The sequence below is a fragment of the Halorhodospira sp. M38 genome, assembly GCF_022227985.1.
Lineage (GTDB): Bacteria > Pseudomonadota > Gammaproteobacteria > Nitrococcales > Halorhodospiraceae > Halorhodospira > Halorhodospira halophila_A.
On the sequence record NZ_JAJNQP010000005.1, the window covers coordinates 112,918 to 160,285 of the forward strand.

Consider the following 47,368-nt stretch of genomic DNA (forward strand, 5'->3'; position numbering starts at 1 on the left):
CGGTCTCCCGCGCCAGCCCCAGGGCCTTGGCCACGTCGCGCACCGCTGAGCGGGGCCGGTAGGCGATCACCGTGGCCGCCAGGGCGGCGCGGTGCCGGCCGTAGCGCTGGTAGATGTACTGGATGACCTCTTCGCGCCGGTGGTGCTCGAAGTCCACGTCGATATCCGGTGGTTCGCCGCGTTCGCGTGAGACGAAGCGCTCGAAGAGCACCGACTGGTGGGCCGGGTCCACCTCGGTGATGCCGAGGCAGAAGCAGACGACGGAGTTGGCCGCCGAGCCGCGGCCCTGGCAGAGGATGCCGCGCCCGCGGGCGAAGGCGACGAGATCGTGGACGGTCAGGAAGTAGTGCTCGTAGCCGAGTTCGGCGATGATTGCCAGCTCGCGCTCGTAGCTGGCCCGTACCCGCGGCGGCACCCCGTCGGGGTAGCGCCGGTGGGCCCCGGCCTCGACCAGGTGGTGCAGATGCGCTGCCGGGCTCGTGCCTTCGGGGACGACCTCCTCGGGGTACTCGTAGCGCAGCTCGTCCAGCGAGAAGGAGCAGCGCGCTGCCACCGCCGTGCTTTGTGCCAGCAGGTGGTGCGGGTAGCGCCGGGCCAGGGCGGCGCGCGGGCGCAGGTGGTGCTCGCCGTTGCTGGCCAGATGGGGGGTGACCTCGGCCACCGGGCGGCCGTGGCGGATGGCGGTCAGGGTGTCGTGCAGGGCGCGACGGCCCCGGGTGTGCATCTCGGCACCGGTGGCGGCCACCGCCGGCAGGCCGACGGCGGCGGCGCGGGCCTCCAGCTGCCGGCAGCGGGCGTCGTCGTCGGGGCCGCCGAGCAGCTCCACCGCCAGGTAGCCGCGTCCGGCAAAGCGTCGTGCGAACCAGTGCGCCTGGGCCTCGGCGTCGGCGGTCTCCTGCAGGGGCGGATCCGGCACGAGCAACCCGATGCACTCCGGCGCGGCGGTATCCAGATCCTCACGCGTGGCGTGGTAACGCCCTTTGGCGGCGCGGCTGCGGGCCAGGCTGATCAGGGCGCAGAGCTGTCCGTACGCCCGGCGGGTGGGGGCGAGAAGGACGACGCGCGGCCCGTCGGCCAGGTGCAGCTCGGTTCCGACGATCAGGTGCAGGCCGCGTTGCCGGGCGGCCTGCCAAGCGCGTACCGCCCCGGCCACCGAGCATTCGTCGGTGAGGGCCAGGGCGCGGTATCCCAGCTGCGCGGCCCGGGTAATGAGTTCCTCGGGTTGCGAGGCGCCGCGCCGGAAGGTGAAGGCGCTCAGGCAGTGGAGCTCCGCATACGCCGGGATGGTGTCGTTGTATACACTGTTCATGGCAACAGTAGGCTGCCTCCTTGCCCGCCGAAAGGCAAGGGGGGCAGCTCAGCGCCAGACGATGGGGAAGCGGCCGCTGGTGGCGTGGCGGAAGGCGTCGCTGCTGCGCTGGATGGCCACAACGGTGACCGCCGGGCAGAGGACGATCAGCATCAGGCCGAGCAGTCCTGCCGGCGGGTAGAGCAGGGAGATCGCCAGTACCGGGATCAGCATGATCACCAGGAACCACTCCAGGCTGGCGATGCGCTGGAGCATCCGCCGGGCGATGGGGCGGCCCTCGCGGATCCGTCCGTCGCTGCGCAGCAGGACCACCGGCGGCCACAGCCAGGTGGCCGAGATGGTGAGCATGGCCGTGTGCAGCACCAGCCCCGAGGCGATCTCCAGCGCCGGCGCCGTGGTCCACGGGGCGGCGGCGCGCAGGCCGGCGTACTCGGCCACCGGGTCGCGCACGGCGTCACCGAGTAGGGCGACGACGGCGGCGACGAGCAGCGCCCCGGGGATCAGCCACAGCGCCTGCACCGCCCACAGCCGCATCAGGCGCCACAACCCGGACAGGTAGTGGGTCCTGGGCAGACCGTTTTGGGCCGCGGCAAGCAGCGTGCCCAGGGCAATGACCCCGGCGACGGCGACCCCGGTCAGCCAGGCGGTCAGCGCCAGGCGCAGCGGGAAGTCGAGCTCGCGGAGCTCGGCGTAGGCGTAGCCCGCTCCCTGGAGGGCAAGCAGGGTCGCGGCGATCAGGGGCAGGGTGACGACGAGCAGGCCGCGCAGCAGCAGGAGGGTGGCGTCGCGCAGCGTGGCGAGGATCAGATTGATCATCGGGGTACCGACTTCCGTGGACGCTTTAGTCTAACATCCCGCTGCGGCGCCACAGTTTCGGCGACAGGAGTGCTGAATGCAGGGCATGCAGGTCTTCACGTTCCTGGGCGGCATCGGCCTGTTCCTGCTGGGCATGCGGCTGATGAGCGACGGCCTGCGCGCGGCGGCCGGCGGTGCGCTGCGCGATATCCTGGCCGCCTCCACGCGGTCGCGGCTGCGCGGGCTGCTCTCGGGGGTACTGATCACCGCCGCGGTACAGTCCTCGAGCGCAGTGATCTTCGCCACGGTGGGCTTCGTGAACGCCGGGCTGCTGACCCTGACGCAGGCCATCGGGGTGATCTATGGCGCCAGCCTTGGGACCACGCTGACCAGTTGGATCGTCGCGGTGGTCGGCTTCAACGTCGACCTCCAGGCGCTGGCGCTGCCGGCCATCGGTCTCGGCGTGGGATTGCGGGTGGTCGCCGGCTCCGGGCGCCGTCAGGCGCTCGGCGATGCCATCGCCGGGTTCGGATTGTTCTTCCTGGGGCTGGATATCCTGCGCGGGACCTTCGCGGATGTGGGCGATCCGGGCATGCTCGCCGCCCTGGCCGGCCACGGGGTGTTGAGCCTGGTGCTGTTCGTCGGGATCGGCATGGTGCTGACCACGCTCACGCAGTCGTCCTCGGCGGCGCTGGCCATCACCCTGACCGCCGCTGCCGGCGGGCTGGTGCCCGAGCAGGCTGCGGCCGCCACGGTGATCGGCGCGGCGGTGGGGACCACCTCCACGGCGGTGTTCGCCACGCTGGGCGCCACCGCCAACGCCCAGCGCACTGCCTCGGCTCAGGTGATCTTCAACGCGGTGGCCGGTCTTGCGGCGCTGGTTGCCCTGGTGCCGCTGCTTGAGCTGGCCCACCACATCGTCGCCTGGCTGGGCCTGGAAGCGCACAAGGCGGTGGTGCTGGCCGTCTTCCATACCCTGATGATGCTCCTCGGGCTGGCCCTGATGTGGCCGGCCACGCCTCGCCTGGTGGCTTGGCTGGGGCGGCGCTTCCGCCGGGACGACCACACCCGGCCGCGCTATCTGGACGACAACGTGCTGACCACCCCCGCGCTGGCCCTCGACGCCGCCCGCCTGGAGGCCGAGCGCACCGGCGCCATGGCCCGCGCCATGGTCACGGCGGCGATCAGTGGGGGCGGGGCGGGGCAGCGCAGATGGCTCGAGGCCGAGCACCAGAAGCTGCAGCAGCTGGCGCTGACCATCAACGAGTTCGCCAACCGGATCGAGCGCAGCCACGGCGATCCGGCCATCGGCTCCAGCCTGGCCCACCTGCTGCGGGTGACGCAGTACCAGCAGAACATGGCCGAGCGCGCCGTGGCCTTGGCCCGGCTCGATGCCGACGGCGAGACCCGTATCGATGACCCGGAACTGGCCACTGCGGTGGACCGGCTGCTGGCCGAGGCGGTCCGCGGCATCGAGGCCACCGGCGCGGAGATCGATGCCTGGGACCGGCAGGCGGTGAAGACGACCCTGAAGGGCTTCGATCGCGAATACCAGCCGGTCAAGGAGCGGTTGCTGCGCGCCGGCGCCGCCGGGCAGCTACCGGTGCGGCGCATGGTGGCGGTGCTCGACCGCCTCTCGGCGGTCCGCCGGGCGCTGGATCAGGCCGCCAAGTCGGCCCGCTACCTGCGCAAGTTCCAGCACGCCGAGCGGGAGCTGGCGGATCCCGGGGAGCCCGGCGAGGGGTGAATGCTACACTGCAGCATCGGCGGGTAACCGCAAGGCGGGAGGTGGTATGCGCGAGGAAGCAGAGGGCTCCGGCCAGGAGCGGGCGGACTGGCACGCACGCGAGAGCGCCGAGGTGGTCCGCCGGCTCGGGGCGCAACCGGGCAACGGACTGACCGGCGAGGAGGCCGGGCAGCGACTTGAGCAGTACGGCCCCAACCGCCTGCGCCCGCCCGAGCGCGAGGGCCCGATCAGGCGCTTTCTCAAGCAGTTCCACAATGTCCTGATCTACATCCTGATCGTTGCCGGCGTGGTCACCGCACTGCTCGGCCATTACCTGGACAGTGCGGTGATCTTCGGCGTGGTGGTGATCAACGCCGTCATCGGCCACGTGCAGGAGGGCAAGGCCGAAAAGGCCCTGGACGCCATCCGCGGCATGCTTTCGCCCCGGGCCGTGGTGCTGCGCGACGGCGAGCGCATGACCGTCGACGCCGAGGACCTGGTCCCCGGCGACATCGTCCTGCTCGAGGCCGGCGACCGCGTGCCTGCCGACGTGCGCATCCTCGAGGCACGCAACCTGCGCCTGGACGAGGCGGTGCTCACCGGCGAGTCGGTGCCGGTGGAGAAAGCGGACGAGCCGGTGGCTGCCGACGCCGAACTCGGTGATCGCAAATCGTTGGCCTTCTCCGGCACCCTGGTCGCCTACGGCCGCGGCCAGGGCGTGGTCGTGGCCACCGGCGAAGCCACCGAGATCGGCAAGGTCAGCAGCCTGATCGCCGGGGTGGAGTCGATCACCACGCCGTTGCTGCGCCAGGTTGCCGAGTTCGGACGCTGGCTGTCGGTGGCGATCGTCCTGCTCGCCGGGGCGACCTTCCTCATCGGCTACTACCTGCAGGCCTACACCGCCATCGAGACGTTCCTCGCCGCGGTGGCCCTGGCCGTCGCCGCCATCCCCGAGGGGCTGCCGGCGATCATGACCATTACGCTGGCCATCGGCGTGCAGCGCATGGCCGGGCGCAACGCCATCATTCGGCGTCTGCCGGCGGTGGAGACCCTGGGGTCGGTCACCACCATCTGCTCGGACAAGACCGGCACGCTGACCCGCAACGAGATGACCGTGCGTAGCGTGGTCACCGCCGAGCAGGCCTACGAGGTCAGCGGTGTGGGCTATGTCCCGGACGGGGCGTTCCACCGTGACGGCGGCGAGGCGGTGAGCGCCGGCGACGAGCCGGTGCTCGCGCAGATCCTGCGCGGCGTGGCGCTGTGCAACGAGTCGGCCCTCTACCACCGGGACGGCGACTGGCGCCTGGAGGGCGATCCCACCGAGGGGGCGCTGATGGTGGCGGCGGTCAAGGGCGGCTTCGAACGCCGCGAACTCGATCGCACCTTCCCGCGGGTGGACGTGATCCCCTTCGAGTCGTCCTACAAGTTCATGGTGACCCTCCACCGCGAGCGTGAGGACGGCGGGCTGCTGATCATGAAGGGTGCCCCGGAGCGGGTGCTGGCCGCCTGCACCCAAGAGCGGACCGCCGACGGCGATCGCCCGCTGGACCGCGATCGCTGGCAGGAGGTGCTCGACGGGATCGCCTCGCGGGGTCAGCGGCTGCTGGCGGTGGCGGTCAAGGAGACCAACCCCGATCACCGCGAGCTGCTCTTCTCCGATGTGGAGGAGGGGATGGTGCTGCTCGGCGTCCTCGGCATCATCGATCCGCCCCGCGAGGAGGCCATCGAGGCCGTCGCCGAGTGCCACCGGGCCGGGATCGGGGTGAAGATGATCACCGGCGATCACGCCCTGACTGCCGGGGCCATCGGCGAGCAGTTGGGCATCCGCGGCCGGCCGCTGGTCGGCCACGAGATCGAGGCCATGGACGACGAGGAACTGGGTCGTCGTTGCCTGGAGACCGATGTCTTCGCCCGCACCACGCCCATCCACAAGCTGCGCCTGGTCCAGGCCCTGCAGGGGCACGGTCAGATCGTGGCGATGACCGGGGACGGGGTCAACGATGCCCCCGCGCTCAAGCGCGCCGACGTCGGCATCTCCATGGGCAACAAGGGCACCGAGGCGGCCAAGGAGGCCTCGGAGATGGTGCTTGCCGACGACAACTTCGCCTCCATCGCCCACGCGGTGGAGGAGGGGCGCACCGTCTACGACAACCTCAAGAAGGCGATCCTTTACCTGCTGCCCACCAACGGCGGTCAGGCGTTCACCATCGTCATCGCCATCATGTTCGGGCTGACCCTGCCGGTCACCCCGGTCCAGGCGCTGTGGATCAACATGGTTACCGCCGTCACGCTGGCCCTGGCGCTGGCCTTCGAGCCGCCGGAGCCGGGGTTGATGGAGCGTCGGCCACGGGACCCGGCCAAGCCGATCCTCTCGGGCTTTCTCATTTGGCGGGTGCTGTTCGTCTCGGTGTTGCTGGTGATCGGCACCTTCGGTCACTACGTCTACATGGAGGCGCAGGGCGTCAGTGACGAGCTGGCCCGCTCGGTGGCCATCAACACCCTGGTCATGGGGCAGGTCTTCTACCTGTTCAACGCCCGCTACATCCTCGAGCCGGTGACCAGCGTCGCCGGCCTGTTCGGCAGCCGGGCGGTGCTGATCGCCATCGGCGTGCTCATCGTCCTGCAGGGGCTGTTCACCTACGCCCCGCCGGTGCAGGCACTGTTTGGCACCGCCGGGCTGGGCCCGGAGGAGTGGCTGCGGGTGCTGATCTTCGGGATCCTGCTCTTTGGTGTCGTGGAGTTGGAGAAGGCTGTGCTGCGGCGGCGGATCTCGCCGGAGGACTGATCCCGTCGGTCGTGGGTCCGCTGCGGCGCCGCGGCCCCGCCGGGCGGCTCCTCCCGGGGCGGCGCCCGCGGTTCCGCTAGCGATCCTCGTCTCGCCTGTCAAGACTTGAAATCACTACTGGTTGGGGTAACCTCTCCCGGTAACTACTACATATGGTGTTTTCCGCGAGCGTCGCCAGATCGGGGCCAGCGCCCGTCGCGCCGGCCCACAGGGGTTTTTTTTGCTCGCGGTTCAGATCGAGCGGTTCAGGCAAGGGGGACGATCCATGACCAAGCGCGCCGAGAGCAAGGTCCAGGCGATGCGCCAGTCGGCCGGCGATGTGCCGATCCAGAGCGCCTCCCTCGACATTTGGGATAAGAAGTACCGGCTCAAGACCAAGGCCGAGGAGCCGGTCGACGGCAGCATCGACGAGACCTATCAGCGCGTCGCCCGGGCGCTGGCCGAGGTGGAGGAGACCGAGGCCAAGCAGGAGCATTGGTATGAGCGCTTTCTCTGGGCGCTGCGCCACGGCGCGGTACCGGCGGGCCGGATCATCTCCAACGCCGGGGCTTGGGACCACAAGCCGGCCACGTCCACGATCAATTGCACCGTCTCAGGCACCATCCACGACTCCATGGACGGCATCCTCAAGCGGGTCCACGAGGCGGGGCTGACCCTCAAAAGCGGTGCCGGCATCGGCTACGAGTTCAGCACCCTGCGCCCGCGCGGTGCCTACGTCTCCGGCGCCGGCGCCTACACCTCCGGGCCCCTGTCGTTCATGGACATCTACGACAAGATGTGCTTCACCGTCTCCTCCGCTGGCGGGCGGCGGGGTGCGCAGATGGCCACCTTCGACGTGGGCCATCCGGATGTGACCGACTTCATCCGCGCCAAGCGCGAGGACGGTCGCCTGCGCCAGTTCAATCTGTCGCTGCTGATCACCGACGCCTTCATGCAGGCCATGGAGGCCGATGCGGAGTGGCCGCTGGCCTTCCCGCTGACCGAGGACGAGGTCGCTGCCGAGGCGATCGATCTTCAGGATCCGGAGCAGGTCCTCTGGCGCGAGTGGCCCACCCGTGCGGGGTACGTCACCGATGGGGAGGGCCGCGTGGCCTGCCGCATCTACCGGCGGGTCAAGGCGCGCCATTTGTGGAACCTGATCATGACCTCCACGTACGACTACGCGGAGCCCGGGTTTATCCTCATCGATCAGTACAACGAGTTGAACAACAACTGGTTCTGCGAGGAGATCCGGGCCACGAACCCGTGCGTTACGGCCGAGGCCTGGGTCCAGACGGACCAGGGGCCGCGCCAGGTGGCGGATCTGATCGGGACACCGTTCCGGGCCCGTGTTCACGGCGAGGATCACGATACCGGTGCCGACGGCTTCTTCCACACCGGCCGCAAGCCGGTGGTTCGCCTGCGCACCCGGGATGGCATGAGCCTGCGCCTGACCGCTGATCACCAGGTTCGCCGGGTCACCCGGCTCACGCGCTGGCAGCGAGAGGAGGCGTGGTGCCCGGCCGGCGAGTTGGCAGCAGGGGACCAGGTCGTGCTCCACGACCATCGTGCCGGCACCGAATGGGCGGGCCCCTATAGCGAGGATGACGGCTATCTGATGGGACTGCTCGTCGGCGACGGGACGGTCAAGCGCGACGGTCAGGCCATCCTGTCGGCGTGGCGGCCTGCAGCGGTCGCCAACGCGCCGCAGGCCAGCGGCGTGGACGGCGTCATGGCCGCTGCAGAAGCGGCGGTGCGTGCGCACCAGCACCGCGCGGATTTCAACGGCTGGCGAGAGGTGGCGGGACGCAACGAGTTCCGCCTGTCGACGGCGGCGATCAGTGCGCTGGCCGCCGAGCTGGGGCTCTCTGCCGAGGACAAGCGCCCCACCGCGGCCATCGAGCGCACCTCCAGCGCATTCCATCGCGGTTTCCTGCGCGGCCTGTTCGATGCCGACGGATCCGTGCAGGGTGGGCAGCACAAGGGCGTCTCCATTCGTCTCGCGCAGTCCGACCAGTCGAGCCTGGAGGCGGTGCAGCGGATGCTGCTGCGCCTGGGTGTCGTCGGGCGCATCTACGCCAACCGGAGGGCCGCCGGTGAATCGGAATTGCCTGACGGCCAGGGCGGTCGCCGGGCGTATCCGATCCGGGCCCAGCACGAGCTGATCATCACCGGCGAGAATCTGCGTACCTTCCGCGACGAGGTGGGCTTCGCGGATACCGACAAACGCCGCCGGCTGGATGCGGCCCTCGGCGGCTATCAGCGCCGGCTCAACCGCGAGCGTTTCGTCGCCGAGGTCGCCTCGGTGGAAGCCGATGGTGAGGCGGACGTCTACGATGTGCAGGTGCCCGGCGTGAACGCCTTCGACGCCCAGGGCGTGATGGTCCATAACTGCGGTGAGCAGGGGCTGCCGCCCTACGGCGCCTGCCTGCTCGGCTCGATCAACCTGACCATGTTCGTGCGTGACCCCTTCACGCCGCAGGCCCGCTTCGACTGGGACGAGTTCCGTGAGGCGGTGGCGGTGTTCACGCGGATGCTCGATAACACGGTCGAGATCAACGGCCTGCCGCTGGAGCAGCAGCGTGCCGAGATCGAGCGCAAGCGCCGCCACGGCATGGGCTTTTTGGGGCTCGGGTCGACGGTGACGATGCTGCGCATGAAATACGGCGACGCCGATTCGGTGGCGTTCACCGAGGAAGTGGCCAAGCAGATGGCGCTGACGGGCTGGCGCACCGGTCTCGAACTGGCGCAGGAGAAGGGGCCGGCGCCGATCATGGAGGAGCTCTTCGAGCTGACCCCGGAGCTGATGCGCAAGCGCCCCGAACTGCGCGAGGACGGCTACGAAGTCGGGGAGCAGGTCCCGGGCCGTGTCCTGTGGGGCCGCTACTCGCGCTACATGCAGCGGATCGCCGCGGAAGATCCGCAACTGGTCGATGAGCTCGCCCAAGTGGGGGCGCGCTTCACCCACCACAGCTCCATCGCGCCCACGGGCACCATCTCCCTGTCGCTGGCCAACAACGCCAGCAACGGCATCGAGCCGTCCTTCGCCCACCACTATGTGCGCAACGTCATCCGCGAGGGGCGCAAGACCAAGGAGCCGGTGGACGTCTTCTCCTTCGAGCTGCTGGCCTACCGCCACTTCGTCGATGGCGATGCGCTGCCCGAGGGCGGTGAAGAGGGCGAGGGCAAGCTGCCGGATTACTTCATCAGCGCCGACCAGGTGACGCCGAAGCAGCACGTGGACATCCAGGCGGCCGCGCAGCGCTGGGTGGATTCGTCCATCTCCAAGACGGCCAACGTGCCCACGGACTACCCCTACGAGGATTTCAAGGACATCTACCGCTACGCCTACCAGCAGGGACTGAAGGGGTGCACGACCTTCCGCTTCAACCCGGAAGTCTTCCAGGGCGTGCTGGTCAAGGAGAAGGACCTCTCCGAGACCACCTATCGCTTCCATCTGGAGGACGGCACCGTGATCGAGGCGCAGGGTGACGAGGAGATTGAGTACGACGGCGAAACCCACAGTGCCGCCAACCTCTACGAGGCGCTGAAGGAGGGGTACTACGGCAAGTTCTGAGTCGCCGTACCCTGGCGCGCTACGCCCGGACGGGGTTGTCTCCGTCCGGTGCGCAACGCCGGGTACCCGCAGACTGCCTAAGCCCGGAAACCGAACCGCAGCCCCGAAGCGGGGGGAGCAACGCAATGGCCAAGAAAATCGAGACGAGCATCGTCGACTACGAGGTGGTCCGCAACGAGCCGGATGCGCCGGAGCAGGGTCAGGAGGCCGCCGGTGGGCAGCCGGAGGCCGATATCCAGCACATGCACGAGCATATCGAGCGCCCTGAAGCGCTCCACGGCTCGACCTACAAGATCAAGACGCCGCTCTCGGAGCACGCCCTGTACGTCACCATCAACGACGTCATCCTTAATCCGGGGACCGAGCACGAGATCCGCCGCCCCTTCGAGATCTTCATCAACTCGAAGAACATGGACCACTTCCAGTGGATCGTAGCCCTGACGCGGATCATCTCGGCGGTCTTCCGCAAGGGCGGCGATTGCACCTTCCTCGCCGAAGAGCTGCGCTCGGTCTTCGACCCGCGGGGCGGATACTTCAAGCGTGGCGGGCGGTTCATGCCCTCGCTGGTGGCCGAGATCGGCGACGTCATCGAGACCCACCTGCGTGAGATCGGCATGATGGAGCCGGAGGGTCTCGACGAGCACCAGCGGCGCTTCATCGAGCAGAAACGGGCTGAGGTTGAGGGCGGCGGTCCGGCCGCGAACAACGGTGATGGCGAGTCCGGTGCCTTCCCGGAGGGGGCGCAGCTGTGCGAAAAGTGTCATACCAAGGCGATGGTGCAGATGGAAGGGTGTCTGACCTGCCTCAACTGCGGGGAGTCGAAGTGCGGCTGAGGAGTTCGCCGGGGGTGTGGCTGCGGGCGGCCCGCCGGCTGCGTGGCGGCAGCACGCCCCGCCGAGCGGTGGCCGATTGGCCCGGGTTGTGCTTTCCGCCCCTGCAGCTCTGGAATGCGCCGCCAAGTCCCGCCATGCTGCGTGAACTGGAGAGGGAACATCAGCAGAGACAGGCATGGTGAACCAGAACCGGGAGACTCCGCGGGTGGCCCTGGCGCTGGGCAGTGGCTCGGCGCGGGGCTGGGCGCACATCGGCATCATCCGCGCCCTGGAAAGGGCCGGCGTGCGCCCGCAGGTGGTGGTTGGTACATCCATCGGGGCGCTGGTCGGGGCCTTCTACGCCGCCGGCAAGCTCGACGAGCTCGAGCCGTGGGTGCGCAAGCTGACCCGGCGCGATGTGCTGGGCATGCTCGACCCGACCCTGCGTACCACCGGCGGACTGATCGAGGGGCGCCGGCTCTACGATTTCTACCAGGAACACCTCTCGGGCGCGGCCATCGAGGGGCTGGCCATGCCCTATGCTGCTGTGGCCACGACCCTCGGCCGCGGTACCGAGGTTTGGCTGCGCGAGGGGGATCTGGCCGACGCCGTGCGCGCCTCGAGTGCGTTGCCGGGGGTGTTCAGCCCGGTGCGTCGAGGCGGCGACTGGCTCGTTGACGGCGGGCTGGTCAACCCCGTCCCCGTCAGCGTCTGTCGGGCCCTCGACGCCGATGTGGTCATCGCCGTCAACCTCAACGGCGATCTGGTCGGACGGCACCTGCGCGATAGCGCCCACCACGCCGGTGCGGGTGTGGATCCGGAACGCTGGCTGCAGCAATTGCCCGCCGGCGTGCGCAGCCGCGCCAAGACCCTGGTGGGGCTGTGGGGCGACTGGACCGGGGCGCGGGATGCCGAGCGCAGCGAGGCACCGGGGGTCTTCGAGGTTCTCGCCGGGTCGCTGAACATCATGCAGGACCGCATCACCCGCAGCCGTATGGCCGGCGATCCGCCCGAGCTGATGCTTGCCCCCCGCCTGGCCCACATCGGCCTGCTCGAGTTCCACCGCGCCGAGGAGGCGATCAGCATCGGCGAGGCCATGGTCGAGCGGATGCTCCCCTCCATTCAGGATCTGTTCCAAAAAGGCTCCGGCAATCAGGTAGGATGACGCCGCACCGGCGTCCGCCGGCGGCAGCGAGCGAGGCGAGAGCGATGAGAGCAGTGGCAGTCATGCTGATGCTGGGGTGCGCCGCGGCCCTGGCCCTGAGCGGGTGCGCCCCCGGCGCGCAGACCGTGAAGCTGGCTCCGGAGACGGAGCAGATCGAGGAACGCGAGCGGGCCGAGCCGGCCGGGCTGGCGCTGCGCGTGATCGACCGGCGGCCCCGCGAGATCTTTGGTTACCGGGACGAGGCCGGCGGCGTGACGCTGGCCGGCGAGCCCGCGCTGGCCGAAGCCGTCCACGACGGCCTGGCCACGGCCTTCGAGCGGCAGGGCATTGCGGTAACCGAGTGGGACGGCGAGGCCGAGCGGCGCCTGGAGGTGGAGATCTACACCTTCGATTACGAGCGCTCGGGTGGCTTCCTCAACCGCCGGGCCAGCCTGAAGAGCGCGTGGATGGTCAGCGGCGTGGTCGACGGCGAACGCTACAGCTCAGAGGCCCGGGTGAGCACCGAGACCCGGGCGCTGTTCGGGCCGGGTGAGGCGAAGAATGAGGAGCTGGTCAACCGGGTGCTTTCCCGGGGGGTGCGCCAAGTGGCCACCCAGAAGGACCTGCTTCGACTGCTGGAGGGTGAGACGTGAACGACAAGCGCAGCTCGGCGAACAACCCCAGGGATCCGCAGCAGATTCGCGAGCGCCTGGTCTGGCGCGCCGCGGTGGTGATGCTGCTGGCGATCACCGGCTGGCTGAGCTTCGTGGCCTTCGATGCCCAGGAGCGGGCCGACGAGCTGGAGGCCGAGTTGGCCGCCCACGAGGACCGCGAGGGGCTGCTGACCCGGTTCGGCCTGAGCACCGAGGCGGTACGTCGCTTCGAGGTGGCCGGCATCGAAGCCCCGCCGGAGCAGTACCTGCTTGAGGATCTGCAGGAGCGGGACGAGTGGTTGGCCGATCAGGCCGCGCGCCTGAAGGGACCACTGGTGATCGATACGGAGCGCAGCGCCGTGCTCTCGGACCACTGGGTCTTCGCCACCGTCGAGACCGAGACCGGCGGCGGCTCGGCGCTGCTCGCCTACGAACTCAGCGACGCCGGTGAGCTGAGCTGGGAGCTGCTCGCCTACGCCGCCGACGGCGAGTAGGGGGCGTCCCGGCAAGGCGGCCCGGCCGCCCCGCCGCGACATTGAAAACGATTCGCAATAGCATTAACCTATCCCGGTTATCGACAACCCCCACGAGTGATGCCCCATGAGTGAGAGCGATACGGCCGGCCCCTTCGCCGACGGGAGCCTGATCGAGCGGCTGATGGCCCTCCTCGACGACGGCGGGCCCGTGCTGACCTTGTTGGCCATCCTGTCGGTGTTCACCCTGGCCCTGATCCTGATCAAGCTCTGGCAGTTCACGGCGGCGCGGCTCTACGACCGGCGCACGCTCAACGAGGCACTGGCCGCCTGGCGGGCCGGACAGACCCAGGAGGCCCTGCAGCGGCTGGAGGCGAGCAAGCACCTGGGTGCCGAGCCGTTGGCCGTGGCCATGCGCGGACGGCTGGAGTCGCCCGATGACCAGGAACGGATCCGCGAAGAGGTGACACGGCTGGCCAGCGGTCGGCTGGAACAGCTGCGCGCCTACCTGCGCGGGTTGGAGGCCATCGGGGTGCTCAGCCCGCTGCTGGGGCTGCTCGGCACCGTGCTCGGCATGATCGAGGCGTTCCGCCAACTGGAGGCAGCCGGTAGTCAGGTGGATCCCTCCATGCTGTCCGGCGGCATCTGGGAGGCCCTGCTGACCACGGCAGCTGGGCTGGCGCTGGCGATCCCCGCGGTGGCCGCGCTCACCTGGCTCGAGCGCCTCGTCGAGCGCTTCCGTCACCGTGTCGAGGATTCGGTCACCCAGGTCTTTACCACGGCGCCGCCGCCGCTGCGCCATGCGGATTGAGGAGGCGCCGCGCCGCCGGCGGCTGGTGAGCCTGACGCCGCTGATCGACGTCGTCTTTATCCTGCTGATCTTCTTCATGCTCGCCTCGACCTTCGTCGAGTGGCAGGCCTTCGGGGTCGATGCGCCGGCCGACGGGGCCGCCGAGGAAGCGCAGGACGAGGAGCCGCTGCGGCTCTACGTCACCAACGACGGATACCGCCTGGGGGACGAGTCGGTGGGCCCGGATGCCCTGCGCAGCCGCCTTGAGGAGGTCGGTAGGGACGACGCCGAACGGCGGCTTTTGGTCATTCCGGCCGCAGGGGCACCGGTGCGGGCCGTGATCCTTGCCCTGGACAGTGCTGCGGCCGCCGGGCTGGAGGATGTCGGCGTACTGCGTGAGGAGGCACCGGAATGAAGCTGCCCGAGCCGCCGCGCCGAGAGCCGGAAGAGAACGTCATCCCGATGATCAACATCGTCTTCCTGTTGTTGATCTTCTTCATGGTGGCCGGAACGCTTGAGCCGCACTCGCCGCTTTCCGTGGATCCGGCGGAGAGCGAGCGGGGGGCGGAGCTGGCGGGAGATCCCCTGCGGGTGTTGATTGACGCCGAGGGGCAGATGGCCGTGGATCAGGACGTCGTCGATGATCGCGAGCAGCTCCGCGAGCGGCTGAAGGCTGCGCTGGCAGAGGCGCCCGAGCGCCCGGTGGAGGTCAAGGCCGACGCCGATGCCGATTCGGCACGGCTGCTCGACGTCATGGACGACCTGCGCGAGGTCGGGGCCGAGCGGATGCAGCTGATGACCCGGCGGGAGCACTGAGATGGAGCCGCGCTGGATCCACTGGGTGGTTGCGGGCGCTGTGGCCTTTGGCGCGCACGCCGCCATCCTGGCCTGGGTGCCCCGGGACGCCGAAGAGCAGATCGAGGAGCGCCATGCCCCGGAAGGGGTGGAGGTGCAGCTCTCCGCCGCCCCGCCGCAGCCGGAGGAGGAGGTGGTCGAAGAGCCGGAAGAGGACGAACCGGAGCCTGAGGAGCCGGAGCCCGAGCCGGAACCGGAACCCGAGCCGGAGCCGGAGCCGGAACCGGAGCCGGAGCCCGAGCCGGAGCCCGAACCCGAGCCGGAACCCGAACCCGAACCCGAACCGGAGCCGGAACCCGAACCCGAACCGGACCCCGAACCGGAGCCCAAGCCGGAAGAGGACGAGGTGGAGGAAGAGGACGATGACCCCGACGAGGGGCCGCCGCAGGAGGCGGAGGTCGGCACCGAATCGGACGTTTCGGACTCTTTCCTGGCCGATGTCCACCGCGCCCTGCAGTCGGAGCAGCGCTATCCCCGTTCGGCCGAGCGCCGGCGCCTGGAAGGCACGGTGGGGTTGACCTTCGTTCTCGATGCCGACGGCAACGTCCTCGAGTGGGAGATCGCCGAGCCGTCAGAGCACGAACTCTTCGATGAAGAGGTCGAGCGCATGATCCAGTCGGTGCGGATGCCCGAGATCCCCGAAGACGAGTCCTTCGAGCGCCTGGAGCTGAATGTGACCATCGACTTCCGGCTGCGCTGAAGCCCTTGCGACGCCTTAATCGAAGGCGAGATCGCGCAGGAACAGGGCGATCTCGGGGAAGAAGATCACCAGCAGCGTGGCCAGGATCATGATGGCGATGAACGGCGGCGTGCCGCGGATCACCTCCAGGTACGGCCGTCGGAAGACGGCGATGGCGGTGAACAGGTCGACCCCGAAGGGCGGGGTTGCCGAACCGATGGCTGCCTGCAGGACCACCAGCGTACCCACCAGGACCGGGTCGAGCTGAGCGGCTTCGACCAGCGGTGCCAGGATCGGTGTGAAGACCAGGATCACCACGATCGGGTCGACGAACATGCAGCCGATGAAATAGATCAGCGCAATGGCTAGCAGCGCAAGGGTCGGGTCGTGGGCCACGGCATCGATCAGCGGTCCCACGAGTTCTTGGGGGATCTGCGCGAACGAAATGCTGTAGGCGAAGGCCTGCCCGGCGCCGACTAGGATGAAGACCACTGCCGTGATCAGCCCCGTGGAGCGGGCCACTTCCAGTAGATCCCGCCCGCCCAGGCTGCGGTAGACCCCGAACTCGAGGATGGCGGCGTAGAGCACCGAGATGGCCGCCGCCTCGGTGGGCGTAAAGACGCCGCTGTAGATGCCGCCGACGATGATCACCGGGAAGCCCAGCGCCGGCAGCGCGCGCAGCAGGGCGCGGCCGCGCGCTCTCCAGCCGGCCCGTTCGGCGCCCTCGATCCCCTGCCAGCGAGTGTAGATGTAGCACCACAGGCTGATCAGCAACAGGATCAGCAGCCCGGGGCCGATACCGGCGATGAACAGTTGCGCCGGCGAGGTCTGGGCCACCACGCCGTAGATGATCATGCCGATGCTCGGCGGGATGAGTAGCGCCACGTCGCTGGCGTTGACGATCAGCGCCAGGTTGAAGCTGTCCTTGTACCCCGCCTGCTGCAGGCGCGGGCGCAGCGGCGTGCCCATGGCCACTACGGTGGCCTGGGTCGAGCCCGAGACGGCGCCAAAGAGCGCGCAGCTGACTGCCGTGGTGATGGGCAGGCCGCCGCGGATGTGGCCGATGGTCGTGGCCACTAGGTCGAGCAGGGTGTTGGCGGTGCGCCCCCGGGTCATGATGTCGGCGGCGAGGATAAACAGCGGCACCGCCGAGAGCACCACGGGCTGGATCCCGGTAATCATCTGCCGGATCAGGGCGTCGGCGCCGATAAACGGCAGCTCGATGAGGATGATCAGCAGTGCGCCGGCGAGCAGTGGCACCATCAGCGGGAAGCCGAGCAGCAGCAGGAGCAGCATCGCCGTGATCACCAGCGCTGTCATAGTCGCGCATCCCCGGCCGGATCCTCGCCGGACTCGTAGGCCTCGCGCTCGCTGTAGGAGCGGTAGATCGCCCGGCGGGTGAGGTTTTTCCAGGCGCTGAGGGCGTACTGCACGCCGCCGGCGAACAGGCCCACGGGTACGATCGAATAGGCCAGCCCCATGGGGATGCCCAGCGCCGTGCTGGTGCGCCCGCCCTGGTGGACCTCCCAGACGTAGTGGCCGGCGTGCCACGCCATGTAGAACAGCAGCCCGGCGGTGCCCACATGGGTGAAGACCAGCAGCCCCTTGCGCGCCAGGCCGCGCAGCTGGTCGTAGACGGCATTCATGCAGATGTGCCGCGCTCGGCGCACGCCGTAGGCGAGCCCGCCGAAGGTGATCCAGATCATGAGGATCTCGGTGAGTTCGAAGGTGCCCGGCACGGTGTTGCCGGTGAGGTTGCGCGAGAGGGTATTAGCTATGGAGAGGCCCGCCAGCAGCAGGACGCCGCCGGCGAGCAGGAACGCCTCGACACGGGCGATACCGCCGTCGAGCCGCTCGAGCCAGGTCCGCTTCCGTGTGCCCATGCGGGGATCCCAACCGAATCGTTGAGGTGAACATATCGAACCTCGGGGGGATGCGTACAGTGCAGCGGCTTGTGCTAGGGTTCGGGGCGATCACCATGCTGACGGGAGATCATCCCCATGCACCGTTACGCCATCGCCACCGTGCTGCTTGGCAGCGTCGCCTTCGCCGGAGCCGCCCACGCCGATCAGTGGCGGATCGCCCTAGAGGAGGTGGAGGGCAGCATCCAGTACCAGTACGCCGAGCGCTTCGCCGAGGAGGTGGAGGCGCGCACTGACGGTGAGGTACAGGTCGATCTGTTCCCCTACGGCACCATCGGCGAGATGGAGGATATCTACGAGCAGCTGCAGGCCAACGTTGTGCAGTTCGCTTTCGGCTCCGGGGCGTTGGGCGGGACCGTACCGGAGAGTCAGTTGTTTAGCGTCAACTTCATCCTCAGCGATGACGAGTACGTGAATACCCGCGCGCTGAACGATCCCCACTTCCTACGCAGCGATCCGGTCCAGCAGGCCTTCGGCGAGCGGGGCATGGAGTTGGTCTCGGTCCTGCCCGAGGGCTGGCAGGTGTGGAGCGCCAATGAGCCGATCCGCACCCCCGAGGATTTCGACGGGGTGCAGATCCGCACCATGGACAATCGCCTGCTGCGCGAGACCTACCGCCAGTACGGCGCCGACCCAACGCCCATGGCCTACGGCGAGGTTTACGGCGGGCTGGAGCAGGGCGTGATCGACGGCAACATCCAGCCGTACTTCGCACACCAGGAGATGGGCTTCTACGAGGTCCAGGACTACTTCATCGAGGCGCGTCAGGCGCAGTTTATCGCCGGCTTCATGGCCAGTTCCCGGTTCTTTGACGGGTTACCGGCCGAGCGACAGGAGATGATCCGCGAGATCACCGCCGACATGGTGGACTGGGCCCACGACATGCAGCAGGCGGTCAATGACGAGCGCCTGGCCGACATGAAGGCCGGCTCGGACATCCAGGTCATTGCCCTGGACGAGAATGAGCGTGCCGCCTTCCGCGAGCGCGCCCTACCCACCCGAGAGACGTATATCGACGAGGTCGGCGCCCGCGGCGAGCAGGCACTGGAGCGGCTGCTCGAGGCGGTCGAGCAGGCCGAGGACGCCTACGGCGACTCCTGACGGCGGCAGGAGCCGGGGCATGCGCCACCGCCTGAGCGCAATCGTTGTCGCCGCCGCCCTGGCGGCGGGCTGTGGCGACGAGCCCCCGGAGCAGTGGCGAATCGCCCTGGAGGAGAAGGCGGGCGGCGTGCAGTACGAGTACGCCGCCCGCTTCGCCGAGGAGGTTGAGGAGCGCACCGACGGCGCCGTGGAGGTGCGGATCTACCCGTACGGCGCCATCGGCGATACCGAAACGGTCCATCAGCAGGTGCGCCGCAACGCGGTGCACTTCGCCTTCGGTTCCGGCGATCTGGCCGGGGCGGTCCCCGAGAGTCAGGTCTTCGGCCTGCACTTCATTTACAGCGAAGACGCCTACGTCAACGCCCGGGCGCTCAACGATCCTGAACTGCTGCATAGCGACGCGCTGCAGGGCGCTTACCGAGACGCGCGGCTGCGCCCGCTGGCGCTGGTGCCCACCGGCTGGCGGGTGTGGGCCGCGGACCGGCCGCTGCGTGCCCCGGCTGATTTCCGCGACGTGCGCCTGGGGGTGGCCGACAGCCCGCTGCTGCGCGAGAGCTACCGTGCCTACGGGGCGCAGGCCGAGCACGTCGAATACGGCGAACTCCATGCGGCCCTGGCCGATGGCCGGGTAGACGCCACCGCGCAGCCGATCTATATCCTCGACGCCCTCGGGCTCTACGAGCACACCCGTCACTGGACGGCGCCCCGGGCTGCGCCCCATGTATCCGCCTTCGTCGCCAGCGATATCTTCTACCAGCGCCTGTCGCGCGGCCAGCGCCGAATGCTGCGCGAGATCGGCGAGGAGCTGGTGGACTGGGCCCATGAGATGCAGCAGGCGCTCAACGAACAACGGCTTGCACAGATCCGGCAGGCGGAGGATATTGCCGTGGAGGAACTCGACGCAGCCGAGCGCGAGGCCCTCGCCGATCCGGCCCGCCCCTTGCGGGCGCTCTATACGGCGCGAGGCGGGCCGGACGCCGAGCGGATCCTCGCCCGGTTGCTCGATGCCCTCGAGCGCGCCGAGGCGGAGCACGGCGGAGACTGAGCCCCCGTCGCGGCGCACCGAAGACCCACCCCCTCAAGCAGTACGCCAGGAGGAGAACCAGGATGGTACGCACCGAATCCACCATGCTGCCCATCGGCACCCCGGCTCCGGACTTCACCCTTGCCGATACCGACGGCCGCAGCGTCTCCCTGCACGGGGATCTGGCCGGCGGCGAAGGGGTGCTGATCGCCTTCATCTGCAACCACTGCCCGTTCGTCAAGCACCTGCGCGACCACCTGGCCCATTTCGGCCGGGAGTGCCAGGAGCGCGGGATCGCGGTGGCGGCGATCAGCGCCAACAGCCCCGAGACCCATCCCGACGACGGCCCTGAGCGCATGGCCGAGGAGAAGGCGGCTGCCGGGTACACGTTCCCTTATTTGTTCGATCCGGATCAGTCCGTGGCCAAGGCCTACCGGGCTGCCTGCACGCCGGATTTCTACCTCTTCGATGCTGAACTGAAGCTCTTCTACCGGGGGCGGTTTGACGACAGCACGCCGCGCAACGACCGTCCGATCACCGGGGCCGACCTGCGCGGGGCGGTGGATGCGCTGTTGCAGGGCGAGGCGCCGCCCGACCCGCAGTACCCGAGCATCGGCTGCAACATCAAGTGGCGCGAGGGCAATGAGCCCGACTACTTCACTGCTGGAGGATGAGCTCCAGTACGAACTTACTGCCGAAGTAGCCGAACATCAGGGCGAGGAAACCGACGAGGGTCCAGCGGATCGCCGTCTGTCCTCGCCACCCCCACACGGCATGGCCGATCAGCAGTGTGGCGAAGGCCAACCACGAGGCCATGGACAGCGAGGTCTTGTGGATCATCATCCCCTCAAGGAGCCGATCCAGGAAGAACAGGAAACCGGAACCGAGGGCCACGGTCAGCGCGACAAAGCCCACGGTAATCAGCCAGAACAGCTGCTTCTCCATGGTGCGTAGCGCCGGCAGCTGCCGCACGAATCCGGTGGCCCGCCGGTGGCGCAGCCGATAGTCGAGGGCGCCGAGGATCAGCGCCTGCAGCACCGCCGCCAGTAGGGTGGCGTAAGCGGTCATGGAGATGACGATGTGGATCTGTACCGCCAGCTCGCGATCCAGGGTGGCCTCCGGGGCCGCGAACAGGGTCAGCATGACCGCCATGGCCGAAAGCGGCCAGAGCAGGATGCCCAGATGCTCGACCCGCTGGCGCAGGCTGACGATGACCAGCCCGGTGCTGGTGATCCAGGAGACCAGCGACAGGGCGCTGAAGATGCTCAGGTTCAGCCCGTCGTCCACCCAGGTGGTGTCACCGACCACGACCACGTGCGTGCCGACCGCCGCGGCGGCCAACGCCAGCGCGGTCGAGCGCGCCGGGCTGCGTTCCTCGTGCAGCAGCAGCCGTGCGCCGAGGGCGACCGTGGCGGCCAGATAGAGCAGGACGGTGACGAGGGTCAGGGCAGTGATAACCATAATGCACGGGATGATGGCATAAACCGTGCCACCCGGGAACCACCCTGCGACAAGCCGCGACGGTACATTGGATTCGCACGCGGGCGCGGCGGACCCGTATAATACGGCCCGTTTTCAGGTTGCCGAACGAATAGGCCGGACCATGTTTGAGAATCTCACCGGACGCTTCGACTCCGTCACGCAGCGCATGAGCGGGCGGGGCCGGATCACCGATGAAAACATCCAGGAGACCGTCCGCGAGGTGCGCAAGGCGCTGCTCGAAGCCGACGTGGCCCTGCCAGTGGTGCGCAGCTTCACCGAAGAGGTCAAGAAGCGCGCCGAGGGTGCCGAGGTGGCCAAGAGCCTGACCCCGGGGCAGGCCTTCATCAAGATCGTCCAGGACGAGCTGGTCCGCGTCATGGGCGAGGAGGCCGTGCCGCTCAACCTCAATGTTCAGCCGCCGGCGGTGGTACTGGTCGCCGGCCTGCAGGGTTCGGGCAAGACCACCTCCATCGGCAAGCTGGCCCGTTACCTGCGCGAGCGCGAGAAGAAGAAGGTCCTGGTGGTCAGCTGCGACGTCTACCGGCCGGCAGCCATCGACCAGCTCGAGACCCTCGCCGGCCAGGTCGAAGTGGACTTCTTCCCGTCAAGCTCTGGCGACAAGCCCGAGCGGATCGCCAGGGACGCGATCGACCACGCCAAGCGCCACTACTACGACGTGCTCCTCGTCGATACCGCGGGCCGGCTGACCGTCGACGAGGCGATGATGGACGAGGTCAAGCGCCTGCATAAGGCGGTGACCCCGGCCGAGACCCTCTTCGTGGTCGACGCCATGACCGGTCAGGATGCGGCCAAGACGGCCCAGGCCTTCGGCGAGGCCCTGCCCCTGACCGGCGTGGTGCTGACCAAGACCGACGGTGACGCCCGCGGTGGTGCCGCGCTGTCGGTCCGCCATGTCACGGGCGCGCCGATCAAGTTCCTCGGCATCGGCGAGAAGACCGACGCCCTTGAGCCTTTCCATCCCGAGCGGGTCGCCTCGCGGATCCTCGGCAAGGGCGACGTGGTCAGCCTGGTCGAGGAGGTCGAGCGCAGCGTTGACCAGGAGAAGGCCAAGAAGCTTGAGAAGAAGCTCAAGAAGGGCGGCAAGGGGTTCGATCTCAACGACTTCAAGGAGCAGATGCAGCAGATCGACAAGCTCGGTGGCCTCGGCGGGGTGATGGACAAGATGCCGGGCATGGGCAAGCAGTTCGACAAGGTCAAGGATCAGCTCGACGACCGGATCGTCCGTCGCCAGCTGGCCATGATCAACTCCATGACCCCGGCCGAGCGCGCCAAGCCCGATCTCATCAACGGCTCGCGCAAAAAGCGCATCGCCGCCGGCTCCGGGGTCCAGGTCCAGGACCTCAACCGTCTGCTCAAGCAATTCAAGCAGATGCAGAAGATGATGAAGCAGGTCAAGAAAAAGGGCGGGGCGCAGCGGATGTTCCAGCAGATGATGGGCGGCGGCGGGCCCGGAGGCCCCGGCGGACCCGGAGGTCCGGGGGGGCTGCCGCCGGGGATGGGGCGCTAGGGCGCACGCGCGGCGTGAACCCCTATAAGGTCTGTTAGATTCGCGCCGATAACCCGGGCAGGGCCGCGCCATCCGGCCGGTTGCAACAGGAGATCACCATGAAGCTGCTGCGCCGCATACACGACGTCCGGATCTGGATTCGCCTGCTCGTCGGTATCTGGCTGATGCTGGTCCTGGCCTGGACGAGCATGATCGTGTACGCGGCGTGGGAACAGCGCAACGTGGCGGTGGACCAGGCCGTCGAGTTCACGGACACGATGAACCAGATGACCATGGCCGGTCTCACCGCCATGATGTGGACCAACACCATGGATCAGCGCCACGAGTTCCTGGAACAAATCCAGGAACTGCCCAATGTTTCGGGGCTGCGGGTGCTGCGCGCAGAACTCACCGAGGAGTGGTACGGCCCCGGTGAGCCGGATCAGCAGCCTCAGGACGAGGTTGAGGAGCGGGTGCTGGAGACCGGCGAGCCCTACATCGCCCAGATTGATGGCGGCCAGGCCCTACGTGCGGTCATCCCCAACTTTAACGAGACCGACTTCCTCGGCAAGTCGTGCGTCGAGTGCCACGGCCCGGGCAACGAGGGCGAGGTCCTCGGCGCGGTCAACATGGAGATCTCGCTCGAGGAGGTGAACCGGGCAGTGATCGGGTTCGGTACCACCATCTTCGGCATCGCCGTGTTGCTCAGCCTGCCGTTCCTGCTCGTGGTCTACCTCTTCATCCAGCGATCGGTTACCCGTCCGATCAACGACATGACCGAGAGCCTGAATGCCATCGCCAGCGGTGGGGGTGATTTGACCCGCCGGCTCGATGTGCACAGCGGCGATGAGATCGGCCAGGCAGCCAGCGCCTTCAACCGCTCCATGGCCGTCTTCCACGATCTCATTGCCCGCGTGGTGGAGATGGCCGAGCGGCTCGACCGCTCGGCGCAGCAGGTCTCGGAGGTCACGGATCGCAGCGATGAGCGCATCGGTCGCCAGCGCTCGGAGATCGAGCAGGTGGCCACGGCCATGAACGAGATGACCTCCACCGCTCAGGAAGTGGCGCGCAACGCCCAGCACGCCGCCGAGGCCACGCACAGCGGCGAGGAAGCCGCCCAGCGGGGCAAGCAGGTGGTCCAGCAGACGGTCAGCGGCATCAACCAACTCGCCGATGACGTCTCCCGCGCTGCCGGGGCCATCCAGAAACTGGCCGACGACAGTGAGCAGATCGGCACGGTGATCGATCTGATCCGCGAGATCGCCGAACAGACCAATCTGCTCGCCCTCAACGCCGCCATCGAGGCGGCCCGCGCCGGTGAGCAGGGCCGCGGGTTTGCCGTGGTCGCCGATGAGGTGCGCAAGCTGGCCACCCGCACCCACGAGTCCACACAGCAGATCCAGGACATGATCAGCGCCCTGCAGGAGGAGACCAAGAGCGCCCAGGCGGCGATGGAGCAGGGCCACTCCCAGACCCAGGAGACGGTCAGTCAGGCCTCTGAGGCGGACTCCGTGCTGGGTGACATCCAGCAGTCGGTGTCCACCATCAGCGAGGTGAACACCCAGATCGCCAGTGCCGCCGAGGAGCAGAGCCAGGTGGTGGAGGAGATCAACCGCAACGTCACCTCCATCAACGACGCGGCCGAGACCACGGCCCGGGAGAGCCGTGACACCAAGCAGGCGGGTGACGAGCTCGAGACGCTTGCCCGGGATCTGCGCAAGCTGGTTGAGCAATTCAAGGTGTGAGCAAGAGCACGAATCCGGGCGCAACGCGTAGACGCTTGATCGGTCTGATCGGCGGCCCCCTGGCCGCCGGGATCATGCTGCTCGCCGGCCCCCCCGCGGGGTTGGGGCAGGACGCCTGGTTCGTGGCGGCGCTCACCGTGCTCATGGCCACCTGGTGGGTGAGCGAGGCGCTGCCCATCGCCGCCACCGCATTGCTGCCCGCCGCGGCGCTGCCACTGCTCGGGGTCTCCAGCCCCGAGCAGACCATGGCCGCCTACGCCAACCCCATGATCTTCCTCTTCCTTGGCGGTTTTCTCATCGCCATGGCGATCCAGCGCTGGGGGCTGCACCGACGCATTGCGCTGCTCATCCTCTCGATCACCGGGGGGCGGGACGATCTCCTGGTGGCCGGGTTCATGGGGGCCACGGCGCTGCTCTCCATGTGGGTTAGCAACACCGCCACCGCCGCGATGATGCTGCCCATCGGCCTGTCGGTGATCGGCCTAGTGGAGAGCAGCAGCGGCAAGACGGACCGCCACTTCACCCTGGCGCTGCTGCTGGGGATCGCCTTCGGGGCGAATATTGGCGGCCTCGGCACCCTGATCGGCACCCCGCCGAATGCCTTTCTGGCCGGCTACATCGGCGACCGTTTCGAGATGCAGATCGGCTTCGCGCAGTGGATGGCGGTCGGGGTGCCGGTCTCCGCCACCATGCTGGTCCTGGCGTGGTGGGTCCTGACCCGCTGGGCCTTCCCGCTGCCGGGGCAGGCGATCGCCGGCGTCGGCGAACTGATCGAGCAGGAGCGTCGGCAGATCGGCCCCATGCAGCGGACCGAGCGACGGGTGGCCGTGGTCTTCGTGCTCACCGCCCTGGCCTGGGTGATGCGTCCGTGGCTGGAGAGCATTCTGCCCGGGGCAGTGGCGATCAGCGACGCCGGCATCGCCCTGGTCGGCGCCCTGGCCCTGTTCCTGGTCCCCGCCGATGTTCGCCGCCTGAAGTTCCTGCTCGACTGGGAGGACACCCGGGGGCTGCCGTGGGGGGTTCTGGTGCTGGTTGGCGGCGGCCTGGCGCTGGGCGTGGCCATCGATGAGAGCGGCCTGGCCGGGGCGATTGCCACCCTGCTCAGCGGCATGGGCGACTGGCCGGCGCCGCTGCTTGTGCTCTCGGTGGCCGTGCTGGCGGCGCTGATGAGCCACGTGACCAGCAACACGGCCACGGCAGCGACCCTGCTGCCGCTGGTGACCTCGCTGGCGCTGACCATCGGGATCCATCCGCTGCTGCTCGGCGTACCGGTCGCACTGGCCGCCTCGGCGGCCTTTATGCTGCCGGTGGCGACGCCGCCCAACGCCATTGTCTTCGGCAGCGACCGCATTACCGTGCCCGACATGGTTCGCGCCGGTGCACTGCTGACCTTCGCCGGTGCCGGGGTCGCCACGCTCGCCGCCTTCCTACTCGCCCCGCGCGTCCTCGGTTTCTAGCAGGCCGGGTATTCTTGAGGGGGGGGATTCCCAGGGCAAAACCCGGTGGGGGAATCCTTTTGTCCCTCCGGCGGAACCTTCTCCGTTTACAATTCCTCTCTTTTTCGATAATTTCTCGCTGTACAGCGGTATTCCAAGTGGAGGAAGCGGAAAATGACGACGAGCGATGAAGCCCTCGAAACGATCCGCCAGGCAGCGGAAGAGCTCGATCTTGTGGATCTGGAGAAAGCCTCGCGGATGATCGAGAAAGAGCAGAAGCGCCGCGAGAAAGAGGCCCGCAAGCAGGCCCAGCAGGAAATGAAACAGGTCGCCCAGAAATACGGGCTGGATCTCGACGAGATTGTCTCGGGCGTCAGCAAGGGCACCGGCGGCAGCAAGGCCTCCAAGGGCGGCAAGGTCCCGCCGAAGTTCCGTCACCCCGAGGATCCGGATCGCACCTGGACCGGCCGCGGCCGCAAGCCGAAGTGGGTCGTCCACTGGGAAGAAGAGCTGGGCCGGGATATCGAAGAGCTGCGTATTCCAGACGCCTGAAGGCTCCGGTTTCGCGGGTTTTCAGAACCATTACACGGATGAATACCCTGGACGACAGGGCTGCCCGTGATCGAGCTCGGTGAGTGGGTTCTCGCAACCCTTGTGCTGATCGTGGGCACGGTCGTTCAGGGTTCCATCGGTTTCGGCGTGGCCCTTTTGGGCGCGCCCGTTCTCTACTGGATTGACCCTGTTCTGGTGCCCGGGCCGATGCTGGTCGTCGGCATGGTGACACCGCTGATGATCTTGATTCGGGAACGTCGCGATCTGGACGTCGCCGGCATCCGCTGGGCCATTCCCGGGCAGCTTTCCGGTGCCGGGCTTGCCGGCGTGGTGCTCGCGCGGGTCGACGAATCCCACCTTTCTTTAATCTTCGGCACCCTGGTTCTGCTCGCCGTAGGGCTGAGTCTGGTGGCGGGGGCGCCCCGGCCCACCGGGAGACGCCTGCTCGCCGGCGGCACCCTCTCCGGTTTTATGGCTACCGCCACCTCGATCGGCGGGCCGCCGCTGGCCCTGGCCTATCAGGGGGTGAGCGGAGCGCGGTTGCGCGCTTCGCTCTCGGCGGTGTTCGTAGTCGGAGCGTTCGGCTCGCTGGGGGCGCTGGCGTGGATCGGTCGCTTCGGGGCCACGGAGTTGCTCCTCGGCCTGAGCTTGTTACCCGGTATCGCCATTGGTTTCTGGCTGTCCGGGTACACGGCTCGTGCCCTGGACCGGCGCTGGCTGCGTGGCGCCGTGCTCGGCGTGTCGGCCGTGGCCGGCCTGGCGGCGGTGGTGCAGGCGCTGGCGACCGGTTAGCGCAGGGCGGATTCGCGACGGCCTGCGCGCGCTTTTAAGGGCGTGGCGGATCGCGGCGCCAGGGGCCCTGTGGTTCTTCGGAGGCAGCCTCTGCCTTCCCCTGCAGCCAGCCCCGGAAGGTCTGTAGCAGGCGGTGGCGGACCCTGTCGTCGGCCAGAGGGGCGTTGTGGGTGGCTCCTTCAATGGTCCAAAGGTGGCGCGGGGATCCGGCCGCCTGGTAGAGCCTTTCGCCGTGGATCGGCGGGATGGTCCGGTCGTCCCCGGCGACGACGAGCAGCAGCGGTGTGGGAGACAGTTCGGCGATGTGATCGACCGGCGCGTAGGCATCACTGACCAGCCAGGATAGGGGGTGCTGGAGGGGCCAGGTCAGCCAGAAGTTGCCCAGTTTCTCGCGGGTGATGCCGCGGTAGCTGTCGAATGGGCTCTCGGCGACCACGCCGGCCGGCGGTTCGCCGTCCCACCGCGCCACGGCGGTGATCGCGATGCTCGCCCCAAGGCTTTGGCCGAGCACCAACACACGCTCGGGGTCGACATCGTCGCGTTGGATGAGCGTGCTCAGCGCGGCCTCGGCGTCCTGGTGAACGCCCGAGAAGCTGGGCGATCCCTCCGAGTGACCGTAACCGCGGTAGTCGAAGGTAAAGACCTGAAAGCCGTGGCGGGGCAGCCACCAGACCGCGGCCACGTGGGTGCTGACATTCTGTGCGTTCCCGTGGAAGTGGATGACCGTGCCCTCGACCTCGTCGGTCCGGGCAGGCAGAAACCAGCCGTGCAGCTCGGTGCCGTCAGCGGCTGTGAAGGTCACGTCTTCGTACTGCAGACCGGCTTCAGCGGGGTCCCAGTAGTGGGTCTCGCTCGGGAAGAAGAATGCCCGCTGGCAGCCAGCGACCAGGCCCAGGGTTACCAGCAGCAGGACACACGGGGCCAGGCTTCGCGACAGCATGGTGGCTCCGGTCTACAGGTAGTGGTGAAGGGTCAGCTGGACCCGATCGCTGCGTATGCCAAAGTCCTCCTCGCGATGCAGTCCGAGCCGCAGCGCGGTTTGCTCGCCCAGGTCGCGGCCGATCTCCGCAGAGAGGGTCCAGGCGTTCTCGTTGTCGGTGAAGCGGAGGCCGGAGCCGGTCAGGTGGGCGCGCCAGTCACCTCCCTGGTAGACGGCGTCGCCGCGCAGACCGCCGCCCAGTCTTGCCGAATCACCGAGCCCGCGGGAGGCGCGCAGGGTAACGGCTCCGCCGCCGTAGAGGCGTAACCGGTCGTCCAGCCAGGCCCACGCCGGACCGAAATCGGCGTCGATCACGGCGGCCAGTGGTCGGCGGCCGTCATCGGCGCGGATTCGCTCGATGCCGAGTTTGCCGCCCCACGCCCAGCCGGGGAAGGTGCGGTTGCGTGGCTCCATGGAGCGCAGCTCCATCAGTGTCAGGCGTTCAACCTCAAGCCCACCGTCCGGTTTGCGTCCCTGGCGTGGCGAGCGATTCTCGTACATGCGCGCAATCACCTCCAGGAAGGTGACCTGGGCGCCGCGGAGGTAGCCGGCCGCCGGGTCGAGTAAATCGTGGTAAGCGGCGCGCCACTGCAGCTCACCGTAGCCGACCCGGGAATGGGAACCGATTCCCACACCGAGCCGTCCGGTGCGGTGGCCCTCCTCGGGTCGCTGGTCGGGTCGGGGGGGTGGTTCGGCACGGGGGCCGTCGGTGCGCGCTCGTTCGCTGAGCAACCGGTGGCGTCGTTCGCGTCCCTCGTCACCGATGGGCTCAACGTGAGCGAGCTGGTCGAGATAGGCCGATGCGGCTTCCAGGACCCGTGCTCGGTCCGCTTCCGGGAGGGCCTGGATGGCCTCATCGCTGGTCTCACGGTCACCGTGGGCAAGCTCGCGGACCCAATCGGTGTGCTCGTCCTCCAGTCCGGCGAGCATATGATCGAGGGTACGTCGCCGGGATGGCCGGTAGTGAACATCGCGTAACAGCCCCGGTTCTTCGGTCACGGCGCGGATGGTATCGCTGGGGATGGCCCAGAAGCGAAAGTCATCGCGCAGGCTCAGGGTGGGGTCGGCGATCTCGAGCAGTGACAGCAGGCGGTAGGAGCAGTTCTGCAGGAAGAAATAATACGGCATACCCACCCCATCCAGCTCCCAGAGATGGCTCAGGAGCCGGTCTATGGCGTCCTCGTCCAGGTCTAGTTCGTACTCCCAGAGGTCCCGCTGCTCGAGCTGGGTGTACTCGTTGACCTTGTAGTAATAGGGCATGACCGTGTAGCTGCCGGGATAGCTCCCCAGCACCCCGCGCATGGCAAAGACGACGCCCTGATCCTCACCGGTCTGTGCTGCGTGGTTGACGGCGAAGGCGGTCAACGGCCGCTGCAGGTCCTCTTCGCCGTCGAGGCGGAGCAGAGTATGTCCGAACATGGAGGCGGGATTGCCCATGTAAGCGTCGGCAAAGATGAGCATGACGCGCTCAGTGGCGATCCGTTCGCGCCAGGCCTCGTAAGCCGCGCAATCCGGATCGGGCAGTGGGTAACCGCGGGCTTCCAGCCCGAGGGCTTCGACCAGCAGCTGGCGGCGCGCCGGAAAGCGGCAGGCGGCGTGGCTGTCCTCGGCGCCGGGTACCACCGGGGCGTACAGCGCCTTCAGTGTGGCGCGCAGCTCGGCGCGCGGATCTTCGTGACCGTGCTCGTGGAAATAGAACCCGGGCGTGCGCACCATCCCCTCGCGTCCGGTCCGAAAGGCTCGATGCTCATAGCCGAGCAGTCGCAACCAGCGGGGATCGTCGGCCAGCTCCAGGATCTCAGCCAGCGCGCCGGCGTGGATCGGGGCGGCGACGGCTCGGGGCAGGCAGAGCACACCGCTGAGCAGTACGGCGCAGCACAGCGCCAGAGCTAGACGCATCGGGCGTTCAGTCATGGGCAGGGGTCGGGAAGGCGCGCCGGCTAACCGGTCCCCGGCCGGGGCCGGGGGCCGGTTAGCGGACGGACGTCCTTACGCCGTGTAACGGCTCAGGGTGTCGTGTCCGGCCATGGTGGCTTCGAGGTTTTCCAGGGCCTCGCCGGCGGTAACGTCGGCGGACGGGAAGATCTCCCCGAAGTTCTTCTGGGTGTGGGAGAAGAAGGCATCGTGATCTGCCTCGTCGATCTCCAGCAGGGAGGCGAGCGTGGAGAGCGCCTCGCCACCGCCATTGGAGGCGTCCTGGGCCACTTGGTCCATGTTCTCGGACATGAACTGGGAGGCCTCGGCGGTGATGACGGCGCCTTCCTCGCAGCCCAGGGTGCCGGAGGTGATGCCGAAGTGCTGGTTCCAGGAGATGCCGTTGGTGGTCACCGCCAGGATGTCCTGTCCCATGCCGGACTGGCCGTCGAACAGGACGGTACCGAGCCCGCAGCCGGTGTTGTCAGCCTGAGCAGTGCCCGCCATGCCGAGCGCACCAGCGAACATGGCAGTTGCGACGTACTTTTTCATCATGGTTGATCGCTTCCTCTGTCGATCCAACTCTCACCCGGCGACCGGGCGGGTCACCGGAGAACGGTGCAGTAAAGACTGCAACCCGACTGTAAACGATCGGAAAACCGGGGTGCCAGGGCGGGAGCTGTGGCGGGTAATCACGCTCAGGCCTGCTCGTCGATGTTGATGCCCTTGCGCTCGAGGGCATCGAGCTGCTCCGGCTCGATGACGCCGTTGTCGCTGACCTGCTCGAGCGCCTTCTCGACGGCGCGCAGGGCATCGGCATATTCATGCTTTTTCTCGTGGGCAACCTCCAGCTGCTCGCGCAGGAGGTTGGTCTGATCCTCACGCGTCTCCTGAGCACGCTGCTGTGCCTGGTACCCCTGGTAGGCACCGAACAGACCGGCTACCGTGCCGACACCACTGACAATGCTCATCGATCGGTCCTGACTGGAGAGCGGACGTGAAACGCGATTCACTGCGGCCTAACCGAGTTATCGGCTTCGCGGCGGATAACTTGAGCCTTCGGCGCGGCGTGTTCTTCGACCGAGTGTTCGCGATCCTGCTGTTGGTCGTGGCGGCGGCGGTCGGCGTGCCGGCTGGGGCGGAGGAGCGCCCGACCGAGGCCTTCAATCAGGGGGTGGCCCTCTACGAGGCCGGTGATTACCGCGCCGCCGAGCGCGCGTTCGCGACGGTCATCGGCGATCCGGAACTCGGCGCACTGGCCGCGTTTAATCTCGGGCGCGCCGCGGGCCAGCGCGGGGATTGGGCCGCCGCGGAGCACTGGTGGCGCTTGGCGCAGCGGCAGGCGCGCGCCGAGCGCCTCCAGCGTCTGGTCGCCACGCGTCTGGACGAACTCCAGCAGGGCCGGCCGGCCCTGACCGGCTATCTGCAGGCCGGGATCGGGTACGACTCCAACCTGACACTGGATAACGCCAGGGCCTTCAGCGGCGATGGTGATTCGTTCCTCGATCTGTTTGGTCACGCCGCGTGGCAGGCCCGCGGGAGCCGGGGCGACGGGGTGTCGGCCCAGGGCAGTCTCTATCACCGTGGCTACGCCAGCGAGGGGAATTTCGACTTCACCGACGTTGCCCTGGACGTGCTGGCGGAAAGGACCGTCCGGCGCTCCCAGCTCGGCTACGGTCTCGGTGTCGGAGCTCTGAGCCGGGGCATCGGCGGCGTCGATGGACGCGCGGAGGGGCAGCTCCAGGGGCGCTGGCACAGCCCGGGTCGCGGCTGGCTCCTGGCGCGCTACCGCCTGCGCGCCCACCGAGGTGGTAATGGCCGGGACTATCTCGATGGGGTGGAGCATCGGTTGAGGCTGGGCTTCCAGGATCGGGCCGGTGCACTGCGCTGGATGGCGTATTACCAGATCGAGCATCACGACCGCGACGACTGGTCGGACGAGAACGCCTTCATCAGCTACTCGCCGCTGCGTCAGCGTCTCGGTGCCCGGGTGACCTGGCAGGGTGTGCCGTCCTGGTCACTGACCGTGCGTCCGGAGTGGGTCTATGCCGAGTACCGGGATCGCCACGTGGTCGATGACGATCGTCAGCGCCGAGACGACACCCGCTATCGCCTCGATCTGACGGCTATTCATCAGCCTGCCGGGCGGGCTTGGCGGCTTGGGGTGCAGCTGCGGTTCGAGTCTATCGACGATCTGCGGATCGACTGGCAAGAGCGTGAGCTGGAGACCTACACCGCGCGGCGCACCGAGGTGAGTCTGTTGGTCGATCGCAGCTTTTAGGCGGAACCACTGGGGCGTTCCGTGCGTGGGAGAGGGCATGGGTACGCTATTGAACCTCTGGAGCCGCCGTGGCCGGCGGGGCGCGTTCGAGACCGTCATCGGCCACCACTTGGGTAGCCTCTACGGTTTCGCGCGCCGGCTCTGCGGCGACGATGCCGAGGCCGAAGACCTCATCCAGGAACTGCTGAGTAGGCTCTACCCCCGTGGTGACGAGATTGCCGCCCTCGACCGGCCCTATCCCTGGCTAGCGCGTTCGCTTTACAACCTATGGATCGATCGCCATCGCCGCACTCAGGCCCGCCCACCCTGGGACGACCAGTCTCAGGACGATCCGGACGTCCCGTACACCCTTGCCGAGCCGGGCGACGGCCCCGCCGAGCTGGTCGAGCAGGCGCTGACGCGCGAGCGGTTGCAGCGTGCCCTGGGCGCCTTGCCCGAGGCGCAGCGCCAGGTCGTGCTTCTGCATTACATCGAGGGGTTGTCGCTGGACGAGGTGGCTGAGCTCACCGGGGTGGGCAAGGGGACCCTGAAGTCGCGGTTGGCGCGGGCCCGTGACCGGCTTCGCCAGGTCCTGATGGATGGAACCGATGTCGGGGCCGGTGCGTGTGAGGCGGACAAGGGGACCGATCGATGACGGAGCGAACGATGGACTGCCTGGGCTGCCGCGAAGCGCTCCTGGAACTGGAGGCGGACGAGCTGGATAGTGCACAGGCCGAGGCGTGCTATGCGCACCTGGCCGTCTGTCCGGCTTGTCGGGCCTGGTACCAGGACGGTCTACGGCTGCGTCGGCAACTGGCAGAAATCGGTGGCCAGGAGGCGGTCTCGCCCGGCTGGGTGGCGACGCAACTGCGGCGGGCGCGGAGCGGTTCTGGGGTGCCCACGGTGCGTCAACGCCTGGTCGCCGGTGTCGCGGCGGTGGGGATTCTCGTTGGCGGCGGGTTGGCGCTCTACGACTGGCGGCCCGCACAAACGGATCCGCCGGTGACCGGCCCGGAAAACGGCGAGGTTCAGGAGTTCCGGCTGGCGATCGACGCCGAACGAAGACTGGAGGGGGTACGGTTCCAGGTCGAGGTTCCTGAGGGATTCGAGCTGGAAGGCCATCCGTCGCAGCGACGGGTCAGCTGGGAAGGTGATCTGGAACCGGGCGCCAACCGTCTGACGCTGCCGGTGCGCGGTATACCGGGGGCCGAGGTCGAGCAGGGAGAGTTGGTGACCCGCATCGAGCACGAGGGTCGGTCCCAGGAGCTGCGCCTGCCGGTCACCCTCGTCCAACCACATGAGCGCGAGTCCTGAAATGCGTCACCCAAGACTGGATGAGTTGAGCTGAAGGAGGAGGCAACGATGAGGACCAAGCCGAGAAACGCGAGTCGCCGGTTAGGCTACTTGCTTGTGCCGGTGGGGCTGTTGATCGCCTCGCTGAGCGTGCCGGTGGCCGCCGAGGAGGTCGAGGCCCAGGATGAGGTCGCCGCTGACGCCGGGGAGACCGTGTCCGAGGGCGAGACGCTACGGGATGCCACCATGCGCCGGCTCGACGACGACGCGACCGAGGAGGAGGTGGCGCAGGAGATCGAGTTGCCGGAGCAGGCGGCCGACCGGGCCCGGGAGCGTGCGGCCGAAGGCCTGGAGACGGCCAATGAGGCGCGCGAAGGCGGCCGGGAGTTCGGCCAGGAACGCGCCGAGGAGGCCCGCAGTCAGGGACAGGAGCGCGGGGAGCAAGCCCGTGCAGCCGGCCAGGAGCGAGGCGAGGAGGCCCGTGAAGCCGCTAGGGAACAGGCTGAGCAGGCACGCCAGCAGGCTGAAGAGGCCCGGGAGCAGGGCCGTTCGGTCCAAGACGACGCCCGTGAGGGCCGGGAGCGGGCCGAAGAAGCCCGGGAAGGCAATCGGCCGGAGGGTACACCGGCGAACTAGGCAGGCCGGAGCCCGGTGAGGGGGTGCTGGAACAATCGGGGCCTCCCCACAAAAAAGGGCCGCGGAACGTCCCCGTTCCGCGGCCCTTTCGGTGTTTGGTCGGGGCGGCAGGATTTGAACCTGCGACCCCCTGCACCCCATGCAGGTGCGCTACCAGACTGCGCCACGCCCCGACTCAGGCCGCAAAGTATACGGATCGAGACCGCGGCGCACAAGGGATCAGCGCTTGAGGATGTTGAGCACGCCCTCGAGCTCGATGCGCATCTGCCGGATGATCTGCTGGCTCTGGGCCACGTCCTCGCGCTCTTCGCCGCTCTCGAGCTTTTGGCGGGCACCGCCGATGGTGAAACCCTCCTCGTAGAGCAGGGCGCGGATGCGGCGGATCAGTATGACATCGTGGCGCTGGTAGTAGCGCCGGTTGCCCCGGCGCTTGACCGGTCTCAGCTGGGGAAACTCCTGCTCCCAGTAGCGCAGGACGTGGGGCTTGACCGCACACAGCTGGCTAACCTCGCCGATGGTGAAGTACCGCTTCGACGGGATCGGCGGCAGTTCGCCATCACTGCTCTTCTCGGGTTCCGGCATAGCTCTCGACGCGGCTCTTGAGCTTCTGGCCGGGGCGGAAGGTCACCACGCGCCGGGCGGAAATGGGGATCTCTTCCCCGGTCTTGGGGTTGCGGCCAGGCCGCTCGTTCTTGTCGCGCAGCTCGAAGTTGCCGAAGCTTGAGAGTTTGACCGGCTCACCGCTCTCGAGGGCGGTGCGGATCTCCTCGAAGAAGAGTTCGACCAGCTCCTTGGCCTCCCGCTTGTTCAGGCCGACCTCTTCGAAGAGCCGCTCGGCCATATCCGCCTTGGTCAGCGACATCTTACTCCCCTCTCAGGCTCGCTCCGAACTGTTGCTGCAGGCGGGAAACCACCCCCGCCATGACGTCATCGACGTCGCGATCCGTAAGCGTGCGCGAATAATCCTGTAAAATCAAGCCCATGGCAACGCTTTTCTGGCCTTCAGGGACCCCTTTGCCCCGGTAGACGTCGAACAGTCGGCTGCCGACGGCGTACGTCCCGGCCGCATCGCGGGCGGTGCGAAGCAACGCCCCGGCGGGCACGTTATCGTCGACGAGTACCGCCAGGTCACGCCGGATCGACGGATACCGCGAGATGGGCTGGAAACGCGGCAGCGCGGCGCGGCTGAGCGCCTCAAGCGTGATCTCGAAGAGCACGGGGGCGCCGTGGAGCTCCAAGGCGTCGGCGTGCTCCGGGTGCAGGGTCCCGAGCCAGCCGACCGGGCTGTCGTCACGCAGGATCCGCGCGCACTGACCCGGATGCAGGGCCACGTGCTGTGCCGGCTCGAAGGTGAACGAGGCGGGCTCGCCGGTCTGGGCGATCAGTGCCTCGAGGTCCGCCTTGACGTCGAAGAAATCCACCGACCGCCGCGGTGCATCCCACTGCTCGGCGTAACGGGGGCCGGCGGCCACGCCGGCGAGCATCGGTGTCTGGGCCAGGTCGTCGAGGTGGCCGCGGAAGGTGCGCCCGCACTCGAACAGCCGGACCCGTTCGTGTTGGCGGTGCTGATTGCGCTGCGCAGCCATCAGCAGGCCGGGCCAGAGCGAGGTGCGCATCACCGCCAGCTCTGCCGACAGCGGGTTGGCCAGCGGCAGCCCCTCGGCCTCGGGGTCGAGGCGCTGCTGGAGCTGCGGATCGACGAAGGCGTAATTAATGGCCTCGAAGTAGCCACGCTCGACCAGCGTCGTGCGCAGGGGCCGGTCGTCGAGCTGCTGCTCTGGGGCCGCGGCTACGTGCAGCGGCGCGCGCAGGGGGCGTTCGGGGACGTTGTCGAAGCCGTAGAGGCGGGCCACCTCCTCAATGAGGTCCACCTCGCGCTCCATGTCGAAGCGCCAGCTCGGCGGCTGGACGCGCCAGCCAGCCTCAGTGGATTCCGGGCACGTGCCCAGGCGCTGGAGCATGCCGCTGACCTGTTGCTCTTCGATGGACCAGCCGAGCAGGCCTTCAAGGCGCTCGCGGCGCAGTTCGATGGGCGCGCGGCGGGGCAGGGCGTCGGCGGCCACGACCTCGTTGATCGGCCCTGGGCGGCCGCCACAGATGCTCAGCACCAGCTGCGTGGCGCGCTCGCTGGCGGCACGGGGCGTCTCGAAGTCCACGCCGCGCTCGAACCGGTGGGAGGAGTCGGTGTGCAGGCCGTAACGTCGGGCCCGACCGGCGATGGTGGCCGGATGGAAATGGGCTGCTTCGAGGAAGATGCTGGTGGTCGCGTCGCCCACGGCGGTGGTCTCGCCACCCATCACGCCGGCGAAGGCCACCGGACCGGAGGCATCGGCGATGACCAGCACGCCGTCGTCGAGCTCCACCTGCTCGCCGCCGAGCAGCGTCAGCGTCTCGCCGGCGCGCGCGCGACGGGCGGTCACCGGCGGGCTCAGGCGGTCGAGGTCGAAGGCGTGCAGCGGTTGCCCGTACTCGAGCATCACATAGTTGGTGATATCCACCAGCGCCGAGACGCTCCGGATCCCGGCGCGGCGCAGACGCTCGCGCATCCAGATCGGTGTGGGCGCCTGCGGATCGACATCGCGGATCACCCGGCCGGTGTAGCGCGGGCAGTCCGCCTCGGCCTCCAGGGTGATCGGCAGTTGCTCGTCGCAGGCCGCCGGCACGGCCTGCGGCTCGGCGGTGTGCATCTCGGCCCCGGTGCGTGCCGCCACGTCCCGCGCGATCCCGATCATGCCCAGGCAATCTGCGCGGTTCGGTGTGAGGTCGATCTCGAGGACGGTGTCATCCAGCGCCAGGGCCTGGCGCAGATCGCTCCCGGGGGCGAGGCTCTCGGGCAGCTCCAGCAGCCCGTCGGCCTCGTCGCTCAGGCCCAACTCGCTGGCCGAGCAGAGCATGCCCGCCGAGGCTACGCCGCGCACCTCGGCGGCCTGGACCTGCAGGCCGCCCGGGAGCTCCGCGCCGGCACGCGCCAGCGGCGCGCTCAGGCCGGGGCGCGCGTTCGGGGCGCCACAGACGATCTCCAGCTGCTCGCCGCCGGCGTCCACGTCGCAGACTTGGAGGCGGTCGGCCTCGGGGTGGGGCCGGCAGTCGACGATCGAGCCGACCACCACACCAGTGAAGGCCGGGGCGGCGGGCTCGATGGCATCCACCTCGAGGCCGGCCATGGTCAGTGCCTCGGCCAGCGCCTCGGTCGAGAGCGACGGGTTCACCCACTCGCGCAGCCACTGCTCACTTACACGCATGGTTCACCGGAATTGCCCGAGGAAGCGCAGATCGTTGTCGAAGAACAGGCGCAGATCGTCCACGCCGTAGCGGAGCATGGCCAGGCGCTCGACGCCCATGCCGAAGGCGTACCCGGTCCACTGCTCGGCGTCGATGCCGGCGTGCTCGAAGACCGCCGGATGAACCATGCCGCAGCCGAGCACCTCCAGCCAGCCGGAGTGCTTGCACACCCGGCAGCCATCGCCGCCGCAGATCACGCACTCGACGTCGACCTCGGCCGAGGGTTCGGTGAACGGGAAGTACGATGGCCGAAAGCGCACGGCGACCGGGCGCTCGAAGAAGGCGTTGAGGAACTCGTGGAGGACGCCCTTGAGATCCGCCAGGCTGACATCGCGATCGACCAGCAGCCCCTCGACCTGGTGGAACATCGGGGTGTGGGTGAGATCGGAGTCGCAGCGGTAGACCCGTCCCGGGGCTACGACGCGGATGGGCACGCCGTCGCGCTCCATCACGCGAATCTGCACCGGGGAGGTGTGCGTGCGCAGCAGCCGTGTGGCGTCGAAGTAGAACGTGTCATGCATCGCCCGCGCCGGATGGTGAGCGGGGATGTTCAGCGCCTCGAAGTTGTGCCGGTCGTCCTCGACCTCCGGCCCGTCGGCGGCGTGGAAACCGGCACCGGCGAAGATCGCGGAGATACGCTCGAGGGTGCGGGTGACCGGATGGAAGCCGCCGCGCTCGGTGCCGCGGCCGGGTAGGGTGACATCGATCCGCTCGGCGGCCAGACGCTGCTCGAGAGCGGCTCGCTCAAGTTCGGCGCGCCGGGCCTCGATACGCTGACTGACGCGCTCCTTGGCGGCATTGATGGCCGCACCGGCCTCGGGCCGCTGCTCAGCGGGCAGTTGACCGAGACCCTTGAGCAGGGCGGTCAGCCTGCCTTTCTTGCCGAGATAGGCGACCCGGACCTGATCCAGACCCGCCAGGTCAGAGGCGCCGTCTACGGCGTCCTCTGCCTCCCGGGTCAGCGCGTTGAGTTCGTCCTGGTAGTCGGCACCCATGCCCTGGCGAGCCGCCCTCAGTTGCTGAGGGCGCCCTGGGCACGCTCGGCCAGCGCCGCGAAGGACTGCGGCTCGTGGACGGCCAGGTCAGCCAGCTGCTTGCGGTCGACCTCGATGCCGGCCTGCTGCAGGCCGTTCATCAGGCGGCTGTAGGACAGGCCGTGCTGACGCGCTGCCGCATTGATGCGCTGGATCCACAGGCTGCGGAACTCGCGCTTGCGCAGGCGGCGGTGGGCGTACGCGTACTGCCCGGACTTGATCACCTGCTGGCGGGCGATGCGGAAGGCGCTGCCCCGCATGCCGTAGTAGCCCTTGGCAGCCTTGAGAACCTTCTTGTGCTTGGCGCGGTTGGTGACGCCCCGCTTGACTCGTGACATGGAAGAACGCTCCCGTGTTTACTTGGCGACCATGCGCCGGACCATCGGCGCATCGCTCGCGTGGACCTCAGTCAGCTCGCGCAGACGGCGCTTCCGCTTCGGGTCCTTCTTGGTCAGGATGTGGCTGTGGTTGGAGCGCGCGCGGGTGATCCGGCCGGAGGCCTTCACCTTGAAGCGCTTCGCTGCGCCACGGTTGGTCTTGAGCTTGGGCATGACTGCCTCCCCCTCATCACAAAAAGAAGCGAGCGCGCCGCCTGACTAGCGGTACGCGCCCGCAGCGTGGTTCGAAACCTTACTTGCCCTTGCGCGGGCTCATCATCATGACCATCAGCCGCCCTTCCATTCGCGGCCGCTGGTCCACGGTACCGACATCGCTGAGCTCTTCCTCGAGCCGGTCCAGCAGGCGCTTGCCGAGCTCTTGGTGCGCCATCTCCCGGCCGCGGAAGCGGATCGTCACCTTCGCCTTGTCGCCTTCCTCGAGGAACCGGCGCAGGTTGCGAAGCTTGACCTGGAAGTCGCCCTCGTCCGTGCCCGGACGGAACTTGACCTCCTTGACCTGAATCTGCTTTTGCTTCTTGCGCGCCGCCTGCTGCTTCTTACTCTGCTCGAACTTGAACTTGCCGTAGTCCATGGCACGGCAGACCGGCGGGTCCGCGTTGCCATCGATTTCCACAAGATCGAGTCCCTCGTTTTCGGCTTGCGCAAGGGCGTCTTCGGTGGGCAGCACGCCGACCTGTTCGCCGTCCGAACCGATCAGCCGTACCTGCGGTACCGTGATCTGCTCGTTGATCCGGCGATTGTCGCCGCTGCTGCTGCCACCGCGCCCGCGTTTCGGTCTCGTTGCGATCCTTTAACCCTCCTGTTGGCGCCCGCGTCCCGCGATGTCGTCGCTGAGTCGCGTCACGAGCTCTTCGAGTTCCATGGAGCCGAGATCGGTGCCGTCGCGATGGCGCACGGCAACCGTTCCGTTGTCCAGCTCCCGGTCCCCGAGAACCAGCATGTAGGGGACCTTCTGCAACGTATGCTCGCGGATTTTATAGCCGATCTTCTCGTTCCTCAAGTCGGCCTCGACGCGGAAACCGGATTCCAGTAGCTGTTTCTCCACCGCCCGGGCGTAGTCGGCCTGGCGGTCGGTGATGTTGAGCACCACCGCTTGGACCGGCGCCAGCCAGGTGGGCAGGGCGCCGCCGTAGTGCTCGATCAGGATGCCGATGAACCGCTCCAGGGAGCCGAGGATCGCCCGGTGGAGCATCACCGGCGTACGCCGCTCGCCGTCGTCGTCGACGAACTGCGCGCCCAGCCGGCCCGGCATGGAGAAGTCCACCTGGATGGTGCCCAGCTGCCAGACGCGCTCCAGACAGTCGCGCAGGGAGAACTCGATCTTCGGCCCGTAGAAGGCCCCTTCGCCGGGCTGCAGGGTATAGTCGAGCCCGTGCGTTTCCAGCGCCGTGGCCAGCGCCGACTCGGCCTTGTCCCAGAGCGCATCGTCGCCGACCCGCTCGTCCGGGCGGGTGGACAGGGCGATGAGCACATCGTCGAAACCGAAGTCCCGGTAGGCGCGGTAGACCAGATCGATGAAGGTGCGGACCTCCTCCTGGATCTGGTTCTCGGTGCAGAAGATGTGGGCATCGTCCTGGACGAAGCCGCGTACCCGCATGAGCCCGTGCAGCGTGCCCGAGGGCTCGTTGCGGTGGCAGGAGCCGAACTCCGCCAGGCGCAGCGGCAGGTCCCGGTAGCTCTTCAGGCCCTGCTTGAAGACCTCCACGTGGCACGGGCAGTTCATCGGCTTGACCGCGTAATCCCGCGACTCGGACTCGGTCACGAACATGTTCTCGGCGAACATCGCCCAGTGACCGGAGCGCTCCCACAGGCTGCGATCCACGAGCATCGGGGTGTGGATCTCCTGGTAGCCGTTCTCACGCATCAGCCGGCGGATGTATTCCTGGACCTCCAGATAGAGGCGCCAGCCGCGCGGGTGCCAGAACACCATCCCCGGCGACTCCTCCTGGACGTGGAAGAGGTCCTGGGTCCGGCCCAGCCGCCGGTGGTCGCGCCGCTCGGCCTCGGCCAGGCGATCCAGGTACGCCTTGAGCTGCTTGCGGTCCGGCCAGGCTGTGCCGTAGACGCGCTGGAGCATCTCGTTGTTCTGATCGCCACGCCAGTAGGCGCCGGCCACCTTGGTCAGCTTGAACGCCTTGAGCTTGCCGGTGCTCGGCACGTGGGGGCCGCGGCAGAGATCGGCGAAATCGCCCTGGCGGTAGACGGTGATGGTCTCGCCCTCGGGCAGGTCGTCGATGATCTGCGCCTTGTAGGTCTCGCCCTGCTCCAGGAAGAACTGCCGGGCGGCTTCCCGGTCCCAGATCTCGCGTTCGACGGGGTGGTCGGCCTCGGCCAGCTCGCTCATGCGCTGTTCGATCGCTTCCAGCTCGTCTTCCGAGAGGGAGTGCTCACCAGCGAAGTCGTAGTAGAAGCCGTTGTCCACCGTCGGCCCGATGGTCACCTGCATCTCCGGGTGGAGCTGCTTCACCGCCTGCGCCATCAGGTGGGCGGTGGAGTGGCGGATCACGTCGAGCCCGTCCGGGTCGTTGGCGGTGACGATCTCCACGCGCGCATCGTGCTCGATGGGGCGGTCGAGATCGACCAGTTCACCGTCGATGCGGCCGACGATGGCGTCCTTGGCCAGCTTGCGGCCGATGGACTCGGCGATCTCGCGGGTGGTGACCGGGTGATCGAACTGCTTGACGGAGCCGTCGGGGAGGGTGATGGCGGGCATGGCTGAGCCTCCACAGTGGTGACCGATACGAGGGGCCACGTGCATGAACGACTGCGCCCGGTGCGATAAACCCTGCATCCAGGGGTCGCGACCGGGCGCAATGCGACGATTCTGGTAGGCGCGAGTGGACTCGAACCACCGACCTCCACCATGTCAAGGTGGCGCTCTAACCAGCTGAGCTACGCGCCTGTTGTCTACATTTGGGCATTCTACAAGCTCCCGGACTCATGTCAACAGATCGTGCAACTATCTGAACTTAAAGGATCCTTTTGTTGCCCTGAGCACTGCGTAGGCATAGGGGCAAAGGGGGCGGCCCGGGTCACGTAGCCCCCAAAAACCTTTCTTTTAGTGAGGTTGGGCCCATCTGGGGCCCAAAGTGGGCCCGAGCTGAGCCCTGGGCCTTAGGCCGGACGGCTAGGGCGACTGAAACTGTGAGCACCACCTTAAGAAGGGCCCTCGTCCTCTTCCGAGGCCTCCGGGTCGTCCGGCACGTACTCCACAAGGTCTCCCACCTGGCAGCCGAAGTAGCGGCATAGCCGCTCCAGAACATCGGTCGTGGTGTTGTAGCCCCGTGGGCCAGACATCTTGGACAGCACGGTCCTATTGATCCCTGTCTCCGTGGCGATCTCGCTCAAGGTTATCCGGCGCCCTAGCTCGAACTCTCGGTCCGAGATCCTTTCCCGCAGTCGGAACCTGATCACAGCCCCTCTCCCGGTGTGCTTGTATGGCTCTTTAGTGCTTGACAGGCACCAAAGGCGTAGTAAGGTGTTCCCTGTAGGCACAAACGAGGGCTAAGACGATGCAGCAGTATACCTACCTCTCGGCAAGGCAGCTATCCGAGCGCATCCCCTACTGCGCGCGCTACATCAACGAGGTCCTGAGGGATCGCGAGTTCATAGAGGGGGTTCACTACATCCGCCCCTTCAACGGGCGTCGCGTGGTGTACCTGTGGGAGCCGATCGAGGAGCTGATGCTGGGCCCGAGCCAGGTCGCACAGCAGGGGATTCCGATGGTGTCTGGGGGGATTTGCCATGGCTAGCGTGAGAGAGCGCAAGGGCTACCTGTTCTTCGACTTCAGGTACAAGGGGGTGCGGTGTCGCGAGTACACCCGGCTCAAGGATACCCGCGCCAACCGCAAGCGCATGGAGCAGGTCCTGCGCAAGATCGAGGCGGAGATCGAGCTAGGGACGTTCGACTACGCGGCGTACTTCCCGAGCAGCCCCCGAGTCAACAAGTTCGCGGCGGCGTCGCAGGAGAGTGCTTCCTCGGTGCAGGCCGTCACCGCCGGGCGGACTGCTGAGGCTGGAGAGGAGACGCCGAGCTTCTCGGCCTTTGTGGAGGAGTGGCTGCACCAGTATGAGGTGACCTGGAAGCCGTCCTATCAGGACAAGGTCCGGGACATCCTCAACAAGCACCTGCTGCCGGCCTTCGGGCAGAAGAGGGTCGGCGACTTCACGAAGGGAGAGCTCCTCGACTATCGCGCCAAGCTCGCCAAAGCACCAAGCGATAGCCAGAGGAGGGCCCTGTCGCCGAGTCGCGTGAACCAGGTCATGGCGCTCTTGCGACAGATCCTTGCGGAAGCCGCCGACCGTTACGAAGTTACCAATCCTGCTGAGGCGATCAAGCCGTTGCGCCAGGGGCGGACCGAGATCGATCCGCTGTCGCTCGAGGAGGTGAAGCGCTTCCTCGAGACGGTCGACCCCACCTACCGGGAGTACTTCCTGGTGCGCTTCTTCACCGGTCTGCGGACCTCGGAGATCGACGGCCTGCGCTGGCGCTACGTCGACCTGGAGCGCAAGCAGATCCATGTCCGGGAGACCCTGGTGAAGGGGCGGCACGCCGAGTCCACCAAGACGACGGCCTCGGAGCGCTACATCGACATGAGCAGCCAGGTCGAGGCCGCCCTGCGCAAGCAGTACGAGCGCACCGGCGGTGACGAGCGGGCCTTCGTCTTCCAGTCCCCCAAGGGTGGGCCGATCCAGTACAACAACCTCTCCAATCGCGTCTGGTATCCCACCCTCGAGGCGGCGGGCCTGCGCCGGCGCCGGCCGTACCAGACCCGGCATACCGCCGCCACGCTCTGGCTCGCCTCGGGGGAGTCGCCGGAGTGGATCGCCCGGCAGATGGGGCACAGCGACACGAAGATGCTCTTCACCGTGTACTCGCGCTACGTGCCGAACCTCACCCGGCGCGACGGCTCGGCGATCGAGCGGCTTCTCGCCGCGGAGCTGGGGCCGGCCGAGACGGCCGGCATGGTCCTGGGCGACGACGATGAGGAGGAGGCCTGATGCGGATGACTCAGCTCCAGGCCCCGGGGTACGAGGCCTATGTGGTGCCGGAGGTGATCGAGCAGATGGCGCAGATCCTGCTCGACACTTTCGCCGGCGAGGATGCGGAGCGCTTGCGGGAAGTCGTAGAGGCGCGACCGGGGCAGCCGCTGCAGGCCGCCGTTGAGGACTGGCTGCTCCGGCAGCTCGACCTGGAGGACCGGGCCGTCGCGGAGGCCCTGTTCCGGCTGCTCGTGGACCGGCTGCAGCGCCGGGTGGAGTCGGTGACGTGACCCTGGTCCTCAGTGCGCCCACCGGGCCCTATGTCACCTGGACGGGCGAGTACCGCGTCGCCCGGGTGGTGCCCCGGGCCGCGCTCCACGGCCTGCATGCGATCGACCTCGAGGACTGCTCGGGGCGGATCGAGGTCCTCTACCGGGCGCCGACGGGTGGGGGTACGACATCCAGGCCGCCCCAGAAGCGGGATGTGGTGCGGGTCACGGTGACCCGCGCCCAGGCCGCCCACGGCGGGTGGTACAACCGCGTGGAGGCGCTCGAGCCGATCGAGACGTACTCGACGCTCCAGCTGCTGCCCCACCGCCTCTGCCCGGAGCCTGGGCTGCTCTACCGGCTGTACTGCGTGATGCGCAGTGAGATCGAGCGTCCGGCCCTGTGGCGATTCCTGGACCGGGTCTTCGCCGAACCTAGGCGGGCGCGGGCGTTCGTCAGGCGCGCGGCGAGCCGGGACTGCCACCACACCGAGCCGGGCGGTCTGCTCCGGCACTCCCTGGAGCTGGTGGAGAAGCTCCGGCTGATCATCCAAGACTGCGACGACCTGACCCGGCAGTGCGTGCTCCTCGGCGCGCTGCTCCACGACCTGGGGAAGGTGGCTCCGGATGTGCTCGGCCGCACGCCCTACTGGCCGCGGGAGCACGCCCTGATGAACAAGCCGCTGCTGGACGGGGAGCTTTGCCGACTGCGCGAGGAGGACCTCCAGGCGTGGCAGATGCTGCACTTTGTCTTCAACGTCATCGATGGCAGCGTCGACGGCAGCCGCGTTCCCGAGGCGAGGCTGATCGTCGAGCTAGACCGCTATAGCGCCGGGCTGGATGCCCGTCGCCGTGCCTTCGAGGAGAGCCCGGCGTGGCGCCAGATCGGGGTGCTTCGGCCGGGGGCGGGCGGTCCCGCCCGGATCTTCTACCGGCCTGCGCCGGAGGATGCTCGTCTGGGGGAGGGCTGACGGTGGCGAAGTCCAGCACCGAACGTCAGCGTGCGTACCGCCCCCGCGCCGGACGGCCCACGGGGGCGCGGGCGAGCGCCGTCTCAATACCTGGGTTCGTGGGGGGGTGACGAAGCGATCAGTCCCTTGGTAGCTTTAAGGTTATAGCGTTGGGAGGGAACCACGCGCTTAGCGCCAGGGATAAGGGGATGCCGGTCCGCGCGAGCTATGAGGAAGGCGGCGAGAGCCTCGTGCTGAGGGTGCCTTCTTACTTCGACTTCAGCGTGCATGAGGCCTTCCGGGCGGCATACTGGCGACTCCCCACAAGTCCTCTGGACGTGATCAGGGGGGTCGCCTGACCCCGAGCGCCGCCGCTCGGACCTTCTGGAAGACCTGGGCCATGTCCTCGATGCGCTGCAGCCCGCGCCAGATGGTCTGCGCACCGGGCTCGCGCTTGCGGTCCTGGTAGCCGCCAAGCCGGGCGATGAGGTGCATCGCCTGATAGAGCGTCGGCTCGTCCTCCGGCCCTGGGTCCCAAGAGACGTCCATGCGCACCAGCAGCGCCTTCCACTCGTCCGGCTCGAGTATGGCACTGGCTGGGGTCTGCGGCCGCTCCCGCCCCCACTTGGTGAGCCAGAAGGTGCGCCAGGCGACGACCATGTCGATGGCCAGCGCCGTCTCCAGGCGGTCGGCATCGCCGAGGTTGCGCTCCTGGACCCGGCAGCCGGACTTGAGCGTGCGGTGATAGACCTCGATCTGCCAGCGGGTGGCGTACCACTCGAGCCGCTCGCAGGCGGCCTCGGCCGTCGTGGTGGGCACCGTGGTCAGCAGCGTCCACTTGAGACCATCGACGCCTTCGGGCGGGTTGATCTCCTTCGCCTGGACGACATCGAGCTCCACGGTCCCGAGGCGGCGTTTGTTCTTCGGCGGCTGGAGGGTCACCCGCTCGTAGCGCACCGCCAGGCGTGCGATGCGCCCCGGCTGGTTGTGGCGCTGCGGGACGTTGAGCTCGACCTCGGCGTCGGGCGCCCGGGCCTCGAGATGCGCGTCGATCTTCGCCCCGCTGCCGGCGAGCCGGCGATCCTGCCTGGCTCGTACCAGCGCATCCGCGGCCTCGGCCGGACGCGCGGCGAGCAGCAGCTCGTAGATGTCGCTCTCGCGATCGCCGACGCTGACCACGCGGGTGCTGGGCAGCTGCTCCTGGAGCCGGCTCGCCGCGTGGTGACTGTCCAGCCACTTGCCGGATTCCTTGTTGTCGAGGTTGCGATCGTCGCCGGCGAGTCGGCGCAGGCCGTGGTCCTCGCAGTGCCGGGCCCAGGCCTGTACATCGATCAGCCCAAGGGGTGTGCCCTCGGTGCTGAAGGCCATGGTGTCGTGGACAATCAGCCCCTGCGCCCCGTCGGCTCGGCTGCCGATCGGCCCGAGCCCCTCGGTGATCGTCGGGGCCGAGTAGTTGAGCGTGGTGGTGTCCTGTACGGCCAACACGACATCGTGGTGCCGGCAGCGCCCGGCACTGGCCTGCGCGTGCGAACGGATCAGCTGCTGCATGCTCGCCCTCGGATTCGCCAGAAACCGATAGGCTGCCTTCGTGCGCGCTCGTGTGCCACAGGCCTCGGGTGTATCGGCCTGGCTGTGCGCGGCGAAGTCACGGGCGACGGTGATCAGCCGCTCGTGCAGGCGCCGGTCGCCGCAGCGGGCGTGGGCGAACTCGTGACGGGCCCAATCGTCGATGGGCAGCTCGGCATGCGGTGGCCCGCTCCCGCCGAGCTGCCGGCGCCAGTCCCGACGCAACGGGTAGAGGTAGATCGCCTTCGGGCTGCGTGGGCGCTCACCGGCGATGTCGTTGCGTCCCCGCCCTTGGGTATCACCGACATAGCGCCAGTTCGCCGCCCGGTAGCAGCCGCCGCGATGGCGGGCGCGATCGACGAAGGTCTCGACGAGCACCGGCGCCTCGCCGTAGCGCGTCGCCCAGTCTTGCGGCAGGCGCCGCAGGGTCCTCGCCAGCAGGTGCGAGGCGAGCTCCGGGACTTGGATATCGGAGCGGATCAGAAACCGGCTGTTGCAGACGACGCGCTGGAGCTGCGCCTCGCGCTGCTCCGGGCTCCAGCCGATGAAGGCATCCCGCGGCTGCAGCCGCCAGGCCGCGGCACTGAACGAGAACGCGGCGATGTCACCATAGCGGCTACTGCGCACCAGGTAGCGCAGGCGCCGGCCCACCAAGGGGCCTGCGCCGAG

General features: G+C 68.1%; 46 protein-coding genes and 2 tRNA genes (1 of these 48 cut by a window edge). 27 read left to right on the forward strand and 21 right to left on the reverse strand.

Annotated features, from left to right (window positions below; genetic code table 11):
* Window positions 1-1,309 carry the 5' end (the start) of an error-prone DNA polymerase gene (locus LRA98_RS05220; protein ID WP_238633594.1) on the reverse strand. It extends 1,811 nt beyond the left edge of the window, so only the first 1,309 of its 3,120 coding nucleotides appear in the window; its start codon is at window positions 1,307-1,309; its stop codon lies off the left edge, out of view.
* Window positions 1,310-1,357: 48 nt separating this feature from the next.
* Window positions 1,358-2,125: a hypothetical protein gene (locus LRA98_RS05225; protein WP_201243022.1), complete on the reverse strand. Its 768-nt coding sequence runs from the start codon at window positions 2,123-2,125 to the stop codon at window positions 1,358-1,360.
* Window positions 2,126-2,201: 76 nt separating this feature from the next.
* On the opposite strand from LRA98_RS05225, the gene LRA98_RS05230 reads away from it, so the two are divergent.
* The 11 genes from LRA98_RS05230 to LRA98_RS05280 all read left to right on the forward strand — a co-directional run bounded on the left by LRA98_RS05230 (window position 2,202) and on the right by LRA98_RS05280 (window position 15,598).
* Window positions 2,202-3,851 (forward strand): Na/Pi cotransporter family protein, encoded by a 1,650-nt coding sequence (locus LRA98_RS05230; RefSeq protein ID WP_201168436.1) that lies wholly within the window; start codon window positions 2,202-2,204, stop codon window positions 3,849-3,851.
* Between the two features lie 46 nt (window positions 3,852-3,897).
* Window positions 3,898-6,615, forward strand: coding sequence for a cation-transporting P-type ATPase (locus tag LRA98_RS05235; RefSeq protein WP_238633595.1), 2,718 nt, complete (start codon window positions 3,898-3,900; stop codon window positions 6,613-6,615).
* A 265-nt stretch (window positions 6,616-6,880) separates the two neighbouring features.
* Window positions 6,881-10,171 (forward strand): LAGLIDADG family homing endonuclease, encoded by a 3,291-nt coding sequence (locus LRA98_RS05240; RefSeq protein WP_238633596.1) that lies wholly within the window; start codon window positions 6,881-6,883, stop codon window positions 10,169-10,171.
* A gap of 125 nt (window positions 10,172-10,296) precedes the next feature.
* Entirely contained in the window at window positions 10,297-11,004 is a 708-nt protein-coding gene (locus tag LRA98_RS05245) for a TSCPD domain-containing protein (RefSeq protein WP_201168431.1), read from the forward strand.
* A gap of 175 nt (window positions 11,005-11,179) precedes the next feature.
* On the forward strand, window positions 11,180-12,148 hold the full coding sequence (locus tag LRA98_RS05250) for a patatin-like phospholipase family protein (protein WP_238633597.1): 969 nt from the start codon (window positions 11,180-11,182) through the stop codon (window positions 12,146-12,148).
* Window positions 12,149-12,192: 44 nt separating this feature from the next.
* Window positions 12,193-12,780 (forward strand): YajG family lipoprotein, encoded by a 588-nt coding sequence (locus LRA98_RS05255; protein ID WP_201243017.1) that lies wholly within the window; start codon window positions 12,193-12,195, stop codon window positions 12,778-12,780.
* Window positions 12,777-13,274: a hypothetical protein gene (locus tag LRA98_RS05260; RefSeq protein ID WP_201168427.1), complete on the forward strand. Its 498-nt coding sequence runs from the start codon at window positions 12,777-12,779 to the stop codon at window positions 13,272-13,274. The genes LRA98_RS05255 and LRA98_RS05260 overlap by 4 nt, the downstream gene beginning before the upstream one ends.
* Before the next feature lie 106 nt (window positions 13,275-13,380).
* The gene (locus LRA98_RS05265) at window positions 13,381-14,064 is read left to right on the forward strand and encodes a MotA/TolQ/ExbB proton channel family protein (protein ID WP_238633598.1); all 684 of its coding nucleotides are present in this window, start codon (window positions 13,381-13,383) and stop codon (window positions 14,062-14,064) included.
* Window positions 14,054-14,458, forward strand: a complete 405-nt coding sequence (locus tag LRA98_RS05270; protein ID WP_201168425.1) for an ExbD/TolR family protein — start codon at window positions 14,054-14,056, stop codon at window positions 14,456-14,458. The genes LRA98_RS05265 and LRA98_RS05270 overlap by 11 nt, the downstream gene beginning before the upstream one ends.
* Window positions 14,455-14,859 (forward strand): ExbD/TolR family protein, encoded by a 405-nt coding sequence (locus LRA98_RS05275; RefSeq protein ID WP_201243016.1) that lies wholly within the window; start codon window positions 14,455-14,457, stop codon window positions 14,857-14,859. Before LRA98_RS05270 ends, LRA98_RS05275 begins: the two co-directional genes overlap by 4 nt.
* 1 nt (window position 14,860) lies before the next feature.
* The gene (locus LRA98_RS05280) at window positions 14,861-15,598 is read left to right on the forward strand and encodes an energy transducer TonB (protein WP_238640826.1); all 738 of its coding nucleotides are present in this window, start codon (window positions 14,861-14,863) and stop codon (window positions 15,596-15,598) included.
* A gap of 15 nt (window positions 15,599-15,613) precedes the next feature.
* On the opposite strand, the gene LRA98_RS05285 is transcribed toward LRA98_RS05280, so the two are convergent.
* The gene (locus LRA98_RS05285) at window positions 15,614-16,897 is read right to left on the reverse strand and encodes a TRAP transporter large permease (protein WP_238633600.1); all 1,284 of its coding nucleotides are present in this window, start codon (window positions 16,895-16,897) and stop codon (window positions 15,614-15,616) included.
* On the reverse strand, window positions 16,894-17,460 hold the full coding sequence (locus LRA98_RS05290) for a TRAP transporter small permease (protein ID WP_201168417.1): 567 nt from the start codon (window positions 17,458-17,460) through the stop codon (window positions 16,894-16,896). Before LRA98_RS05290 ends, LRA98_RS05285 begins: the two co-directional genes overlap by 4 nt.
* A 117-nt stretch (window positions 17,461-17,577) precedes the next feature.
* Between LRA98_RS05290 and LRA98_RS05295 the strand changes: the two genes are divergently transcribed.
* The 3 genes from LRA98_RS05295 (at window position 17,578) to LRA98_RS05305 (ending at window position 20,298) form a co-directional block, all read left to right on the forward strand.
* Entirely contained in the window at window positions 17,578-18,600 is a 1,023-nt protein-coding gene (locus LRA98_RS05295; protein WP_238633601.1) for a TRAP transporter substrate-binding protein, read from the forward strand.
* Between the two features lie 19 nt (window positions 18,601-18,619).
* Entirely contained in the window at window positions 18,620-19,645 is a 1,026-nt protein-coding gene (gene dctP, locus LRA98_RS05300) for a TRAP transporter substrate-binding protein DctP (RefSeq protein WP_238633602.1), read from the forward strand.
* 62 nt (window positions 19,646-19,707) lie between these two features.
* Window positions 19,708-20,298 (forward strand): thioredoxin family protein, encoded by a 591-nt coding sequence (locus tag LRA98_RS05305; protein ID WP_201168411.1) that lies wholly within the window; start codon window positions 19,708-19,710, stop codon window positions 20,296-20,298.
* Here LRA98_RS05305 and LRA98_RS05310 read toward each other — a convergent pair.
* A complete protein-coding gene (locus LRA98_RS05310; protein WP_201243011.1) occupies window positions 20,282-21,085 on the reverse strand; it encodes a cytochrome C assembly family protein in 804 nt (267 codons plus the stop codon). The two genes, LRA98_RS05305 and LRA98_RS05310, sit on opposite strands and share 17 nt — an antisense overlap.
* Before the next feature lie 142 nt (window positions 21,086-21,227).
* Here LRA98_RS05310 and ffh point away from each other — a divergent pair, with 142 nt between their 5' ends.
* The 5 genes from ffh to LRA98_RS05335 all read left to right on the forward strand — a co-directional run bounded on the left by ffh (window position 21,228) and on the right by LRA98_RS05335 (window position 27,138).
* Window positions 21,228-22,634, forward strand: coding sequence for a signal recognition particle protein (gene ffh / locus LRA98_RS05315; RefSeq protein ID WP_238633603.1), 1,407 nt, complete (start codon window positions 21,228-21,230; stop codon window positions 22,632-22,634).
* Window positions 22,635-22,732: 98 nt separating this feature from the next.
* The gene (locus LRA98_RS05320; protein ID WP_238633604.1) at window positions 22,733-24,358 is read left to right on the forward strand and encodes a methyl-accepting chemotaxis protein; all 1,626 of its coding nucleotides are present in this window, start codon (window positions 22,733-22,735) and stop codon (window positions 24,356-24,358) included.
* The gene (locus LRA98_RS05325; RefSeq protein ID WP_238633605.1) at window positions 24,355-25,815 is read left to right on the forward strand and encodes an SLC13 family permease; all 1,461 of its coding nucleotides are present in this window, start codon (window positions 24,355-24,357) and stop codon (window positions 25,813-25,815) included. Before LRA98_RS05320 ends, LRA98_RS05325 begins: the two co-directional genes overlap by 4 nt.
* Before the next feature lie 153 nt (window positions 25,816-25,968).
* Complete coding sequence (locus LRA98_RS05330) at window positions 25,969-26,346, forward strand: H-NS histone family protein (RefSeq protein ID WP_201168392.1); 378 nt, start codon at window positions 25,969-25,971, stop codon at window positions 26,344-26,346.
* Between the two features lie 66 nt (window positions 26,347-26,412).
* On the forward strand, window positions 26,413-27,138 hold the full coding sequence (locus tag LRA98_RS05335) for a TSUP family transporter (RefSeq protein ID WP_201168389.1): 726 nt from the start codon (window positions 26,413-26,415) through the stop codon (window positions 27,136-27,138).
* Window positions 27,139-27,172: 34 nt separating this feature from the next.
* Here the strand turns inward: LRA98_RS05335 and LRA98_RS05340 are convergent, their stop codons facing one another.
* The 4 genes from LRA98_RS05340 to LRA98_RS05355 form a co-directional block, all read right to left on the reverse strand.
* Window positions 27,173-28,078 carry an alpha/beta hydrolase gene (locus LRA98_RS05340; protein WP_201168388.1) on the reverse strand — a complete coding sequence of 302 codons (906 nt, stop codon included), beginning with the start codon at window positions 28,076-28,078 and terminating at the stop codon, window positions 27,173-27,175.
* A 12-nt stretch (window positions 28,079-28,090) separates the two neighbouring features.
* Window positions 28,091-30,031, reverse strand: coding sequence for an Lnb N-terminal periplasmic domain-containing protein (locus LRA98_RS05345; protein WP_238633606.1), 1,941 nt, complete (start codon window positions 30,029-30,031; stop codon window positions 28,091-28,093).
* Between the two features lie 75 nt (window positions 30,032-30,106).
* Window positions 30,107-30,586, reverse strand: a complete 480-nt coding sequence (locus LRA98_RS05350) for a DUF3015 family protein (protein ID WP_201243005.1) — start codon at window positions 30,584-30,586, stop codon at window positions 30,107-30,109.
* Window positions 30,587-30,729: 143 nt separating this feature from the next.
* Complete coding sequence (locus tag LRA98_RS05355) at window positions 30,730-31,002, reverse strand: hypothetical protein (protein WP_201168385.1); 273 nt, start codon at window positions 31,000-31,002, stop codon at window positions 30,730-30,732.
* Window positions 31,003-31,082: 80 nt separating this feature from the next.
* Between LRA98_RS05355 and LRA98_RS05360 the strand changes: the two genes are divergently transcribed.
* From LRA98_RS05360 to LRA98_RS05375, 4 genes are read left to right on the forward strand one after another with little or no spacing between them, the layout of a single operon-like run.
* Window positions 31,083-32,312: a hypothetical protein gene (locus LRA98_RS05360; protein WP_238633607.1), complete on the forward strand. Its 1,230-nt coding sequence runs from the start codon at window positions 31,083-31,085 to the stop codon at window positions 32,310-32,312.
* Window positions 32,313-32,349: 37 nt separating this feature from the next.
* Window positions 32,350-32,946: an RNA polymerase sigma factor gene (locus LRA98_RS05365; RefSeq protein ID WP_201168382.1), complete on the forward strand. Its 597-nt coding sequence runs from the start codon at window positions 32,350-32,352 to the stop codon at window positions 32,944-32,946.
* The gene (locus tag LRA98_RS05370; RefSeq protein WP_201168380.1) at window positions 32,943-33,605 is read left to right on the forward strand and encodes a hypothetical protein; all 663 of its coding nucleotides are present in this window, start codon (window positions 32,943-32,945) and stop codon (window positions 33,603-33,605) included. The genes LRA98_RS05365 and LRA98_RS05370 overlap by 4 nt, the downstream gene beginning before the upstream one ends.
* Before the next feature lie 48 nt (window positions 33,606-33,653).
* Entirely contained in the window at window positions 33,654-34,220 is a 567-nt protein-coding gene (locus tag LRA98_RS05375; protein WP_201168378.1) for a hypothetical protein, read from the forward strand.
* Between the two features lie 96 nt (window positions 34,221-34,316).
* Here LRA98_RS05375 and LRA98_RS05380 read toward each other — a convergent pair.
* The 11 genes from LRA98_RS05380 to LRA98_RS05430 all read right to left on the reverse strand — a co-directional run bounded on the left by LRA98_RS05380 (window position 34,317) and on the right by LRA98_RS05430 (window position 42,429).
* Window positions 34,317-34,393, reverse strand: a tRNA-Pro gene (locus LRA98_RS05380).
* A 46-nt stretch (window positions 34,394-34,439) separates the two neighbouring features.
* Window positions 34,440-34,802, reverse strand: a complete 363-nt coding sequence (locus LRA98_RS05385; RefSeq protein ID WP_201168250.1) for a MerR family transcriptional regulator — start codon at window positions 34,800-34,802, stop codon at window positions 34,440-34,442.
* Window positions 34,777-35,082: an integration host factor subunit alpha gene (gene ihfA, locus LRA98_RS05390; RefSeq protein WP_238633608.1), complete on the reverse strand. Its 306-nt coding sequence runs from the start codon at window positions 35,080-35,082 to the stop codon at window positions 34,777-34,779. The genes LRA98_RS05385 and ihfA overlap by 26 nt, the downstream gene beginning before the upstream one ends.
* Before the next feature lies 1 nt (window position 35,083).
* Window positions 35,084-37,462 (reverse strand): phenylalanine--tRNA ligase subunit beta, encoded by a 2,379-nt coding sequence (gene pheT, locus LRA98_RS05395; RefSeq protein ID WP_238633609.1) that lies wholly within the window; start codon window positions 37,460-37,462, stop codon window positions 35,084-35,086.
* A gap of 3 nt (window positions 37,463-37,465) precedes the next feature.
* A complete protein-coding gene (gene pheS / locus LRA98_RS05400) occupies window positions 37,466-38,497 on the reverse strand; it encodes a phenylalanine--tRNA ligase subunit alpha (RefSeq protein ID WP_201168246.1) in 1,032 nt (343 codons plus the stop codon).
* Between the two features lie 17 nt (window positions 38,498-38,514).
* Window positions 38,515-38,874, reverse strand: a complete 360-nt coding sequence (gene rplT / locus LRA98_RS05405) for a 50S ribosomal protein L20 (protein WP_011813241.1) — start codon at window positions 38,872-38,874, stop codon at window positions 38,515-38,517.
* 18 nt (window positions 38,875-38,892) lie between these two features.
* Entirely contained in the window at window positions 38,893-39,087 is a 195-nt protein-coding gene (gene rpmI / locus LRA98_RS05410) for a 50S ribosomal protein L35 (RefSeq protein ID WP_201168244.1), read from the reverse strand.
* Window positions 39,088-39,166: 79 nt separating this feature from the next.
* Window positions 39,167-39,721, reverse strand: coding sequence for a translation initiation factor IF-3 (gene infC, locus LRA98_RS05415; RefSeq protein ID WP_238633616.1), 555 nt, complete (start codon window positions 39,719-39,721; stop codon window positions 39,167-39,169).
* 3 nt (window positions 39,722-39,724) lie between these two features.
* Window positions 39,725-41,647 carry a threonine--tRNA ligase gene (gene thrS / locus LRA98_RS05420; RefSeq protein ID WP_238633610.1) on the reverse strand — a complete coding sequence of 641 codons (1,923 nt, stop codon included), beginning with the start codon at window positions 41,645-41,647 and terminating at the stop codon, window positions 39,725-39,727.
* 112 nt (window positions 41,648-41,759) lie between these two features.
* Window positions 41,760-41,836, reverse strand: a tRNA-Val gene (locus LRA98_RS05425).
* A 254-nt stretch (window positions 41,837-42,090) separates the two neighbouring features.
* A complete protein-coding gene (locus tag LRA98_RS05430) occupies window positions 42,091-42,429 on the reverse strand; it encodes a helix-turn-helix domain-containing protein (protein ID WP_338018547.1) in 339 nt (112 codons plus the stop codon).
* Between the two features lie 17 nt (window positions 42,430-42,446).
* Here LRA98_RS05430 and LRA98_RS05435 point away from each other — a divergent pair, with 17 nt between their 5' ends.
* Genes LRA98_RS05435 through LRA98_RS05450 form a run of 4 tightly spaced genes read left to right on the forward strand, consistent with a single transcriptional unit; the run spans window position 42,447 to window position 45,154 of the window.
* The gene (locus tag LRA98_RS05435; RefSeq protein ID WP_238633612.1) at window positions 42,447-42,686 is read left to right on the forward strand and encodes a hypothetical protein; all 240 of its coding nucleotides are present in this window, start codon (window positions 42,447-42,449) and stop codon (window positions 42,684-42,686) included.
* Complete coding sequence (locus tag LRA98_RS05440) at window positions 42,679-43,935, forward strand: site-specific integrase (protein WP_238633613.1); 1,257 nt, start codon at window positions 42,679-42,681, stop codon at window positions 43,933-43,935. The genes LRA98_RS05435 and LRA98_RS05440 overlap by 8 nt, the downstream gene beginning before the upstream one ends.
* Window positions 43,935-44,207 (forward strand): hypothetical protein, encoded by a 273-nt coding sequence (locus tag LRA98_RS05445; RefSeq protein ID WP_207190275.1) that lies wholly within the window; start codon window positions 43,935-43,937, stop codon window positions 44,205-44,207. The genes LRA98_RS05440 and LRA98_RS05445 overlap by 1 nt, the downstream gene beginning before the upstream one ends.
* On the forward strand, window positions 44,204-45,154 hold the full coding sequence (locus tag LRA98_RS05450) for an HD domain-containing protein (protein WP_238633614.1): 951 nt from the start codon (window positions 44,204-44,206) through the stop codon (window positions 45,152-45,154). The genes LRA98_RS05445 and LRA98_RS05450 overlap by 4 nt, the downstream gene beginning before the upstream one ends.
* Window positions 45,155-45,475: 321 nt before the next feature.
* Here the strand turns inward: LRA98_RS05450 and LRA98_RS05455 are convergent.
* A partial coding sequence (locus LRA98_RS05455) for an IS4 family transposase (RefSeq protein ID WP_238633615.1) occupies window positions 45,476-47,368 on the reverse strand: 1,893 nt, incomplete at its 5' end.

Coding starts and splice junctions, on each gene's coding strand:
- LRA98_RS05225 (WP_201243022.1), bottom strand. CDS start 2,125: ATGATCAATCTGATCCTCGCCACGCTGCGCGACGCCACCCTCCTGCTG.
- LRA98_RS05230 (WP_201168436.1), top strand. CDS start 2,202: ATGCAGGGCATGCAGGTCTTCACGTTCCTGGGCGGCATCGGCCTGTTC.
- LRA98_RS05235 (WP_238633595.1), top strand. CDS start 3,898: ATGCGCGAGGAAGCAGAGGGCTCCGGCCAGGAGCGGGCGGACTGGCAC.
- LRA98_RS05240 (WP_238633596.1), top strand. CDS start 6,881: ATGACCAAGCGCGCCGAGAGCAAGGTCCAGGCGATGCGCCAGTCGGCC.
- LRA98_RS05245 (WP_201168431.1), top strand. CDS start 10,297: ATGGCCAAGAAAATCGAGACGAGCATCGTCGACTACGAGGTGGTCCGC.
- LRA98_RS05250 (WP_238633597.1), top strand. CDS start 11,180: ATGGTGAACCAGAACCGGGAGACTCCGCGGGTGGCCCTGGCGCTGGGC.
- LRA98_RS05255 (WP_201243017.1), top strand. CDS start 12,193: ATGAGAGCAGTGGCAGTCATGCTGATGCTGGGGTGCGCCGCGGCCCTG.
- LRA98_RS05265 (WP_238633598.1), top strand. CDS start 13,381: ATGAGTGAGAGCGATACGGCCGGCCCCTTCGCCGACGGGAGCCTGATC.
- LRA98_RS05270 (WP_201168425.1), top strand. CDS start 14,054: ATGCGGATTGAGGAGGCGCCGCGCCGCCGGCGGCTGGTGAGCCTGACG.
- LRA98_RS05275 (WP_201243016.1), top strand. CDS start 14,455: ATGAAGCTGCCCGAGCCGCCGCGCCGAGAGCCGGAAGAGAACGTCATC.
- LRA98_RS05280 (WP_238640826.1), top strand. CDS start 14,861: ATGGAGCCGCGCTGGATCCACTGGGTGGTTGCGGGCGCTGTGGCCTTT.
- LRA98_RS05285 (WP_238633600.1), bottom strand. CDS start 16,897: ATGACAGCGCTGGTGATCACGGCGATGCTGCTCCTGCTGCTGCTCGGC.
- LRA98_RS05290 (WP_201168417.1), bottom strand. CDS start 17,460: ATGGGCACACGGAAGCGGACCTGGCTCGAGCGGCTCGACGGCGGTATC.
- LRA98_RS05295 (WP_238633601.1), top strand. CDS start 17,578: ATGCACCGTTACGCCATCGCCACCGTGCTGCTTGGCAGCGTCGCCTTC.
- dctP (WP_238633602.1), top strand. CDS start 18,620: ATGCGCCACCGCCTGAGCGCAATCGTTGTCGCCGCCGCCCTGGCGGCG.
- LRA98_RS05305 (WP_201168411.1), top strand. CDS start 19,708: ATGGTACGCACCGAATCCACCATGCTGCCCATCGGCACCCCGGCTCCG.
- LRA98_RS05310 (WP_201243011.1), bottom strand. CDS start 21,085: ATGGTTATCACTGCCCTGACCCTCGTCACCGTCCTGCTCTATCTGGCC.
- ffh (WP_238633603.1), top strand. CDS start 21,228: ATGTTTGAGAATCTCACCGGACGCTTCGACTCCGTCACGCAGCGCATG.
- LRA98_RS05320 (WP_238633604.1), top strand. CDS start 22,733: ATGAAGCTGCTGCGCCGCATACACGACGTCCGGATCTGGATTCGCCTG.
- LRA98_RS05330 (WP_201168392.1), top strand. CDS start 25,969: ATGACGACGAGCGATGAAGCCCTCGAAACGATCCGCCAGGCAGCGGAA.
- LRA98_RS05340 (WP_201168388.1), bottom strand. CDS start 28,078: ATGCTGTCGCGAAGCCTGGCCCCGTGTGTCCTGCTGCTGGTAACCCTG.
- LRA98_RS05345 (WP_238633606.1), bottom strand. CDS start 30,031: ATGACTGAACGCCCGATGCGTCTAGCTCTGGCGCTGTGCTGCGCCGTA.
- LRA98_RS05350 (WP_201243005.1), bottom strand. CDS start 30,586: ATGATGAAAAAGTACGTCGCAACTGCCATGTTCGCTGGTGCGCTCGGC.
- LRA98_RS05355 (WP_201168385.1), bottom strand. CDS start 31,002: ATGAGCATTGTCAGTGGTGTCGGCACGGTAGCCGGTCTGTTCGGTGCC.
- LRA98_RS05365 (WP_201168382.1), top strand. CDS start 32,350: ATGGGTACGCTATTGAACCTCTGGAGCCGCCGTGGCCGGCGGGGCGCG.
- LRA98_RS05370 (WP_201168380.1), top strand. CDS start 32,943: ATGACGGAGCGAACGATGGACTGCCTGGGCTGCCGCGAAGCGCTCCTG.
- LRA98_RS05375 (WP_201168378.1), top strand. CDS start 33,654: ATGAGGACCAAGCCGAGAAACGCGAGTCGCCGGTTAGGCTACTTGCTT.
- LRA98_RS05385 (WP_201168250.1), bottom strand. CDS start 34,802: ATGCCGGAACCCGAGAAGAGCAGTGATGGCGAACTGCCGCCGATCCCG.
- ihfA (WP_238633608.1), bottom strand. CDS start 35,082: ATGTCGCTGACCAAGGCGGATATGGCCGAGCGGCTCTTCGAAGAGGTC.
- pheT (WP_238633609.1), bottom strand. CDS start 37,462: ATGCGTGTAAGTGAGCAGTGGCTGCGCGAGTGGGTGAACCCGTCGCTC.
- pheS (WP_201168246.1), bottom strand. CDS start 38,497: ATGGGTGCCGACTACCAGGACGAACTCAACGCGCTGACCCGGGAGGCA.
- rplT (WP_011813241.1), bottom strand. CDS start 38,874: ATGTCACGAGTCAAGCGGGGCGTCACCAACCGCGCCAAGCACAAGAAG.
- rpmI (WP_201168244.1), bottom strand. CDS start 39,087: ATGCCCAAGCTCAAGACCAACCGTGGCGCAGCGAAGCGCTTCAAGGTG.
- thrS (WP_238633610.1), bottom strand. CDS start 41,647: ATGCCCGCCATCACCCTCCCCGACGGCTCCGTCAAGCAGTTCGATCAC.
- LRA98_RS05435 (WP_238633612.1), top strand. CDS start 42,447: ATGCAGCAGTATACCTACCTCTCGGCAAGGCAGCTATCCGAGCGCATC.
- LRA98_RS05440 (WP_238633613.1), top strand. CDS start 42,679: ATGGCTAGCGTGAGAGAGCGCAAGGGCTACCTGTTCTTCGACTTCAGG.
- LRA98_RS05445 (WP_207190275.1), top strand. CDS start 43,935: ATGCGGATGACTCAGCTCCAGGCCCCGGGGTACGAGGCCTATGTGGTG.